At 45.3% G+C, this 57,671-nt stretch carries 51 protein-coding genes and 1 pseudogene (2 of these 52 cut by a window edge); 17 read left to right on the forward strand and 35 right to left on the reverse strand.

What is annotated here, in order from left to right; translation table 11 throughout:
• Window positions 1–201, forward strand: partial view of a DUF4811 domain-containing protein gene (locus AC27FN_RS09130; protein WP_487167674.1) — the end only. It extends 495 nt beyond the left edge of the window; 201 of the gene's 696 nt are visible here — the last part of the coding sequence; the start codon falls outside the window, past its left edge; it ends in the stop codon at window positions 199–201.
• A gap of 69 nt (window positions 202–270) precedes the next feature.
• Here the strand turns inward: AC27FN_RS09130 and AC27FN_RS09135 are convergent, their stop codons facing one another.
• Window positions 271–831, reverse strand: a complete 561-nt coding sequence (locus AC27FN_RS09135; RefSeq protein WP_487167675.1) for a TetR/AcrR family transcriptional regulator — start codon at window positions 829–831, stop codon at window positions 271–273.
• 125 nt (window positions 832–956) lie between these two features.
• Between AC27FN_RS09135 and AC27FN_RS09140 the strand changes: the two genes are divergently transcribed.
• On the forward strand, window positions 957–1,745 hold the full coding sequence (locus tag AC27FN_RS09140) for an SDR family oxidoreductase (RefSeq protein WP_487167676.1): 789 nt from the start codon (window positions 957–959) through the stop codon (window positions 1,743–1,745).
• A 281-nt stretch (window positions 1,746–2,026) separates the two neighbouring features.
• Here the strand turns inward: AC27FN_RS09140 and AC27FN_RS09145 are convergent, their stop codons facing one another.
• Genes AC27FN_RS09145 through AC27FN_RS09160 form a run of 4 tightly spaced genes read right to left on the reverse strand, consistent with a single transcriptional unit; the run spans window position 2,027 to window position 7,656 of the window.
• Window positions 2,027–3,001, reverse strand: a complete 975-nt coding sequence (locus AC27FN_RS09145; protein WP_487167677.1) for a Ppx/GppA phosphatase family protein — start codon at window positions 2,999–3,001, stop codon at window positions 2,027–2,029.
• 45 nt (window positions 3,002–3,046) lie between these two features.
• The gene (locus AC27FN_RS09150) at window positions 3,047–5,212 is read right to left on the reverse strand and encodes an RNA degradosome polyphosphate kinase (RefSeq protein ID WP_487167678.1); all 2,166 of its coding nucleotides are present in this window, start codon (window positions 5,210–5,212) and stop codon (window positions 3,047–3,049) included.
• 11 nt (window positions 5,213–5,223) lie between these two features.
• Window positions 5,224–6,753, reverse strand: a complete 1,530-nt coding sequence (locus AC27FN_RS09155) for a Ppx/GppA phosphatase family protein (RefSeq protein WP_487167679.1) — start codon at window positions 6,751–6,753, stop codon at window positions 5,224–5,226.
• Window positions 6,754–6,768: 15 nt separating this feature from the next.
• Window positions 6,769–7,656, reverse strand: coding sequence for a polyphosphate kinase 2 family protein (locus AC27FN_RS09160; protein ID WP_487167680.1), 888 nt, complete (start codon window positions 7,654–7,656; stop codon window positions 6,769–6,771).
• 185 nt (window positions 7,657–7,841) lie between these two features.
• Here AC27FN_RS09160 and AC27FN_RS09165 point away from each other — a divergent pair, with 185 nt between their 5' ends.
• Window positions 7,842–8,648, forward strand: a complete 807-nt coding sequence (locus tag AC27FN_RS09165; protein ID WP_487167681.1) for a Cof-type HAD-IIB family hydrolase — start codon at window positions 7,842–7,844, stop codon at window positions 8,646–8,648.
• Window positions 8,649–9,468: 820 nt separating this feature from the next.
• On the opposite strand, the pseudogene AC27FN_RS09170 reads toward AC27FN_RS09165, so the two are convergent.
• Together AC27FN_RS09170 and AC27FN_RS09175 are read right to left on the reverse strand one after the other, a co-directional pair.
• Window positions 9,469–9,666, reverse strand: a pseudogene (locus tag AC27FN_RS09170) (winged helix-turn-helix transcriptional regulator); the annotation flags it as partial.
• A 2-nt stretch (window positions 9,667–9,668) separates the two neighbouring features.
• Window positions 9,669–9,809 carry a hypothetical protein gene (locus AC27FN_RS09175; RefSeq protein WP_487167682.1) on the reverse strand — a complete coding sequence of 47 codons (141 nt, stop codon included), beginning with the start codon at window positions 9,807–9,809 and terminating at the stop codon, window positions 9,669–9,671.
• A 147-nt stretch (window positions 9,810–9,956) separates the two neighbouring features.
• Here AC27FN_RS09175 and AC27FN_RS09180 point away from each other — a divergent pair, with 147 nt between their 5' ends.
• Window positions 9,957–10,730: a nuclear transport factor 2 family protein gene (locus AC27FN_RS09180; protein WP_487167683.1), complete on the forward strand. Its 774-nt coding sequence runs from the start codon at window positions 9,957–9,959 to the stop codon at window positions 10,728–10,730.
• Window positions 10,731–10,902: 172 nt separating this feature from the next.
• Here AC27FN_RS09180 and AC27FN_RS09185 read toward each other — a convergent pair whose 3' ends face one another.
• Window positions 10,903–11,877, reverse strand: coding sequence for a DMT family transporter (locus tag AC27FN_RS09185; protein WP_487167684.1), 975 nt, complete (start codon window positions 11,875–11,877; stop codon window positions 10,903–10,905).
• A 238-nt stretch (window positions 11,878–12,115) separates the two neighbouring features.
• Between AC27FN_RS09185 and AC27FN_RS09190 the strand changes: the two genes are divergently transcribed.
• The gene (locus AC27FN_RS09190) at window positions 12,116–12,940 is read left to right on the forward strand and encodes a sugar phosphate isomerase/epimerase family protein (RefSeq protein ID WP_487167685.1); all 825 of its coding nucleotides are present in this window, start codon (window positions 12,116–12,118) and stop codon (window positions 12,938–12,940) included.
• Here the strand turns inward: AC27FN_RS09190 and AC27FN_RS09195 are convergent.
• Entirely contained in the window at window positions 12,926–13,606 is a 681-nt protein-coding gene (locus tag AC27FN_RS09195) for a CPBP family intramembrane glutamic endopeptidase (protein WP_487167686.1), read from the reverse strand. The two genes, AC27FN_RS09190 and AC27FN_RS09195, sit on opposite strands and share 15 nt — an antisense overlap.
• A 107-nt stretch (window positions 13,607–13,713) precedes the next feature.
• Between AC27FN_RS09195 and AC27FN_RS09200 the strand changes: the two genes are divergently transcribed.
• The gene (locus AC27FN_RS09200) at window positions 13,714–14,001 is read left to right on the forward strand and encodes a hypothetical protein (protein WP_487167687.1); all 288 of its coding nucleotides are present in this window, start codon (window positions 13,714–13,716) and stop codon (window positions 13,999–14,001) included.
• A gap of 696 nt (window positions 14,002–14,697) precedes the next feature.
• On the opposite strand, the gene AC27FN_RS09205 is transcribed toward AC27FN_RS09200, so the two are convergent.
• The 9 genes from AC27FN_RS09205 to AC27FN_RS09245 form a co-directional block, all read right to left on the reverse strand.
• Entirely contained in the window at window positions 14,698–15,279 is a 582-nt protein-coding gene (locus AC27FN_RS09205) for a hypothetical protein (protein WP_487167688.1), read from the reverse strand.
• Window positions 15,280–15,416: 137 nt separating this feature from the next.
• On the reverse strand, window positions 15,417–18,053 hold the full coding sequence (gene adhE, locus AC27FN_RS09210; RefSeq protein WP_487167689.1) for a bifunctional acetaldehyde-CoA/alcohol dehydrogenase: 2,637 nt from the start codon (window positions 18,051–18,053) through the stop codon (window positions 15,417–15,419).
• Window positions 18,054–18,401: 348 nt separating this feature from the next.
• Window positions 18,402–18,926: a DUF1836 domain-containing protein gene (locus AC27FN_RS09215; RefSeq protein WP_487167690.1), complete on the reverse strand. Its 525-nt coding sequence runs from the start codon at window positions 18,924–18,926 to the stop codon at window positions 18,402–18,404.
• Window positions 18,927–19,139: 213 nt separating this feature from the next.
• Window positions 19,140–19,502, reverse strand: coding sequence for a bacteriocin immunity protein (locus AC27FN_RS09220; RefSeq protein WP_487167691.1), 363 nt, complete (start codon window positions 19,500–19,502; stop codon window positions 19,140–19,142).
• Between the two features lie 224 nt (window positions 19,503–19,726).
• A complete protein-coding gene (locus AC27FN_RS09225) occupies window positions 19,727–20,404 on the reverse strand; it encodes a DUF975 family protein (RefSeq protein ID WP_487167692.1) in 678 nt (225 codons plus the stop codon).
• A 91-nt stretch (window positions 20,405–20,495) separates the two neighbouring features.
• Complete coding sequence (gene recX, locus AC27FN_RS09230; protein ID WP_487167745.1) at window positions 20,496–21,347, reverse strand: recombination regulator RecX; 852 nt, start codon at window positions 21,345–21,347, stop codon at window positions 20,496–20,498.
• 134 nt (window positions 21,348–21,481) lie between these two features.
• On the reverse strand, window positions 21,482–22,627 hold the full coding sequence (locus AC27FN_RS09235; protein WP_487167693.1) for a low temperature requirement protein A: 1,146 nt from the start codon (window positions 22,625–22,627) through the stop codon (window positions 21,482–21,484).
• 12 nt (window positions 22,628–22,639) lie between these two features.
• Complete coding sequence (locus AC27FN_RS09240; RefSeq protein WP_487167694.1) at window positions 22,640–23,497, reverse strand: aminoglycoside 6-adenylyltransferase; 858 nt, start codon at window positions 23,495–23,497, stop codon at window positions 22,640–22,642.
• A 269-nt stretch (window positions 23,498–23,766) separates the two neighbouring features.
• Window positions 23,767–24,192 (reverse strand): Hsp20/alpha crystallin family protein, encoded by a 426-nt coding sequence (locus AC27FN_RS09245; protein WP_487167695.1) that lies wholly within the window; start codon window positions 24,190–24,192, stop codon window positions 23,767–23,769.
• Window positions 24,193–24,465: 273 nt separating this feature from the next.
• Here AC27FN_RS09245 and AC27FN_RS09250 point away from each other — a divergent pair, with 273 nt between their 5' ends.
• Window positions 24,466–25,839 carry a hemolysin family protein gene (locus AC27FN_RS09250; RefSeq protein WP_487167696.1) on the forward strand — a complete coding sequence of 458 codons (1,374 nt, stop codon included), beginning with the start codon at window positions 24,466–24,468 and terminating at the stop codon, window positions 25,837–25,839.
• A gap of 221 nt (window positions 25,840–26,060) precedes the next feature.
• Here the strand turns inward: AC27FN_RS09250 and AC27FN_RS09255 are convergent, their stop codons facing one another.
• From AC27FN_RS09255 to AC27FN_RS09265, 3 genes are all read right to left on the reverse strand, one after another.
• Entirely contained in the window at window positions 26,061–27,314 is a 1,254-nt protein-coding gene (locus tag AC27FN_RS09255; protein ID WP_487167697.1) for a 4-hydroxyphenylacetate 3-hydroxylase N-terminal domain-containing protein, read from the reverse strand.
• Entirely contained in the window at window positions 27,277–27,468 is a 192-nt protein-coding gene (locus tag AC27FN_RS09260; protein WP_487167698.1) for a hypothetical protein, read from the reverse strand. The genes AC27FN_RS09255 and AC27FN_RS09260 overlap by 38 nt, the downstream gene beginning before the upstream one ends.
• Window positions 27,469–27,584: 116 nt before the next feature.
• Complete coding sequence (locus AC27FN_RS09265; protein WP_487167699.1) at window positions 27,585–28,397, reverse strand: HAD family hydrolase; 813 nt, start codon at window positions 28,395–28,397, stop codon at window positions 27,585–27,587.
• Between the two features lie 144 nt (window positions 28,398–28,541).
• On the opposite strand from AC27FN_RS09265, the gene nrdI reads away from it, so the two are divergent.
• Window positions 28,542–29,021 (forward strand): class Ib ribonucleoside-diphosphate reductase assembly flavoprotein NrdI, encoded by a 480-nt coding sequence (gene nrdI, locus AC27FN_RS09270; protein WP_487167700.1) that lies wholly within the window; start codon window positions 28,542–28,544, stop codon window positions 29,019–29,021.
• Between the two features lie 97 nt (window positions 29,022–29,118).
• On the opposite strand, the gene AC27FN_RS09275 is transcribed toward nrdI, so the two are convergent.
• The gene (locus AC27FN_RS09275) at window positions 29,119–30,327 is read right to left on the reverse strand and encodes an MDR family MFS transporter (protein ID WP_487167746.1); all 1,209 of its coding nucleotides are present in this window, start codon (window positions 30,325–30,327) and stop codon (window positions 29,119–29,121) included.
• Window positions 30,328–30,691: 364 nt separating this feature from the next.
• Between AC27FN_RS09275 and adhP the strand changes: the two genes are divergently transcribed.
• Entirely contained in the window at window positions 30,692–31,714 is a 1,023-nt protein-coding gene (gene adhP, locus AC27FN_RS09280; protein ID WP_407884452.1) for an alcohol dehydrogenase AdhP, read from the forward strand.
• Window positions 31,715–31,789: 75 nt separating this feature from the next.
• Here the strand turns inward: adhP and AC27FN_RS09285 are convergent, their stop codons facing one another.
• Window positions 31,790–32,245 (reverse strand): VOC family protein, encoded by a 456-nt coding sequence (locus AC27FN_RS09285; protein WP_487167701.1) that lies wholly within the window; start codon window positions 32,243–32,245, stop codon window positions 31,790–31,792.
• A gap of 295 nt (window positions 32,246–32,540) precedes the next feature.
• Here AC27FN_RS09285 and AC27FN_RS09290 point away from each other — a divergent pair, with 295 nt between their 5' ends.
• Window positions 32,541–33,305 carry a flavodoxin family protein gene (locus AC27FN_RS09290; protein ID WP_487167702.1) on the forward strand — a complete coding sequence of 255 codons (765 nt, stop codon included), beginning with the start codon at window positions 32,541–32,543 and terminating at the stop codon, window positions 33,303–33,305.
• A 423-nt stretch (window positions 33,306–33,728) separates the two neighbouring features.
• Here AC27FN_RS09290 and sfsA read toward each other — a convergent pair whose 3' ends face one another.
• From sfsA to AC27FN_RS09315, 5 genes are all read right to left on the reverse strand, one after another.
• Window positions 33,729–34,472: a DNA/RNA nuclease SfsA gene (gene sfsA / locus AC27FN_RS09295; RefSeq protein WP_487167703.1), complete on the reverse strand. Its 744-nt coding sequence runs from the start codon at window positions 34,470–34,472 to the stop codon at window positions 33,729–33,731.
• A 44-nt stretch (window positions 34,473–34,516) separates the two neighbouring features.
• Window positions 34,517–35,896, reverse strand: coding sequence for a CotH kinase family protein (locus AC27FN_RS09300; RefSeq protein WP_487167704.1), 1,380 nt, complete (start codon window positions 35,894–35,896; stop codon window positions 34,517–34,519).
• 1 nt (window position 35,897) lies between these two features.
• On the reverse strand, window positions 35,898–36,491 hold the full coding sequence (locus AC27FN_RS09305) for a TetR/AcrR family transcriptional regulator (protein ID WP_487167705.1): 594 nt from the start codon (window positions 36,489–36,491) through the stop codon (window positions 35,898–35,900).
• Between the two features lie 101 nt (window positions 36,492–36,592).
• Window positions 36,593–37,270, reverse strand: coding sequence for a DUF4956 domain-containing protein (locus tag AC27FN_RS09310; RefSeq protein ID WP_487167706.1), 678 nt, complete (start codon window positions 37,268–37,270; stop codon window positions 36,593–36,595).
• Window positions 37,252–37,992 (reverse strand): VTC domain-containing protein, encoded by a 741-nt coding sequence (locus AC27FN_RS09315; RefSeq protein ID WP_487167707.1) that lies wholly within the window; start codon window positions 37,990–37,992, stop codon window positions 37,252–37,254. Before AC27FN_RS09315 ends, AC27FN_RS09310 begins: the two co-directional genes overlap by 19 nt.
• A 304-nt stretch (window positions 37,993–38,296) precedes the next feature.
• Here AC27FN_RS09315 and AC27FN_RS09320 point away from each other — a divergent pair, with 304 nt between their 5' ends.
• A complete protein-coding gene (locus AC27FN_RS09320) occupies window positions 38,297–40,480 on the forward strand; it encodes a Tex family protein (protein ID WP_487167708.1) in 2,184 nt (727 codons plus the stop codon).
• 312 nt (window positions 40,481–40,792) lie between these two features.
• Here AC27FN_RS09320 and AC27FN_RS09325 read toward each other — a convergent pair whose 3' ends face one another.
• A complete protein-coding gene (locus AC27FN_RS09325; protein ID WP_487167709.1) occupies window positions 40,793–42,421 on the reverse strand; it encodes a hypothetical protein in 1,629 nt (542 codons plus the stop codon).
• Between the two features lie 84 nt (window positions 42,422–42,505).
• Complete coding sequence (locus AC27FN_RS09330) at window positions 42,506–43,561, reverse strand: PucR family transcriptional regulator (RefSeq protein ID WP_487167710.1); 1,056 nt, start codon at window positions 43,559–43,561, stop codon at window positions 42,506–42,508.
• A gap of 152 nt (window positions 43,562–43,713) precedes the next feature.
• On the opposite strand from AC27FN_RS09330, the gene AC27FN_RS09335 reads away from it, so the two are divergent.
• From AC27FN_RS09335 to AC27FN_RS09345, 3 genes are read left to right on the forward strand one after another with little or no spacing between them, the layout of a single operon-like run.
• A complete protein-coding gene (locus tag AC27FN_RS09335; protein WP_487167711.1) occupies window positions 43,714–44,169 on the forward strand; it encodes a PTS sugar transporter subunit IIA in 456 nt (151 codons plus the stop codon).
• 22 nt (window positions 44,170–44,191) lie between these two features.
• The gene (locus AC27FN_RS09340; protein WP_305000906.1) at window positions 44,192–45,523 is read left to right on the forward strand and encodes a PTS galactitol transporter subunit IIC; all 1,332 of its coding nucleotides are present in this window, start codon (window positions 44,192–44,194) and stop codon (window positions 45,521–45,523) included.
• Window positions 45,524–45,550: 27 nt separating this feature from the next.
• Window positions 45,551–45,847: a PTS sugar transporter subunit IIB gene (locus AC27FN_RS09345; RefSeq protein WP_159212133.1), complete on the forward strand. Its 297-nt coding sequence runs from the start codon at window positions 45,551–45,553 to the stop codon at window positions 45,845–45,847.
• Window positions 45,848–45,961: 114 nt separating this feature from the next.
• On the opposite strand, the gene AC27FN_RS09350 is transcribed toward AC27FN_RS09345, so the two are convergent.
• Window positions 45,962–47,311 (reverse strand): FAD-dependent oxidoreductase, encoded by a 1,350-nt coding sequence (locus AC27FN_RS09350; protein ID WP_487167712.1) that lies wholly within the window; start codon window positions 47,309–47,311, stop codon window positions 45,962–45,964.
• 799 nt (window positions 47,312–48,110) lie between these two features.
• On the opposite strand from AC27FN_RS09350, the gene glpK reads away from it, so the two are divergent.
• On the forward strand, window positions 48,111–49,634 hold the full coding sequence (gene glpK / locus AC27FN_RS09355) for a glycerol kinase GlpK (protein WP_487167713.1): 1,524 nt from the start codon (window positions 48,111–48,113) through the stop codon (window positions 49,632–49,634).
• A gap of 267 nt (window positions 49,635–49,901) precedes the next feature.
• Window positions 49,902–51,383, forward strand: coding sequence for a glucose-6-phosphate dehydrogenase (gene zwf / locus AC27FN_RS09360; RefSeq protein ID WP_487167714.1), 1,482 nt, complete (start codon window positions 49,902–49,904; stop codon window positions 51,381–51,383).
• A 140-nt stretch (window positions 51,384–51,523) separates the two neighbouring features.
• On the opposite strand, the gene AC27FN_RS09365 is transcribed toward zwf, so the two are convergent.
• The 4 genes from AC27FN_RS09365 to AC27FN_RS09380 all read right to left on the reverse strand — a co-directional run bounded on the left by AC27FN_RS09365 (window position 51,524) and on the right by AC27FN_RS09380 (window position 56,705).
• Window positions 51,524–54,109 carry an efflux RND transporter permease subunit gene (locus tag AC27FN_RS09365; protein WP_487167715.1) on the reverse strand — a complete coding sequence of 862 codons (2,586 nt, stop codon included), beginning with the start codon at window positions 54,107–54,109 and terminating at the stop codon, window positions 51,524–51,526.
• Window positions 54,110–54,229: 120 nt separating this feature from the next.
• Entirely contained in the window at window positions 54,230–54,799 is a 570-nt protein-coding gene (locus tag AC27FN_RS09370; RefSeq protein ID WP_487167716.1) for a TetR/AcrR family transcriptional regulator, read from the reverse strand.
• Between the two features lie 168 nt (window positions 54,800–54,967).
• Window positions 54,968–55,192 carry a hypothetical protein gene (locus AC27FN_RS09375; RefSeq protein ID WP_487167717.1) on the reverse strand — a complete coding sequence of 75 codons (225 nt, stop codon included), beginning with the start codon at window positions 55,190–55,192 and terminating at the stop codon, window positions 54,968–54,970.
• A 331-nt stretch (window positions 55,193–55,523) separates the two neighbouring features.
• Window positions 55,524–56,705: a thiolase family protein gene (locus tag AC27FN_RS09380; protein WP_487167718.1), complete on the reverse strand. Its 1,182-nt coding sequence runs from the start codon at window positions 56,703–56,705 to the stop codon at window positions 55,524–55,526.
• A gap of 305 nt (window positions 56,706–57,010) precedes the next feature.
• Between AC27FN_RS09380 and gndA the strand changes: the two genes are divergently transcribed.
• A protein-coding gene (gene gndA, locus AC27FN_RS09385) for an NADP-dependent phosphogluconate dehydrogenase (protein ID WP_487167719.1) crosses the window boundary here: on the forward strand, window positions 57,011–57,671 show its 5' end (the start). Its footprint extends 782 nt past the window's final position; only the first 661 of its 1,443 coding nucleotides appear in the window; the start codon lies at window positions 57,011–57,013; its stop codon lies beyond the right edge, outside the window.

A 57,671-nucleotide genomic window follows, 5' to 3' on the forward strand; every position in this document is an offset into this window, starting at 1 on the left:
AATTGGCTAAAGCTGAGCACTTCGCAAGCGAAGCAATTAGCTAAACTCATAAAAGACCCTGCCAAACAAAGTGCACTACAAGCACTTGTGGCCCAAAAAATGGCGGCCGCGCTAAAGCAACAACCGCAGATCTCAGCTAACGATCGCCTATTGCTCGAACAGCAACTGACAAAGAGCGCGATTGAACAACAACTTAAATAAGTTAAAAATGAGTCTTCTGAGTGAAATAAGTGTGTATAAAAGCCCTCGCAAAAATGCGAGGGCTTTGTTTTATTCATCCGCTAAGTGTTGTGCCAAACCAGGGGCAACTAGTGCCCATACCCCCTCAAATTGAGCTTTAGTGGCCTCTCCCCAACTTGGCGCAAAGGCCGGTACAGAAAACATTGAAAAGGCCTGCAAGACCGCGTCAACAACCGGCAATTTGTCAGTCGCTAATGCGGCCGCCAAACTTTGCTCTAAATCGGTGATATGAATGATCAATGCACTTGGATTATCGTCAATATAAGTTGTATATACCGTGAACATCCGCGGATCATCATGATAAGCCGCCATTTTATCCACTGTTAGCGCCCATAACCAATCATGAGCAATCGTCAGTTTATCCGAATAACCACTGGTATCAAAGGGAAATAGCCGTTGCAACGCTTGATTCAACCACCGCAACGCTAACGATGTCCACAGATCTTGTTTGTTACTAAAATGTTTATATAAGGCCGCATGACTGACGCCCAGGTCTGCGCCAACTGCCGCCAGGGTAACGCCTTGAATGCCATTTTGTTCAACTAATAATTCTGCTGCGTCGAGAATTTGAGCTTTCGTTAATTTTGCCATGCATTTAGTATAACATTTTTTGTTACAAAACTTTCATTTAGTAACTTAACGCGTTAAGCTTTGGTCAAAAGTTACATAAAACAATTTTTGTAACCAATCTAATTTGACACTTTTGGGAGGTCATCATGAAATTAACGAATAATACCATTCTCATTACTGGCGGCACTTCTGGCATTGGTCTTGCATTAGCTGAACGTCTTGCCGAAGCCGACAATCAAATCATCATCTTAGGTCGCAATCAAACAAAATTAACGAAGATTCAACAGCAACATCCAAAATTCGCCACTTATCAAGCCGATGTCAGTCAGCCTGAGACACTCGCTGCCTTACCGAGTTGGTTGAAGACGCATTATCCCAAACTAAACATCGTCATTAATTCCGCTGGGACGATGCGCGCTTTCAGTTTGTTTGATGAATCGGTGTCCGTAGATGCGCTTGTCAGCGATGTTCAAACAAATCTAATTGGGACGATTGCCATTGATAAACTATTGATCAATCAACTACGGACACAACCTGAGGCGCTCATCGTCAATATCTCTTCCGGATTGGCTAATTTAAGCACGGCCACACATCCGAGTTATTCCGCCTCTAAAGCCGGTGTACACATGTTCACTGACGCATTGCGTGAACAACTACAATCAATTGGCGCCACCCACGTGCACGTCATGGAGCTGGTTCCACCAATGGTTGCTGAAACTAACCTAGAGTCGACTGCCTCAACGACTGCTCCCGGGAACATGAAGTTGCCTGATTTAATTGCGGCTACGCTCAAGGGTATGACTCAAGATAAAAAACGCGTTAATCCAGGATTATCAAAAGGCATGCGTTTAGCAGGAAAAATTGCGCCTGATTCAGCTGAACATCGCTTAGCCACGACCATGATTCCGCAATATTTCCCCAACGGCTTGATTTAAATCAACCTAAATTAAAGGTCAGCATGTGAACAGCCCTGTAAAATTTTAAATCATGACTAGTTTTAGCTACCAACCAGCCTATCGAAACGCTTGCAAAAATCAACACGGCCGGGTTATAATACACCTGCGAAAACAAATTGAAACACGAAACACCAAACCCCCTAGCAGATGGTGCAGCTAGGGGGTTTTTCGGTGGGCTAAAGGCCGCTTGAACTATTTTACTTCCGGTGTCGTCGGTTTAGCCAGTCGACGAACCACGCCGTGATCAATGCAACCAACTATCACTTCTTGGCCGATTTATCTGGCTCACCAATGCGTCCACGCGATCGCAAATCGGCAAGGTGTTCGTACAAAATTCCTTCACGCACGCCATTTTCTGAGAAAACGACGCGCCCCGAATCTAGGGTTCGCATAATTGTCACAATCGGGGTAATCCCAGCTGCAATGATATCGGCACGATCCTTAGACAATCCGGGAATCGCCTTACGCTGCGCCAAATTTCGTTCAATGATATTGGCGTAAACATCCTCCACTTCGGTCACCGTCATCCGAAAACCATGAATATCTTCATAATCGGCGACGTGCTTTTCTTTGCGACGAATTTTAGCCAGCGTCCGATTGGAACCACCCAAGGCGACAATTGGTAAATTCTGTCCGCGATGTAACCACCAGATCCCGTTAAATAATCGTTGAACCGTTGTCGATAGCCGGAATAGATCTACTGCGGCAACTTGATCGGTTCCGTGCACTAAAAAGGTTTCCGATAAGTTAACCGAGCCAAATGGCAGACTGACCAAATTCTGCACCCGGCCATTTTGAACTAATACCAGCTCACATGACGCACCACCAGTATCCATAATGATGCAATTCGTCACCGGCAGCGTGTTAATCACGCCTAAGTAATCATAATTGGCCTCTTCATTACCGGTAATCACTTGAATTTCTAACCCGTGCACCTGTTGCTTCACGCGTTCAAGAAAATCGGCCTGATTTTTCGCACTACGCACGGCCGCCGTCGCAACTGCTCGCAACGTGAGATTCTCCAATTTTGAATAAACTGCATAAAACCCTTGTAGTGCTGTGATCGTCCGCGCCATCGGTTCCTCTTGCAGTTCACCGCTAGCTTCCATGCCCTCTGATAACCGCACAAAGGCTTTCGTCATCTGCCCACGCTTAAAACTACCGTCATCTTCAATTTCAGTGACTGTCATACGACATGAATTCGATCCTAAATCGATCACCGCAAAATTTTCCACTCGAATTGGCCCCTTTCATTCTCAGAAATCGTCCAGTTATCCGACTCATTCATCATCAGTATCTGTTTCATCATCTAATGGCTCATCCACCGGTCGCATCAATGGAACGAAAGGCGTCTGTGGCCGTTGCGTGTCCGTGCTGTTTAACGCGGCATTCTTTTGGGCCGCTTCTTCAATCAATGTTTCTTGCACATTTAAAGGTGCTAACCCCCGACGATCGACCTTTTGCCAAACACCATCCGGATGTAAAACACGCGTTTTGACGTTATCTGCCCACATCAAATCAAAAATACGTTGAACTTCCGTTTTGACATCATCCTGTAAAACTGGGAACAATAATTCCACGCGTCGGCTGATGTTTCTCGTCATCAAATCCGCAGAAGCTAAATACGTGCGCTGCTCCCCATCCGCGTAGAATTCGTAGATGCGACTGTGTTCTAGCAAGCGTCCAACAATCGAGTGCACCGTAATATGATCCGAAACACCAGGGATTCCCACTTTAAGACAAACAATGCCACGAACTAATAAGTCAATTGACACACCGGCCGCAGACGCTTCATACAATTTTTGAATCATGCCACGATCTGACAATGAATTCATCTTCATCCGAATTGCGGCATGCCGTCCTGCCTTGGCATGATTGATTTCATCATCAATGCGATCATACAAGAAATCACGCAAGGTCGTCGGCGCAATCGCCACGCGTTCGAAGTGATCCGGTTCGCTAAAACCAGATAACATGTTAAAAACATTAGAGGCATCCACACCCAGTAAGGGATCAGCTGTGAACAACCCCATATCTGTATACAGCTTGGCGGTGACATCGTTGTAATTCCCAGTTGCCATGTGCATATAACGTTTGATGCCATCTGGCTCCTGGCGCACCACGAGCAATAGCTTACAGTGGGTCTTCAAACCAACCAAACCATAAATGACGTGACAGCCTTCACGCTCAAGCATCTGGGCCCACTTAACATTATTTTCTTCGTCAAAGCGCGCTTTTAATTCCACTAGGACTGTGACTTGCTTGCCATTGCGCGCCGCCTGAGCTAACGACTTGATGATTGGTGATTGTGAGGACACCCGGTACAACGTCATTTTGATTGCCAGTGTGTCTGGATCAGTGGCCGCTTGTTGAACAAACTTCACAACAGGTTCAAAGCTATCATACGGGTGTTGAACAAAGATATCATGTGCTTTAATCGCCGCAAACAGATCCGCCTGCCGCAATGCAGGCTGTGTATAGCCCTTAAATGACGGATACAACAGATCATCGTGTCCCTTAATTTTCTTGACTAGCTTACCTAAGAAACGCAAATCAATCGGACCATTAATGTCAAACACACCAGCATCGCGGGTCTCTAAATCCTTGATTAACTGTTTACGTAGTTGTTTGGACATATCGGCTTCAATTTCCAAACGCATCACCTGCGTATGGTCACGCACCGCTAACTCATGCTCGACCTCTTTCAACAAATCACTGGCATCTTCCTCGGTGACGTCAAAGTCCATGTCACGGATCACCCGGTAGGCCTGCGCTTCTTTGATCTTAAAACCTGTAAACAGCTCACCTAAAAAGTGTTTCACGACTTCTTCTAAGAGAATGAACTCATTGGTCCCTGGTAACGTCACCACGCGGTCAAAAGTATCTGGCACTTGAATCGTCGCAAAACGGTGTTCCCGCTTACCACTTGCTTCGTCTTTGGTATTTTTAATCAATCGAATCGCGATGTTAAGCGTATTATTGCTAACGAATGGAAATGGTCGCGAAACATCGACAGCCATCGGCGTCAACACCGGATATAAGACTTCCCGAAAATATTGGGTTAAGTAACTGATTTGCGTCGTTGTCAGCTCATCGAAGGTCCGCAGATGAATGCCAATCGCTTCTAACTGCGGCAATAGTGAACGATTCAAAGTACTATATTGCTTTTCAACGAGCTGATGAACCTTGGTACTAATGGCCTTTAATTGGGCCGCCGCATCCATCCCCGAAGCATCAGGTGTCGTGTAATTGACGTCTTCCAACTTTCGTAATGACGCCACGCGCACCATATAAAATTCATCCAAGTTGCTTTGCGTAATACCTAAGAAGCGCACGCGTTCTAACAAAGGATTATTTTTGTCACGCGCTTCTTCTAGGACCCGGTCATCAAAATCCACCCAGCTTAATTCACGATTTACATACAAGTTTGGCTCTGTATAGGCCATGGTCATCCTCCTTAAAAGCGTCCCGTGCGTTGTAACTGCGGGGTGAACCCGTAAATCTCCTCAAAAAAGCGTCGTTTTTTATTGAAGGTCCAGGTCTCTAATTCAATATCATCATTGGCGGTTGCCCGAATAATAACTTGCGGTTTTTTAATCGAAACGCTAATACTTGAAATTTTGTGTAACCGACTGTCATCTAGCGCATCCGCGAGCCGCAAAATCGCCGCTAGCTTAACCATGACCATCCGATCAGCCATGCTGATGTTAAACCGGCTTAGATCCGCCGACACCGTTTCAGAGCTATGATAGCGGGCAATGGCTGCGACAGCGACCTGTTCATCTGCTCGTAACCCCAGCATTTCCGAATGGTTAATAATGTATTCCGAATGAAACGCATGGCGGGTACTATCAATGAAGAGCCCACTGTCTTGTAAAATTGCCGCCAATTGCAACAACAATCGCTCATGCGCGCCCAACCCATGCAACTTTTTCAAACGATCAAATAACTGGGTCGCAAATTTAACGACTGACTGCTGGTGCTGTTCGTCCACGTGAAAGCGGCGGGCCAACTCATAAGCTGCGCTCAGCATAACTTGACTGGTGGGATCTGTGTTATGGGCATTTTGATGGTGGTGTCCCACCTCATCAATGACACAGCCGTCAATGACTTTAAAGTCCGTTAATTCAATTTGCTTGACCTGCAAATGGTCGAATACTTCATCCAACAACAAAAACAAGGGTAAGACCTCGTTGGTTTGATCTGCCGGAATATTACTTTCATTCAATAAATCTTGTGGAGTCATCTCCACCACTCGTTGAAATTGTTGATCAAAATCAGCCAGGCTCAATTCGACAAACCGTTGACCACGCGGAATCAGATGATCCAACAAATGCAGCTTAGAACCCATCAGAATCACGCGATCAAATCGCTGTTCTGGTAAAAACTGATAGAGGCTGACTAACTTTGAATGTAAATAATCACTGAGCATTTCTTGATAGGATTCGACCCGGTGCTCCAAATCTTGCAGTTGGGTCGCTACTTGCATGGGACCTAAGAACAGCTCTCGAGTTAACAGCAATTGACCATCCACGAACAACATGAAGTGGACCATGCTGGCCCCAATCTGCATTAACACCGTGTGTCCGCTGATGAGTTTATCAAAATCCGGCAATAACTGAGCGGCAGCCTCGTAGGCAAACAGTGATTCTTCATTCACCGTCATGAAGTGGAGTGTTTCACCGGTCATAATAAAAATGTGATCCCGGATATAATCAATGTTTTCGGCGCGCGCAATCGTGTGGCTGGCCACCAAGCGATAATTCGTCACCCGATAATCACGTAGCACCTGTAAAAATCGCTCCAAAATCACGATCACTTCGTCACCGACAGATGGATCTAAACGATGCCCTTCAAATAAATCAGCCCCTAGATGTAGCGGCGCACTAATCCGTTCTAAGACGGTCTGGCTTTTTTGATCAACAATCATTAATTGCATATCTTGCGCAGTGAGAACCATCGCACCATATAAATTACTTTTTGCCATCGCGCCGAAAATCTCCTAACTATCTTGATTGGCTTGTAATTGATCTAAAATCTGGTGAAGCTGTTGTTTTTGGCTTTCTGTCACTACTGGATACTCCGGTTTTAATGCTTCGAAGCGCTTCGTTAAAATCTCCGAAACGATCAACCGCGAGCACCATTTCGAGTCCGATGGCACGATATACCAAGGATTGGTTTTAGTTGCCGTGTGCGTCAACATTTCCTCATAAGCCTGTTGATATTGATCCCAAAAGCCACGTTCCTTAATATCCGCTGCTGAAAACTTCCAGTTCTTATCTGGTACTTCAATCCGTTTTTCAAACCGCCGTTTCTGTTCAGCTTTAGAGTAGTGCAGGAAAAATTTCAACATCACAAATCCATTGTGTGCTAGATAATCCTCATAGTGAACAATATCTTCATAGCGTTGCTCAAAAAAGGCCTTGGTGACATCCTCAACGCGGTTAATGCCAGGAATGTGCTGACTCGTTAAGATTTCTGGGTGAACGTGACTGATCAACACGTCTTCATACTGTGAGCGATTAAAAATTTGAATACTACCGCGCCGCGGCAACGCTGCTGAAATTCGCCACAAATAATCGTGTGCGAGTTCATTTGAAGTCGGTTGCTTAAAACTGACGACCGAGGTTCCCTCTGGATCTAAGCCACTCATCACATGACGAATCATGCTATCTTTTCCAGCAGCGTCCATCCCTTGCAACAGAATGATGACGCCGTTTGTCGCCTGCGCGTAGAGTTTACTTTGAAGGGCATCTAGCTTCACTAAATTAGCTTCTAGTTGTCGCTTAATGGTCTCCTTGTCTGGTGCTGGTTCAGAGACACTGGTTGGGACTTGCTTCAAATCTAAATGGTGGCCTTCGTCAAATCGATAAGTCTTCTCATAATCCATGTCGCCACGCTCCCCTCTGTGATTACCTTTATTCTAGCGACTTGGGCAGCAAAGATAAATCAATCATGCGTGAAACATCACAATTTTATGATTGAGGCCTCGCAACCTGACAAACTATGCTAGGCTAAGTTTAGCGTGAAACACTGCTAGACTGACCAAATTGAATGATTGCGAGGAACTTTCGAATGATTAAAATGATTGCATTAGATCTTGATGGGACACTGTTGACCAGTGACAAAAAAATCAGCCCCAGAAATGAGCGCATTTTAAAGCAGCTACACCAACAAGGTCTAAAAATCGTGCTGTGTACGGGGCGTCCAATCAATGCCATCTGGCACTACCTGGAGCAGCTCGAACTCACCGATCCGGAAGATTATACGATTACGTTTAACGGCGCGTTGGTCATTCAAAATGTCGGTCACGCCGAACTATTTAAGCAAGGCCTACCAAAGGCTGATTTAATTCCCCTTCATGATTACTGTGTGGCGCATAATTACCCGCTAGATGTCTTAGACTTTGAGCAGGTTTGGCCTTTATCAGATCTCCGCCCTTCCTATTATCAACAGATGTTAAATGCAAACCTAACCTTCACTCACGTGCCCTTCGATCAATTACCCGATGCCGACTACAGCAAAGCGGTCATGTCCTTCGATGCGCCGGTCTTAGATGAGGCAGTGGCGAATCTCACTGAAACGATGAATGAGCATTATCACGTGGTACGTTCGCAACCTAAAATTCTTGAATTTCTCGCTAAAGACATGGACAAACGCGTTGGCCTAAACGCACTGCTCGCCCATTATGGCTGGACATTCGATAACCTGATGAGCTTTGGTGATGCTGAAAATGATTTAGGCATGCTTAAAGCTGCTAATGTCGGCGTCGTCATGGGTAATGGTAAGCCGGAAATTAAGGCTGTGGGCAATGCGGTGACCACTTCCAATGATGCGGACGGTGTTGCTCAATTCTTAGAAGCGTTTGATTTTAGTCGGTAAACTGACAGTAAATTTTGTTGTTGCCTGATTAAACTAACCTCACTAAATTTTGATCATTTTTATCCGCCTCACAAAAAGAGTCTGAGACGACGCTAAAATCTAACTTTCATTTCCAATCTACATCGCCAAAACGTGGAACCACTTCCAGCAACCGAGACCCTGGAACTTGTAAAACGTTGAGTAAGAGACAGCCAAGCTGAGAGTTGAATATAGACTAAACAAAAAGAACGGCCTGCGAATCCCCGTCTAATGGGATGCAAGCCGTTTTTTGTTCGATAAAGCTTGTGAAGTTGACTTTTAAGCAGTCGTTTAGGTGATTTTACCAGTCATTCTCACTCGTGAAACGCGCTTGCAAAAAAGTATTTAAACGACTGATTCTTCGATCATGGTATGATTGTGCCCGGTCAGTTTGCACTAACTCAAAGCTGACTAAAGAGGGTGAACATTATCCTTAGTAAATTCTTCAAGCTCTTACTGATTGTAGTCCTTGTGATTATAGTTTATTTGAGCTTAACGACGATTAGAATGACGTCTCTAGTCTGCAAGCTAGGGGCGTTTTTAAATACAAAAAACTCTCGTGCTGCAAGACACGAGAGTTGAAGGAAACATATCCCTGTAAATTCTTCACTGAAAGTGAAACGCGTTCGTTATGCGTTAACAAGCTTTAGACTTGTTTAGCTTGGGGCGCCATACCTGTTGTGGTAAGTTGATAGCTGCTAGGTTGCTCGGCAGCTGTGTCTGGTTGTGGGCCCATTTTGGGATCAGATTACTAAACATTACCAGCCATCGCACACTTTGCCTACGCTTCAATTTTCTTCAATCAATCTGGGTCACTGTCCGTATGAGTGACGTAGTAATTCGCCCATTCACGCATGGCCGCATGAACTGGAGCTAACTGCCGACTAATTTCTGTTAGCGAATACTCCACTCGTGGAGGAACTTCTGGAAATACATGCCGATGAATAAAGCCATGGGCTTCGAGCCAGCGTAAATTACTGGTTAGAACCTTTTGCGAAATTTTCAAGCGCTTTGTAGTTCTGAGAATCTTAACGGGCGATCCTGTTCGATTAAAAGATTAATAATATCTGGCCGCCACATATTTCGATGCATTTGATTCAAAATCGTGAGCTTTTTTGCTTCTGCTTCGGAAATCTTTAACATCCTAAATTCTCCTTCACTGATTACGCCACAATGCTTACCCTAGGGTAACTGACTGACTTTAAAGTGCGTTCTTCACAAGCATTCAGGTCCCACTTACAATGAGCTCATTAAGTGTTCAACCCACTACTGAAAACCGGAGGCGTCAACATGTCAAATATTAAATCAGCTCAAGCGTTAATCGCAACTTTTGCGACTGGTGACCTCGACCAAGCGCGTCATTTACTGTCAGACACATACACCCAGCATAATTTAGATTATCCAACGGGTCCAGCAGGCTTCATCGCCGCAGTAACCAATCTTCAACAAGCGCCCGTTAAGACGACGGTCGAAAATATTCGCGCTTTTGAAGACCATGACTTCGTTGTCTTACACAATCGGTACAATTTTGCCGGTGCTGGCGAACAAGCAGCTTTTGATATCTTTCGCTTTGATGATGACGGTAAAATTACCGAACATTGGGACAACCTAGCGCCGGTGACCGATCCGAATCCTTCAGGTCACACCCAATTTGACGGGACAACAATCATTACTGATTTGAACAAGACCGACGCCAATAAACAATTAGTTCATCAGTTTATTCGCGATGTTTTACAAGGCAAAAATCCATCAACGATCACGGACTACTTTGATGGTGATCATTATATCCAACACAACTCACAAATCGCTGATGGTTTATCCGGCTTAAATGCGGCGATGGCCGCGATGGCAAAAGCGAATCAAGCGATGGTTTACACCAAAAATCATCTGCTTCTCGGCCAAGGTAATTTTGTCCTAGCAGTATCTGAAGGCGAATACGCCGGTGAACACGTTGCCTTTTACGACCTTTTCCGCATCGACCAAGCTAAGCTGGCTGAACACTGGGATATTGTCGCACCAATTCCAGCACCAGATCAGTGGAAAAACAATAACGGAAAGTTCTAAGAGCGGTCACCAAGTTACCGGTCCTGCACAAATTTTTATAAAAAGTAAGCGATCTTCCTGACAATATGGATGAAGTGAACCCCCAGAGTTGGATCAAATCCAACTCTGGGGGTTCACTTCAGGAAGATCGCTTTTTAGCGTCAATTCAGTCGTTTTAAAAAGTTAATTTTTGTTAATGTGACGAATGGCCGTGACCAAATGGATGCCACCAATCGCTCATCGTGAGCGCAATTTTTTCACCAACGAGTGTGACAACGGAACCAATGAGAATGATGACAATCCCGATGACCGTATTCACGTAGATCGGTTCACCTAACACGATCAGTGCTAAAATCGGAGCCAATGCTGGTTTGATGAAAAAGATCAGCGAGGCAACGGGAATGCCCGCTTCATCCATCACGATAAAGTAAAGGCCAAAAGCGACCCCCGTCACTAGGATGCTGACATAAGCTAACAGTGGCAGTGCTTGCCAGCTTAAATTAGCAAAGAATGGCACGTCGCTAAAACCCTTAATCCCGCGTAACGCATTGGCTTCAAGGGGAAGATGCGTTGATAACATCAAAACACCTAATTCAAGAGCCCCAGCGATAAATGAAAAGCAAGTCATCGTCAGCCCATCGAAGTGGCGTTGATTAGCGTTGACCCGTGAAATCACCCCGTAAAGTCCGAAGGTAATGGAGCAGGCTAGCCCCAGCACGATTCCCACCGGATGGGTCAGTTTAAACGGATCAATGATGACGATTAAGCCGATCAGAGTCAAAATAACGGCGATCGTGTTCGTTCGCGTCATACGTTCACCAAGAAAAATCAAGCCGATTAACATCCCAAACACCGGGTTCGCACTCAATAAAATTGCCACCGTGGAGGCTGCTGTCGCTTGGATCGCCATCTGATACAACGTCATGCTAACCACGACGCAGGCGAACCCAGTTATGCTAAACGCAAGCCAGTCACGCCAATGCAAGTGTTGTTGGCGTCGTCGTAAGGTATGGATTGCAATTGGTAATAAAGCTAGACCACCACAAAGAAAACGAATAAAGTTAAGTTCAATCGGGTTGAAACTGCCCCCAGCGATCTTTAGAGCAATTTCCATTGAGCTAAATAAAAAAGTTGAAATTAAGACGTAGACGAGCGTTTTAACTTTCACGGTTAAATCCAATTCCCCTCTCTAAATGCCAAGCGGGCGTTGCCGAACGTCCGTGATGTTTAAAAACTACCTTTCCATCATACCATACCAGTAAACCAGCCCAAATTGCCCCGGTACACGGCGGGCAGTACCTTGACATAACTGGCTTAGATAATGATTGAAATTGTTAAGTTCGATCAAGTCATACCCCAAGTTGGCAACAATCAGCGTCTGTTTAAGAAATGAGGTCTCATTCACTATGTCACCATTATTAGGTTTAAAAGGAAGCACCAATCCTGATCAGTATCGGCAACGCTTAACTGATCGCCCAGATGTATTTGAATTTTTTCTGGATCAAAATGACTTAACTACTGCCGGCCTAAAGCATTTACAGACCGCGATTGATGAAGTTAAACAGGTCACGAGCCGAATTGTGTTACATCAACCGATGCGTTACAACGGTTGGTTCGTGGAAATGGTCACCCCGGCCAAAAAAATGCCGGAACTCTACCAATTTCTCCGGTATAGTTCCGACACACTAATTGCACTTGCACAAGCAAATGACATTCAGTTGTTGCTGCATGGTTCTTATTCGCGCCAAACTCAACAATTCATCGACATGTACCCAAATTTAGCCACTGCACAGGCCGTCGTTTTTGAACGACTGGATCAATATGCTGAACAAGGCGGCGATCACATCATGTTTGAAAATTCGATCTCACCATTATTCTTCTACGGTGATCCCGCTATGGATCAAATCATCTTTGATCACCACTACCGGCTTGCGTTTGACACCAGTCATTGTTTCATCAAAAGTCATGGTGACAATAACGTGCTGCTGGCCTCGTTAAAACGTTTGGCACCCCACGTCGTCCATTATCATCTCGTTGACTCACTGGGGCTCACTCACGATAGTCTCCCATTAGGCACTGGCCAAATTGACTGGGCGCGTGTCTTACCGCTGTTAAATCCAGCCGCAACGAGTATCTATGAAGTGAATCTAGCTGACCAAACAGATGACCGCGAAATGCTCGCGTCCCACCGCTACTTAACCAATCTAGCGCACCAACTAGAGCAACATTGATAACGTCGCAAAACCGTTGTTTAAGATATGCAGGCTAATATCATAACGAATGTCCTTCGTCTCTAAGTAAGTTGTCGCTAAAATCATCCCCATAACAGCATAAACCCAGGCGTCTGGTGACCACAGCGCTGTATGCAGTTGCGCAAACAAGAGTCCATTTATCACAATGCCGAGCACTTTCACCCACGGCGTCGTTAATTTCATGAAAAAGTAGTTGAAAAACAAGCCACGAAAAATCAGTTCTTCGGGGATTGGCGCAATGACCACCGTTAAATACCCGGTTAACCACGGTGTCCCATTGAACAACTGTTCCACCGTCTTCTGATTTTCAGATGATTTGCTGTGGATTAAGCCTTGAGCCACAATTAACCCGGCTAATGCGACAATCATCAGGCCGAAAAATAACCATTGCCGTGAGCGCGACGGTCGTGGTCGAAAATAGACCGGCTCTCGGTTGGCTAGTCCTTGTTGATATAGTCGCCATAAAAGCCAAAAAACAAGCCCACATAGCAAGGTTGTACCGAGCCCCACCCACAACTGGATGGACCAAGCGGATAATTTTAATAAAGTTGGGAAATCGGCTGGCATAATTGCCAATTGTTCTAACAAAAACAAACCAAACATGGCGCCAATCCCTAATAAATATCGTCGAACGCGATCTGCCATATGTAGGACTCCTTTAATGTTGCTTTTAATAATAAGCCCGTTTCAGTGATTCTGCGACGATCCAGTCTTATAATGAACCTAATCTAACAGAAACGGTGGCGATAATGATGACTCAAAATGAAATTACGACGCTTTGGCAAACTGTGGATGCGTATTTTGGTCCCCATTTCAAAGTAACCGCTCAATTCAAAAGTGATTTTGCTGCATATGCACAAGCCATTCTAGACGCCGACGACGGCCCACGACAAGCCGCGATTGGCAAACACGATCTGCGGGAGATTGCGGTTAAACAACTATCGGACAAGCAGCTAGACATTGCGGCAGACCATGCGCGTAAATTCGAGGCTCAGCAAGCAGAAGCTGCAAAACTTGCCGATCAGGCTTCTCACAAATGAAATCAGAGCGAAACAAGCTGGGTGATGTCGAGCACTAGCTGAGGCTGACTGGTTGGCGCTCTTTGCCAATTAGGCAGGCTGGGCTAGGCACAGACATCAGGCTTGTGTAGCTCGACAATGACTCAGAGTGGGGTCAGCCGGGTGATCCTGAGCACTAGTAAGCTGGCAGTGATTGGTGGGCTTTACCAATTGCTGGCAGCAGGCTAGGCACAAGGATCAGGCTGACGGAACTCGACAAGCCGTAACTTGAACAATATTCGTGCTGACGGCAAACACACAGTTGGGACAACAACAGTAAACGATAAACTTAGTTTCTAAATAAACACGAGTTATATGTCAGTAATCAATTGGTATTAAAGGCGGCTTTCACAGGATGATGAGTTTATTCATCCTGTGAAAGCCGCTTTTGTGTGTTGGCGTATCTTTGCGTGCGTCTCATTTTGATGTTAAAAGCGTGATTCGAAATCAAATGCATCGACACAAGATCACCCATCATTTCATCCACATGATTGCCAAAAATCAGCGAGTTAATCCACAAGTAGGCCAATTTGAACGTAGCGGGCATCGGCTCAGCCTCAGGTCCACGGCGTTCCAGCCGCATGCCCGCGAAGTTCAGGTTGGCCGGCAGCCATCCCCTAAATAGAGGTTTAAACCAGCAGTTTGGTTTTGATTTTGCCTTAACCACATTTTGTCAGTCTAATTAATCCGGCGACTATTATAAATCGTCAATTCACTAACATCGGGCGACGCTTTTTGCGCAGCCTCGTAAACCGTTCGCAATAGTGAGGTTGGCACATATTGCGACGTACCGGTTGGCTGATAATTGATTTCATAAGCTTGCTCACTGCCAGCAGGTCGCACCCATAGGCGATACGCTTGACCCACTTGTAAGCCATCAAACCGGACTAAATTACCATCACTCCCACTAGCCAACGCCGAAGTCGACAAGGTCAACGTAATTGGCGACGACCATTCGTTGGTCGCTTGACCATTTGCCAAGCCGGCTGGCAAATTAACCGCGCGCTTGGTTAGCGTATACCCACCAACAGTTTGAGTCTCAACAGCAGCTTTTTTAGCAGGTTTAGATTTAGCGGCCGCTTTTCGTGGTTGCTGAGGCTGCTTTTTAACCGACTTGTTGGTTGTTGAACGCTGTTTGTCAGTTGATGTCGATGGCTGAGCTGCCCCAGTTTGGCGGGCGACTGGGTGAATCGTCAAGACACTGACGCCAATTGCCAATATCGCAATAACGATAAAAATAATGTTTGTTCGGCTGCGCATAACCGCCCTCCTCGGCATCTGATTGATTAATAATTCAATGAGCTTTCATTATAACAAAAACCGGGTCCACTCACAGCGTTGTAAGTGAACCCGATCATTCTCTTTAACTTATCTTATTACCGACCACTAAATTGTGTCTAGTAAGCACCACGTGTCTTGGTTTCAACGCCCTTACCATCGTAGTCTTCTTCCATAATTTCCTTTAATTCGGAAATCAACGGTTCCTTTGGGTTAGCTGTTGTACATTGATCCTCATAAGCCAATTCAGCTAGGTGATCAACAACCTTGTCAAAGTGTTTCTTGTCGACCCCGTTGGCCTTCAAGCTCAAGTCAACACCCACACTGTGCGCCAGATCAATGAAAGCTTGAACCAGGCTTTCAACTAACTCTTCAGTCGTGTTGCCCTTTAAACCAAGGTAACGAGCAACATCGGCATAATCTTCATCAGCACGGTAGTATTCGTACTTAGCCCACATCGCCAACTTGTTCGGCATCTGTGCGTTGTAACGAATCGTGTGTGGCAACGTAATCGCGATACATAGCCCATGAGCCAAGTCGAATTCCCCACCAAGTTTGTGCGCAATTGAGTGGTTAATCCCCAAGTAAGCATTCGCAAAGGCCATCCCTGCCAGAGTTGATGCATTGTGCATCTCTTCTTTGGCATGTGCGTCACCGTTATATGAAGCAGTCAGGTTGTTCAAAACTAACTTCAGGGCTTGTAATGACCATGGCCGCGTGTAATCTGAAGCCAAGCTAGAAACATAAGATTCCAGAGCATGACAGAAGACATCCAAGCCAGAGTAAGCAATCGTCTTCTTAGGAACCGTCATGATAAATTGTGGGTCCACGATGGCAACATCTGGTGTCAAGGCGTAGTCAGCTAATGGATACTTGACGTGGGTTTGTGAGTCTGTGATAACCGCAAACGGTGTCACTTCAGAACCGGTGCCTGAAGTTGTTGGAATCGCAACAAACTTCGCTTTGTTTGGCTTTTCAAACGTGTAAGTCCGCTTACGAATGTCCAAGTATTTTTGCTTAGCACCGAAGAAGTCTGCACCTGGGTGCTCGTAGAACATCCACATGTTTTTAGCCGCATCCAATGGTGAACCACCACCGATAGCGATGATCGTGTCAGGCTTAAATTCGTTCATTAACCGAACCCCACGATCAACAGTGTCCGTTGATGGGTCTGGTTCGACTTGATCAAAGACCTCGATTTGAATGTCTGTACCATTTGGTCGTTTACGCAACCGATCACGCACGATATCCACATAACCGTTCTTAACCATCGAAGGTGAAGCGACCACGAAGACTTTTTCAATGCCTTCCATATCGGTTAAGTAACGAACTGAATTCTTTTCAAAGTAAACTTTGCTTGGAATCTTAATCCATTGCATGTTATTTCTCCGTTTCGCAATCGTCTTCACGTTGATCAAATCAAAGGATGACACGTTATGCGAAACAGCATTCTTACCCCATGAACCAGTCCCTAACGTTAAGGAAGGAATCATGTTGTTGTAGATGTTACCAATCCCACCAACAGCGGATGGTGTGTTAACCAAGACCCGGCTAGCCTTCATGCGTACGCCAAATTCTGTCATTAGGTCTTGATCTTCTGTTTGAATACCAGCTGTATGGCCAAGGCCACCGAAGTTCAACAATTCTTCACAGCGCTTCAAAGCTTCTTCACGAGAATCCGCTTTGTAAACGGATAGAACTGGTGATAATTTTTCCGCTGACAATGGATAATCTGGACCAACACCATCAATTTCTGCCAACAGAACTTTCGTGTTTTCTGGGACTTTAATGCCAGCTAATTTTGCAATATCATAAGCTGATTTACCAGCAATCGGTCCTTTAACACCATGGGTGACTGGGTTAAACATGGCATCAGCTAAGGCTTTTTGATCGGCCTTTTTCACCAAGAATGAACCCAAACGCTGGAATTCAGCCATTACTTCGTCATAAATTTCTGCGTCGATCACCGCTGAGTTTTCAGATGCACAAACCATCCCATTATCAAATGTCTTCGACAACGTGATATCGTTAACTGCCCGTTTGATGTTAGCTGATTTTTCCACGTACACTGGACCATTACCAGGGCCAACCCCTAAAGCAGGCTTCCCGGTCGAGTAAGCCGCTTTAACCATCCCAGGGCCACCAGTGGCTAACGTTGAAGCAATACCATCATTATTAATCAAAGCATCCGTTGCCTCGATTGAAGGTTCTTCGATCCATTGAATCATCCCTTCTGGCGCACCAGCTGCAATGGCTGCGTCCCGTACGATCGTCGCAGCGGCCACACAGCTCTTTTGGGCCTGTGGGTGGAACGCGAAGATGATTGGATTCCGTGTCTTCACGGCGATTTCAGCCTTAAAGACGACCGTTGACGTTGGATTGGTAACTGGCGTGATTCCGGCAATCACACCAAGTGGTTCAGCTACTTCGGTGATTTCTTCAACATCATCTTCACGGATAATGCCGACTGTCTTATCATCCTTAATCTTGTGCCAAATATTTTCTGATGCGTAAATGTTTTTAATTGCTTTGTCTTCTACGACACCACGGCCAGTTTCTTCAACGGCCAATTTTGCCAATTCCATGTGTTTGTCTAAGGCAGCCATCGCCATTTCGTGCACGATGTGGTCAATGCGCTTTTGGTCGTAGCCATCCATTTTTGCGAGGGCTGCTTGACCCTTGTCGACCAATTTTTGGATCATGTCTGCGACATTCGTGGTTTGTTTTTCAGCTTTTTTATCAACTTTTACAACCATGCTTTGTTTGCCTCCATCAGATTGATGTCTATTTGTTATCTCTTTCACAATTAGTAGTCTAACACGTTGTAAAAACTTTTCAAGCATTTTGATTCAAGTTTTTGTTTTGCTCGTTTATGTAAGCGCTTAACTCGTTAATATAGCGCTTTTTATTATGTAAATACTTTTCTGAAATCTTCGCTTAAACGCTTATTTATCAATTGTGAATTTAAAAACTTTCTTACGCTGATGCCCGTTTATTTAGCCACTTATATCACAATTGCTATTGGTGACAAATGAAAAAAGCTGCCTTCTCACAGACGAAAAGACAGCTCCACTGCTCACTGAGCATAAATGACAAAATTTTATTTACTTCTGTTCAACTGGTTTAGGGGTCACGATTTCTTTAGTCAGACTCAACAATTTTTCTGACTTCATTTTGTCCATAATGGCATGGACAGCCGTCACCATCATCTGATCATTCAAATTATCCGCGGGTGCTTCTGGCAATTCACCACGTAAACCAGCTAACATCAGATCAATAAAGGTATCGTAGGCCCGTTTGGGAAAAAGGCTAGCCGTGACTTGATCCATGCCCTGCCGAATCGTGTCCATCGCATATGTCGGTTTTAGCAAGCCGATCAATAAAATGTCTGCCACCTGCATGACCTGATACTTCTTCTTCACTGGCGCCAAGATAATATTGTGTTTGACATAATTGTTGATCATTGCGGGTGTCACTGAATCCACGTCCAACGGGCCTAACGTATCGTTCACATAGGCCACCACTTGATCCATATACAGATCAAACTTTGGCAACTCATCCCACTTGGGCAAGGTGACTTCAGCTAAATGTTGTTCCCACTTATGGTACTGCTCAAAAGAATCTGCCATCACTGCATCCTCCGCTAATCATTGGCTGTTTACGTCTAAATAAATAATATCACCATCATCTAGTGTTGTAAACTAGATGATGGAAAAATCCTTATTGATATCAATGCCTGGCAGGTGGCTTATTTGACTCCAGTGATTATCTTTAAACAAACCGACTATTGAACACTAAGCCACCGTGGTCATCGCCGCTCATTACAATGCAGAAAATTCTTTTTAGTGTTGGGGATATTTTTCAAACGGTCGATAGAAGTATGATTTATCTGCGAAATCAGCCATATAGGCCCCATTCAACCCTGCTTTTTGTCCAATAACGCCCAGTTGAATCATTAACTTTTCAGAGGATCCAGAAAAATGTAACTCACCGGTTGATGCCACAATCCTAATATAGTTAACCAGCCGATTGACTAGTGCTACTGGATTCGACGTGTCTGGAACTGTTTTGATCACCTGTTGTAAAACGTCCAAAATATCTAATAATTGTGAATTTTTACTGCTTCGTTGATCAAGCACTTGATACAGATCACGACAAATCGCTTGAATCTCAGTTTTAGTCGCTGAAACATCTGTTTTGGTCAATTTTACATCCCCCAATGAATATATTAAAAACGCAACACTTTCATACATTACCTTACTCTTTGCGTCAATTTAGATCAACTCGACACTTTAACTTGCTGAGGTCAGCTTTCACTGAAAACCAACGTAAAAATCGTGCGCCTAACAAAAATGTCAGGCGCACGATTTATTTAAATCCTACTCATTGTGACCTAGTGAGCAAGTTCAAAAATTCAGCCATCGAAACGTTACATCGTTAACTCCACGTTGCTACTTGCTTCCAACTCATCATAATAAGCTGCTGAAGTAGCATTAATGTACGGGGTGATCCAAAAGAAACCAATCCCTAAGCTCAACATTCCAAGCAGAATCCAGCCCAAGAAACTAAGTTGTAACACGAAGAATTCCCACTTGTGACCGCGCATTAGCTGAGTACTTAGTGACAAAGCCGGCATAATCCCTTGCCACACACTCGCATCAGGATTGGCAGCATGGAGATCTTTATAGACATAAACCGCTTGGCTCCACATCAAGCCAACAATAATTCCAGGAATCAATAATAAGATCAAGCCAATCCCAACCACGAAGGTAATTATCAGCCATTGCAATAGCAAGGCAAAGACCGCTGGGGTCGCGATTACACTAAAGGCATCCCGCAATGGTCGAATCTCTCGCTTTGGCTGGCGAATCCAACTTAAAAAAGTAAACCAGACTCCAAAATTAATCGCCACCGCTAACACGCTAACTAAAAAGCTGCCACCGCCAGCTTGACCGTTGACATTAAAATTCGCGTATTGTTGTCGCATGGACACGCCAAAACTGCCATAGGCTAAAATCACTGTCAATGCGTTCAGTCCGACTGCCTGGCCCCAGTGGCCACGAAGCACATCTTTGGCTGACTGCTTTAATTCAGCTCTTGTTTTCATGGTCAATCATCTCCTTTCCGACATTAATTATCATAATTGTTTCGATTAGATCTTACTAAACTAAGCAGAAGTGACGCAACTTACTTGTCTTTTAATCTTCTTCGTTGACCAATCGTTCTAATTCACGATTAATATCTGTCAGTTGATAGCCCTTACCATATAGTGTTCGCTTAGTTCGATTTTGACGCTCTCGTCCCGCATAGCGCCGGTTACGTTGCCAGACCTTGGCCGCTTCTCGCTGTAACAACGCGTTTTCCTGCTCATCATCCCGTTCAAAGGTCACCTCGGTCATAATCTGCTCAATGAGCGTTTGTTGGAACCCCTTTTGCATGAGACTCTGACGGACTTTCTGTTGTTGGACCGCAAAGGGTTTATTCGCGTAATGATGGGCTAACTTGGTTGCCGTCGCAATGCCATTGGTCAATCGATCATCGGTAGAAAATTCAACCAGCGCTTGATCAATCAAGGTTTCGCCAATTCCCTTTTGTCGCAAATGCTGGCGAATCACTACTGGGCCTTTATCAGAAGTCTTAATCATCGTGCGCACATAAGCTTTTGCATAAGCCAAATCATCTACTAACTGCAGTTCTCTTAACCGTTGTAACGTCGCGTTAATAACCTCATCTGGAATATCCAAACTAGCTAATTTTGTGACAACTTCACGTTCTGACCGTAATTGCCCAGATAAATAATCAAGCGCCCGATTGTATGCGCGGGCCACATCATCTGCATCACTAATTTGCGTTTGCAATGCCGGCGTGATGGTCATGCCCTTAAACAGGCGAAATTCAATGAGGACTGACTCGCTTACCGGAAAAGCATACTGACCATCTAAGTAAATATTGTAGCGACCTGCGCGTTTTTGCGCTTCAATCATGGTCACGACCCGAGCTGATTTGGCTTCAGACTGTGGTTTAGCGTGTTCGGCTTTACCTTGTTTCATTTGGGCTTGTTTCAATAAGTCAGCAGCAATCGCTTTTCCAGATTGCGACTGCTTTTTAGGTGTCGAACGGTGCGATTGCCCAACGTCACCAATCCGAATCGGTCGATTCTCTTCATTACTCACGACTAACCTCCTCATGCATTATCTTTAACTGGCTGCTTAAAGTCCTGACGTAAAGATTGCCAGGTTGCCCCGCCACCGCAAAGTGCCACTACTGCTAACAAGACCATCGTCACCGCCACATGCGTTTTAATGAACATCAAGATACCACCCAACAACACTAATCCAACCGTCAACCAACTAAACGCCTTGCCTAGAGAAATTCGCAATCCGCGTTTTGGATACGTGGCTAGAACCGTTAAAATGCCGCCGCCAAATCCCCACAAACCTAGAGTAACCAAGCCAACAAACTGCCAGCCAATGAGTTCACCGTTCAAAAAGAGTTCCATTGCGGCCGTGACTAAATCTAAACCGACAAAAATGGCATAGTGGACGTTAATTAATGTAATACCGGCTGTTTTCTGATGACGATCAATGCCCTGCTGATACATTGCAAAATAACCCAAAAATAGGGCCACAATGGTTAAAAAGAAAGGAATCGCTAGCCAATTAAAATGATGCACATTCACGACACTAGCAACCGCAATAATTGCTTCGCCAAATAACAACAACGTAAACAGCGAGTAACGCTCCGTTAAATGTTCAAAGAGCGCTGGAAATTCAGTTAAAGCGCGTTTCAAAAAGGCTGGACTAACGTTAGCGTAAACCATTGAACCGACGTACACCGTGACACGAATTAAATATGGCGCCCAAGGAATGATCGTCAACGCACCAAGGGTCCCACTAATAAAGAGCGTTCTAGCCAGTCCCTTAGCAACCGCCAACTGTTTCTCATCATGTAAATGGCGAGCACGCAGCCAATACTGAAGCGCAATGCTAAAGAGTAATATTGATGTCGATCCGGCAAATGTGGGATGCGTTGATTCAAAATTAGGATTCAATGATTGCGACAAAATAATGACCACAAACATGTCAAAAATCATAAATAAACTATGTTGGACATTTTCCTGAAAGAATCGGTTTACCAAGACTGTTTGATAGGTCCAGATCGTCCAAAACATAAAAAACATAATTAAATATTCTAAAAGGTATCGTCCAGGAATCACCTCATGGTGCACGAGATGTAAGACCGTCGTAATCCGACTAATCGCATACGCGAAAATCAGATCATAGAACAACTCAAGATTGGTAACCTCTGGACGTTGTCGTAGTTCTGTCATCGTTGACGTTCCTCACTTACCGGACTCAGCCATCAATTTAGTTTCGTAAGCCATTACGGCAGCTGGATAGTCAGGAAACTCAAAGCTTAATTGATCCGCCACGACCCGCGCGGTGGCGAGAAATAGTTGTGTGGCTATTTGTAGTGCGCGCCAAGTTGCTGCTGGCGACTCAAGTTGGTAAGTCGCGATTAACTTGTCGTAATCGTCTTTCGACAATGTGCTTTGTAATTGACGATCATTTTTCCCCGCGCTGAGTTGGAAATTCGTGTTAATTCCCACCGACCACTCCAACATTTTCAACAATTCTTCACGAACTGGACGTTCGAAAAACTGATTGGCGTAAAGCAGTTCACCACGTTTTAACCCTTTGATAACGTAAAGACTGACCCAAAAGAACTCGTTGACACTATTCTGATAATCCTCTTCAGATGGCGGCGTGATATGAAAGTCCCAATCTGACAAATCAGGTTGATTAACAATTGGAGCATCCTTATCTAAGATCAATTGATTCAGATGCTCAGCCGCCAAATAAGCGTCTTTATCACGCACACTGGCGATTTTTAAATCCAGTCGATTACCGTCACTAAATTGCATTAAGTAGGGATACCACGGCTGTTTGGTCCCAGAAAATAAAGCTCCCGTGGGCTTTTGCATGATGATGCGTTCACCAAAGACAGCAAGCCAATCATCGCTTTGGCGAAACGGCGTCGGATCTTTGACAAAATACGTAATGTCAAAATCAGAAAACTCATCTTGTTGGATCTGTGGATCATTTCGTGAGCCCTCCATGCCAACGGCTCGAATATTTTCATCTGCTTCCGCAACTTGTCGAATCAAGTGCATCATCGTTGCCGCACTACGCTGTTGCATCTTCAAGACTCCCTTCTATTAATCTACGATCACGCCAGTTTAGTGGCATTATACCGCACGAAATCCTTTTGCCCGCATAAAAACCTAACCTAGTTTAAATTCCAGTAGTCAGCCACGAACAATCAGAGTGAAGCCAGCTGGGTGGTGTCGAGCACTAGCTGAGACATCAGGCTCGACTATAGGTAGAAAAAAAGCGATTCACATCCGTCTCTTCGACGCATGTGAATCGCTTTAAGTTGAATGCTTGACGTTATTTAAGACAACTAGAACTAATTGATTTCAATTGAATCATCATCTGACGACGAAGCGGTTAGTTTAGGGAGCGTGATTTTTAGAATCCCGCCATCATAATTGGCAGTGATTTGTTGTCGATCAACATTAGGTAGATAGAATGAGCGACTAACATTGCTGTAATTACGTTCACGACGTAACACATTGCCTGCTTCATCCTTATCTTCATGGTTATTTTCATGGGTCGCCTGAATCGATAACGTATCACGCCGATAGTTCAAGTGAATGCCATCCTTTTTGAAACCCGGTAATTCGGCGCTCACTTGATAATTGTCATCGTGTTCGACAACATCCGTTCGCATATCACTACCGCGGCGTTGTAAATCAAACAAACGTCGTGGGAACCCAAGAAAGAAATCATCGCTTGGGTCAGTCAAGTTGTCATTGCTTAAATCGTAACGCATATCAAACCCCTCTTTTTCTATTAGATTCAAAGGCACGATAGCCTTCACTGTTTATATTAGTCAGCATTGGTCAAACATTCAACTAAAATGACTCACCTACCGCAGCTACTTTTTCCGCTAGTGGATCAAATTGGACTTCCGCCACTGATCAAGATCTACCTAAATTTCAACCAAAAATTAGACGGTTCCGATTTAATTGCGGACATGATAGCCACGACACCGCTTGCGCGTTATAATGTTGTATGGTTTGTAACAAGAAATGGGGAATATTCGTTGGATAGTGGTCAGATAATTAGTAATTTGATCATCATGCTAATTACATTCGTGTTTGCCACCTTCTTCGTTGCCGCTGAATTTGCGTTAGTCCAAACGCGACCTAGTGTCCTCGAAGAAGAGCAAGATAAACGCGACAAGAAATCTAAGAAAATTGATGTGGCCATACGGATGGTCCACAACTTAAATGAATACTTATCAACCACTCAAGTCGGGACAACTTTGTGTGGCATTATCTTAGGGTGGATTGGTGAAGAAACCGTCGCCCAGTTATTGATCGATCTATTTGGTGCGGCTCATTTGAGCTTAAACGCCACCGTTGGTCATGCAATTGGTTCTGTGGTGGGGATTATTCTGTTGACGTATTTTGAAGTCGTCGTCACTGAAATTGTCCCCAAAAACATCGCCATCGATCGACCATTTCAGGTCATGATGGTAGTAGTGACGCCTTTGCGGTACTTTCATGTCGCTTTCTATCCGTTCGTTTGGCTATTAAACACCTCGGCCAATGGGATTGTTCGCATGTTAGGCATGCAACCGGCATCTGAAAGTGATGAGGCCTTTAGCCAGGCGGAAATTTTAAACCTGTCCCGCAACGCTGTCACAGGTGGTGAATTAGATCAGGAAGATTACGTCTTCATGCAACGGGCGTTTGAAATGAACGATAAGGTCGCCCGCGACATCATGATCGATCGGACTCAGTTGGAAGTGATTGATGTCACCGACACGGTCAAAGATGCCCTGCAGGTTTATCTAACCGAGCAATTCAGTCGCCTCCCCGTGGTTGCGGATGGCGATAAAGATAAAATCCTCGGCTATGTCTATAACTACGACCTCATTCGACAGAGTCAAGCCGATGACAGCATCAGTGTTGCCAAGATTTTACGTAACATTATCACCGTGCCTGAAACAATGCCAATTCAAGATGTTTTGCAACAAATGATTATCAAGCAGACGCCCATCGTCGTCGTGGTCGATGAATATGGGGGAACTTCTGGGATTGTTACGGATAAGGATATTTACGAAGAATTATTTGGCACCGTTCATGATGAAATCGACGATGTCTCTGACGAATATATCTTTAAACAAGACGATGGTTCTTATCACGTCTCCGGTAAAATGACCCTTTACGATTTCGAACGTTACTTTCAGACTGATATCAAAGCGTTTGAAGAATCTGAAGTGGTCACCTTGACTGGCTACATTATTGAAAAAGAACCCGATATCAAAGCTGGTGATCATTATCAAATTGGTGATTTTCAGTTTACTGCGCTTGATTACGAGAACGCTTATATCAATTGGTTTGAAGTGATTCGAAAACCGGTTAGCCAGGACGAGGCAACTACCTCGTCAGCGGATGAACATGACGCATGATTTAAGCTAACGAGCCAAAAAGAGAGTGGGACATAACTTAATAAAAGGCGTTGGGCTTCATTTTTTGGTGCACCCCGTCTCCATGGTCAAAACGTGCGACAAACGCCTGAGAACTGTGCCTAGCAATAAAGGGATCACCTTCCAAAGTACGGAAGATGATCCCTTTTTTCGCTAGTGCTCGCTCTCAATTCGGCGTTATGTCCCACTCTCGTTTGGTTACATTAACTTTTTCTCATCACGTCAGCCAGCATTTTCCGGCCATTCGTGAGCTCTTCATCTTGATAATGCGACGCACGAATCCGCACCGGATCACCACCATGATAGTATTCATACATCAATTGACGTTGACCAAAGCTTTCACCAGTAACATCCCAGCCTAAATTCAGTAGTTTAGCACGGTTTTGGGCATCCATTAAGTGGCTCCCCATGACAGCACGTAATGTTTCACCCAGCTCACCGTCAAAATCACGGAAGTCGGGCACTCCCATCATCGAGCCCGCACCGATTTTTTGAATCGTTAGAATTGCGTCCTGATACATCTTCGGCAATTGTGCCCGAATCGCCAGTAACGGCTGGACATTAGGTCCAAACAATCCGGCCTCGTCAACCTTCCCGGTCAATTCTGAATTAATCAGTGCACCACGCACCAATTCCAGATTAGCGGTCAGCCCACCTAACATCTCTTGAACGTTTAAGTACCGGTCAACACCCAGCTTTTGCGCCAATTCAATTGCCAAAGTCGTGACAAATTCAAATTTGACCGCGCCCCGTGATTGATCTTGATGCGTCGTGTGTTGAAATAGCCCACTATCAATAAAGAATCGGTTTGACATCGCAACGTTCTGGAAGACAAAGACGTGCGTCCACGGTACAAACACATGGTCAAAAATAATATACGCATCAATCTCATCAAATGCATTCGACAGCGGGTAGTCTTGGGTACTGTGCCCAGGTCGATTAAAGGGTTTGCGACACACAATCTTCAGACCGTCCGCATTATTTGGCAGCCAGAACGCCAAGGCGTAGTCATCATCACCAGTAACCAAACTAGGCGTATTAAAAATCAACAATTCATTAGACAACGGCGCCAGGGTATTCACCATTTTGGCCCCGCTAACATAAATCCCCTCATCGGTCACTTCAGTGGCATGAACACCAGGCGCACCTTGAGTAATTTCATGCAAATCCTGAGCTCGGTCGATTTGTGGATTTTGCAACGCATGAGAAACAAACACATCATCGCGTTTAATCCGTTCCGCATAAGCCTTGGCATTAGCCGCAAAGTCCGTATATTGATTGTGACCCAAAAAGTCACTATGTGCTGCTAGCGTGGCCATTCCTGAGTCAATAAAATCTGGGGTCCGACCCAACATGCCATAGGCTGCGCTGGCAATTTCTTGATAGACAAGGCGTTTGGCGGCTAAATCCGCTGCTGTCTTAGGCGTCTTGAAGACGATGTCGGTTGCCGTCATCATATAGGTGGGTTGCCGGCTGTTCTTGCTGCAAGCGATAGTACGCATTGACATAGGTCAAGGTGTCGGTAAACAACTTCACTGACGACGGCTTTTCCACGCGTCTGCCATCTAAATAGATCGTGCGACCGTCATCTAAATCGGTTGGATTAATCATTGTTGTAACCTCTCAAGTTAATATTTAAACCTGCTCTACGTTCTTGATTGTGTCGTAGTTCACTTACTAGTATGCCATAGAAATATGTTAGCGTTTGCATAAATTTCTTTCCGGCCTTAATTCATTTTGAACCGGTTCATCAAAAAACGTGGGACACCGTCTTGATTAGCCGGTTCCGTAATGGTGGTTGCTGCGTCTAAGACTGCCTGCGGTGCATCGGCCATCGCCACACTGGTGGCAGCTGACTCAAACATTGGGATGTCATTTAGCCCATTGCCAAAGACAATGGTGTGTTCCGTATCAATACCTAATTGCTGTTGCACTTGTTTTAACGCCGTCGCCTTACTAATCCCTCGGGGAATCAATTCAATATTGGTTTCACTTGATGCTGATAGCGAAAATAAGCCCGTTTCCATCAACTCACGACGAGCTTGAATCAAACGATTATCGGCCACTCGATTGACCGCCAGACCATTTGTCACTTGATCGGCAATGGCTAAAACATCGGCGCGAGATTTCAATGAAATCATTCTTGAAGCCGGCACCCGTTTGCGCAAAAACCGCATGTGCGCTAACGCTGATTCATCGCGGGAAGTGTGATACGTATCTGTTAACGTAAATAACCGCATCGCCAAGTCTAAACGGTCACAGATATCATACGCAGCTAACGCAGCCTCTTGCCCCAATAAATGCGTCTTAATTTGATCGGCTTGGGCGATAACGGCACCATTAGCGCTAATAATCCCCATCGGAATCGTGAACTGGTCGGTAATTGACCGCGCCAGAGCCAGCATCCGCCCCGTTGCCACGTAAAGTTCATGCCCTTGTGCCTGTAATTTACTCAGCACGGCTTGCGTCAAGTCAGAGACTTGTTGCGTTTTGGGAATCAAAGTACCATCGATATCGGTCACAATTAAATATTGTTCCATGTCATTCCTCCGCTAGCACTTAGTTTACGCCATCTAGTTGACGACTTGATGACAAATTTAATTTCGTCAAGACTGGTTTCCAAAAAACTCGTGCTGTAAACTTTGAACAATTAGTCCTGAATTTTTATAAAGGAGCGTGGCACGATGGCCTTAAACATTCGCTACATCTCAATCGAAGGAAACACCCGCAATTTTGTCCAGCACCTGACAGAATATGCGGAACAGCAACACACCGCTGACACTAATCAACCAGCAGTTAACGCTGTAGAAATTTCTGAACAAACAGATTTCACCCACGAAACCCTGCCTTACTTTGCCTTTGTTCCCACCTATTTAGATGGTGGCAATGGCATTGATAACGGCGTCAAGGAGTTGATGACCAATGTCCTAGGCGAATACATCGCTTACGGTAATAATCGGCAGCATTGCCTTGGCGTTGTCGGATCCGGCAATCGTAACTTCAACGAGCAGTATTGTTTAACTGCACGTCGATACGCCAAGGATTATGGCTTCCCATTCTTGGCCGATTATGAACTACGTGGGACCACTGCCGACGTTAAGCGCATTTATAACGTTTTGGTCGATCGAGTCAATCAGGTTTCAAGCCAACCGTCTATTAAATAAATTAACGCCAAAAATCGTCGCTTCTCGATCACTGAGAGGGCGGCGATTTTAGTGCTATTCAAATTAATCTTTCTTTGACACCACTAATGGTTCGTCGTCAGTCATGAGCATTCTTAACGACAGTGGTTTTCCGACGCCGTTCAAAATGCGCCCGACCATAGACCGCAAATAACGCGATCATTTGAACAGTTCCGACAGCCAAAAATAGTTTCGAGAATGTCGCATAGTCTAACATAAGCCCACCGAATAAGGGGCCGATCGCCCGACCAAACGCAATTGCCATGTTAGAGAAACCTTGATATCGGCCGGCCTCGGTCGCTGGAGCCTTGACCGCAATCCACGCCGGTAAAGCAGGATGACCAATCATTTCACCGAATGTTAGTACAATCATCGTCACAATAAACGCTACATAGCTGCGGGCAAAAATCAGCATGAAAAATGAAACCGCAAATAATGTAATACCAACCAAAATGACGTTTTCAATGCGGAAACGTTCACTAAATCGCGTGATAAAGGGTTGACAGATCACGATAATCAGGCCATTTAACGTCCACAACAAACTATAATTCAACACTGGAATTCCCAAGTTAGTCATGTGCACCGAAATGACACTCTCCCACTGGGAATAAGCTAAGTTAATCGCCAATAGTAGCAACAAAATCAGGCCAACTAAGAGTGGCATCCGGGTGCGCCGACCACTAGTGACTTGGCTTTTAGCGCGGTGTGTCTTAGGCGCTACATTGAAATGTAACGTGACCACTAACGTCAACGCAGCATAGCAGACCGCTGCAATAATAAAGACTGTGGTGATGCCAAATTTGATCGCATAACCAACGATCAAGGTGCCAATCACCACCCCAATATTCATCGCCACGTAAAGCATATTGAACACGTGCCGCGTTGAGGTTGTCGTCACCCACGTCGCCAAGGAATTTAAAATCGTCATATTGACGCCATCACCGAACCCAATCACCAGCAGCAGTAATCCATAAACCGGCCAGCCATGCCAAAAAATCAAGGCCACGACACCAAGGGTCGCCAGCGCCGCTGACATAATTCCGGTCTGCCAAGGTTTCCAATGGTCAAACAAGTAGCCACCGACCGAGTCACCGACAATCATCATTAGCGACATTCCTAATAGCACCCAACCAGCTAGTGTCAATGATTCGTGGAGGTAGTTATGTAAATAAATGGTCGTTAACGGCCAAAGGAAACTAGCCCCCGCGTTATTTAACAGCGAGGCAACAAATAGCCAACTAAATTTGATGTCTTTGCGTTGGACTTTCAGAAAAATCCGCTCCTTAATTTTGCACGATTCGCGTCCTTAAGGCCATTCTATCACGCCGCACACATTCTAGTCGCGGATAATTAGTTTACTCCTTAAAACTAGTGGCATGTATCATTTTTGGGCAACGGACGCCGGCAGAGCTATTAAGCTTCGATCAACTAAAAGTGGCCTATTTTAAGAGTTATTCACAAGTCAGTTTATGAAAATCACTTACTAAACGTCATTAAAAATTCGGTTTAACTGCCTATTAGTCCTTCGCAATCAAACCAATGATGAAAAAAGTTTGCAAATGCTCATTAATTCACTTTAAATTCCGATCGCTTCCTGATATGATTAAACTGTTGAAAACAAAAATTAGTTCTAATCAAAAGGAGATCAATTCATGAAAGCTGCTGTTGTTCGGGATAATGTTGATGGCTTCGTCGATGTTAAAGATGTTACCTTACGTGATTTAAAACCTGGTGAAGCACTTGTTGATGTTGAATATTGTGGTCTTTGCCACACTGATTTACACGTTGCTGCCGGTGACTTCGGTGACAAGCCTGGACGAATCATTGGACACGAAGGCGTTGGGATCGTCTCTAAAGTAGCTGATGGCGTTGACGCAGTTAAAGTCGGTGATCGGGTCTCCATCGCTTGGTTCTTCAAAGGCTGTGGCCACTGTGAATATTGTTTAACTGGACGCGAAACATTCTGCCGTCAGGTCCAAAATTCAGGCTTTACCGTTGATGGTGCCATGGCCGAACAAGTTATTGTAGACGCCAACTACGCCGTTAAGGTGCCTGATGGCTTGGATCCAGTAGAAGCTACCTCCTTAACTTGTGCCGGGGTAACAATGTATAAAGCGATTAAGGTAGCGGATGTTAAACCAGGTCAATGGGTCTCAGTTGTTGGTGCCGGTGGTCTAGGTAACTTGGCCATCCAATATGCTAAACACGTCTTTGGCGCGCACGTTATTGCCGTTGATGGGAACCCAGACAAGTTGGAAGCCGCAAAGCAAGCCGGCGCAGACATCTTAATTAACCGTCACGATGGTAACGTTGATGAACAAATTCAAGAAAAAGTCGGCGGGGTTCATGCTGCTTTAGTTACTGCCGTTACAACTTCAGCCTTTGACCAAGCCGTTGATTCATTGCGCCCAGATGGCAAGCTGGTTGCGGTTGCTTTACCACAAGGTGACATGCAATTGAACATTGCTAAGACAGTACTTGATGGTATCGTCGTTGCTGGTTCACTTGTTGGGACCCGCCAAGACTTAGCTGAAACATTCCAATTCGGCGCTGAAGGTTTGGTTCACCCAATCGTTCGGACTCGCAAGTTATCAGAAATCAACGATATGATCCAAGAATTAAAGGACAACACGGTGGTTGGCCGTAACGTGGTTGACTTCGTTCACAACAACTAATGCTTATTTTATAAAAAGGTTAGTGCTGAAAAAATCAGCGCTAACCTTTTTTGCTTCTACTTTATTTAGCCATTTCTAACGAGACGCATCCTGTGTTGGTGCAATACTTTGCTCGCCAGAAATCACTGGTGCATGTTCAATCCAATTGTGTGGTCGACAACTGACGATCCAGTTAACACCGTACTCGTCAGTAAACTCGCCCCGTTTGCCAGTGAAATAAGCGGCACTGAACGAGTTAGTCACGCGTACGCGTCCTGAGTTCGCCACTCGATCAAAAAACTTTTGTGCTTGCGCAACTTCTTCACTGTCGTCAGCATTAAAGTCCAGCATAATCGCAATATTCGTGGCATGCTGTGGCTGATCCATGAAATCATCCGCACATAGGATCTGTGAGCCCATGACCCGAAAGCCACCATGAATCGTTGAATCTTCTAAATTAGGATCAATTAAGTCCAATTCCCGCGCAGTTGCTTCTGTAACCGGAATCCGAAATAAATCGGTTGCCCCAAAAACTTCTTGGTAGTAGCTCATTGCGGCCTTGGCGTTGGGGAAATGAATATAAGGATGTATACGTATTACGATAGTCGGTCCCCCATTTCAAATGTATGACAAAGTATAATGAAGAATGACAAAAGTGTCAATTTAAAAACAGAGCGTGAGCCAGACCGGTTTGAGACCGAGCAACAACAGACAAGCACAATTGGGCGTATTTGGCCCATCTATAAACGTGGCCGACACCCACGATTGTTTTATGATATCCTAGAAATATAGTTAAACTTTTTAAATATATTTATCATAAGATAAATAAAGCCGTTGGAGGCCATTCATGAAAGTCCTGGGAATTCTCGGCGCCCATAAAGAACATGGTGTCACCGCGCAATTATTGACGACCACCTTAGCTAGTGTTCCGTCGCCGCATGAAACAGAATTAATTTACTTGGCTGACTATGACATCCACCCGGATACTGGAGCTCCCAATCCTGTCTTAGATGCGTTAACCGAAAAACTATTAACTAGTGATGTCTGGATTCTTGCGGCACCCACCTATTGGGGTGGCCTATCAGGAATCATGAAGCACTTTCTCGACTGTCTGCGTTGGCGCTTAGTCCGCATTGATCATGCTGGGGATGCACACCCCGATCGTTTTAAAAATAAGCATTACCTTAGCATCACCGATTGTTATATCAGTCCGCTCAATAACCTCTTTACGGGTGTCACCGACACCACGTTTCGGCAAATTGATACGGTGATGAATGCGGCCGGTTTGATCAAAATTCATGAAATCGTCTGTCCTGGCACCTTTAAAAATGGGGACCAAATTCCTGAACGAACCTTGAACACCTGTCACAAATGGGGCACTAAACTGCCAAGCAAAACGAAACGAGATGACAATACCATGAAGCGCTACGTCGAACTGTTTATAATGATTGCAATCATGTCGTTAATCACCATGGGGATCCAGACTGGTTTGGCACCGGTCATTTCCCCAACGAATTTTTGGCTCAACTGGGCGGTTTTCGTCATCATTTTCTTTACTTTACTAGCAATTATTTTGCACGTGGTGACCTTTATGGTGCACCGTCGCCATTAATACTTCACTAACTTAAAAAAATCAGAGCCAAACCAGCTGGGCTAGGCACAGGTAACAGGCTGGTGTAGCTCGGCAAAGAAAATCAGAGTGAAACCAGCTGGGTGTTACCGAGCACTAGCGGAGCCTGAGCAGTTGGCGTTCTTTGCCAATTGATCGGGCTGGGATAGGCACAGGTAACAGGCTGGTGTAGCTCGACAAAGACAAGTTTGGGGCATAACTTATAAAAGGCGTTGGGCTTCATTTTTGTGCACCACGTCGCCATGGTCAAAACGTGCGACAAACGCCTGAGAGCTGTGCCTAGCAATAAAGGGGTCACCTTCCAAAGTGTGGAAGATGATCCCTTTATTGCTAGTGCTCGCGCTCAATTCGGCGTTATGTCTCACTCTCGCTTCGTTTTATCCATTCAACAAATGATTATGAAATTCATCCAGCCTGTTGGGGATCAACAAATGGCGCATTGATCTCAAAACGTGTCGGCCGATGTAGAACAATCCCGAATTCATCGACGGTTGAACAATAGGCCATAATTTGTAAGCCTTGCGGAAGCGCATCCCGGATTGCTTGCGTTAACTTAGGCGCCATTGCCTGGTTTAGCGTCAGTAAATCGATGTTATCAATTTGAATCACAAACATCAGAAAGGCTCGATACCCGGCCGCCATCGCTTTTTCCAAATTGTAGACGTGTTTAACTGCTCGGATCGTCGGCGCATCAGGAAAGGCAACCACGCCTTGGTTTTCCAAGGTACATCCTTTCGTTTCGACAAAAAATTCTTCGCCGGTACTGGTACGTCCCTTAAAATCGACCCGGGAATCGCCAAAGGTTACCTCTGGTCGAAACTCAGTAATCGTGCCAGTTAACCCAGGAAATTTCAGCAATCCAGACGCAACTGCCTCTTTAGTAACCTGGTTGGGGGCTGAACTATCAACATTTACCCAAAAATCACCGTGTTCTGTTTGCTTGCGCACAGCAACTAAGTCCCAATGCGTTTTACGCGTTGGATTAGTGGCCGGAACGATGACTACAATCGCCCCTGCTAATAGCACATCTGCGCCACGACCAGTATTCTTCAAATGAGTCTCAAGCATCACACCATACAACCGCACTCGACACGTAAACCGAGTTGGCCGATCAACATATGTGGCTAATTGTGAATCATGATAAAGCATCCCGGTCACCTTCTTTGGCTAACTTTAGTAACTTGCAGGCTTTCTTACTGAACTGGCGTTGGCGGCACATAATTAAAGTTTAAGTGCTGAACGTTACTTGTGTAATCATTGAACAATGCATCGCTATCTTTAAATTGTCGCTTAATTGAACGCCGCACTTGCATCAAACTAGTTAAACGTTTTGATGGAATTCCCGGGTTTAATTTAAACGTCTGTTGATAGTTTTGTTCCCCAATTTGAGTCATCAGTGTGGTGAAATCCTGATTAATGACTGTCGGCGTTAACGTTTGTTTTCTCAGTTGTCGCCAACGAGCTTGCACCCGCTGTGGATAGGCCTGCACAACCCGTTGAATTAGCCGATTACCTTCCGCTGTCTTGAGATCGCCGTGGTTGGGATAATTATGCGAAACAGCTGTGCCAGATGGATATAGATGACGACCATTCTCGTATAATCCCCAAGTTGAATCCATGTCATACATGGTTGCTGACCACCGCAGACCATTATAAGTGACCAATTCAAAATTCCGCCCTAGACCATCTTGATCATGAATCAAGTTGGTGAACAAGTACATATCAATGACCGAGTTAACGTCTAAATAGTTCCCAGCTTGCGCTTTAAATTGATGATCATCACTCGTATTGACAAAATGGACTAACCGCCGAAATTCATCCTTTTGTGCAGTGCTTAGTGTCTTTGGCACATCAGGCGTCCACCCCGTAGCATTAAAGGCGACATCATCTGTGCGAAACAAGTCACTACGATTCCAGCCATTACTCGATAATGCCATGTGTGCGCGGTTGTGTTTGTCCATGTGCCATAACTTAGCATTTTTGGCGGTATTAAGCGTGTAGACACCCCATTGGTCGCCGTTGGCTTTAACTTTAACCGGAAAACCAGTGACTGCGCCATTATTTTGCGCATCTGCCAATTGCTTGGGTGCACCTTCACGTGTTGCGGCCATCGATGACCACAGCTTAGCGTTCACCAAATTTCTAGCTTGGGTAGCATCGATATAGTTCGCCTTTAAAACATACGTGCTCTGCTTCTGCCATCCTGGTTGAACGCGCCACTTCAATTTATGCTTCAGCTTTTTATCACGATAGAACTTTAACTTCCAGTTCTTCTTATCATAACGCCGTGAACTCTGCCCCTGCCACTGCATTTTGACGTAGGCTTTTTGTTTAATCCCAGTTTTAGCGTCCGTTATTTTAAAGGTCGCCACCGGATGGGTGTCAGCGGTCTGTGATAATGGTCCAGTTAATTTAACGGTCGCTAATTTGTGGGTGGGGTGGGCTGTGCCTAATGGTAATTGGCGCGTCGAAGTCGTCCTAATCCAGACAAACGCGCCAACAAGTAAGCCAATAATGACCACAATCAAAGTCGCTAGTGCCCAGCGATGCCGCTGCTTTTTGGTTTGAAACATGCTAATCTCCTTGTGAAGAAGTTGGGTTTTGCCCATCAATTGGAATGGCGCGAATTAAAAAGGTCACAATTGTTTTTAAAGAATCGGCGGTTGCCTGCTGCTCAGCAAAGAAACCACTAAAGGAAAGCTTCGCATAACCGAACAACGAGCTTAGTAAGAAGCGTTTCACCTGTAAACGTTGCTCATCATCAGCGATCATCGGTTTCAAAATATCATCGAGAATTTTAACAACGGTACTTTGCTGATCCGTGACGCACTCTGAAGCATTTCGCCCCTGAATTTGGTCCGTCATAATTTCAGTAAAGGAGGGATGATTTTTCGCAAAGGTAAAGATCGTTTCGGCAAAAACATATAACGCATCCGCCCCGGACACCGGTACTAGATTGGCGTACAGTTGTCGCTCCAGCTGCCCACGCTGATAGTCAGCAACAGCCGCTTTTAAATCACCTAGACTAGGAAAATAATGATATAAAGTCTGCGGCTGAACCTGTAAGTGACGGGCCATTCCTCGCCATGACAAGTTGTGCAAGGTTTCTTTTTCAGCCAATTTATTCGCTTCGGCAACGATCAATTCTCGTGATAAGGTTCGTTTCATGAAGTGATCTCCTTTTTTAAAATCAGTGTGGTACCAGTGTGGAAGCGACCTAGTACTGACGTAACACGACAATTCATGAAATTCCCGACACCGTTAATTGCTCATAAAGCACTGTTGGTGTCAGAGATGTCTGCTCGTAACGCGACTTCTAAGTTGCCATTTCGTTCGCGGAGCTCATCAATAAACGCTTTTTGCTGGTCCGCTTGTTTCAAAATAACGCGATATTGTAACTCAAACAAACTGCCTAGGTTAGTCGTACGTACGTTATTTAGCGCAACTTCTTTGGTATAACGCTCAAAAATATCGTCAAACGCGTGCTCATATTCTAAGTCTTCAGGCACCACAATTTTCATCAATCGCTCGTTTTCGTTTCCAGAGCCAAAATCAATCATCGTATATAACAGCATTGCGAGGCTAACGATCACGGTGAAAAAGATGCCATACAGTAAATAGCCACGTCCGGTTGCTAGGCCAATTGCCATTGCAAAAAAGATCGTCACCATCTCACGTGCATTCCCTGGTGCTGATCGGAAGCGAACCAGGCTGAACGCACCCGCAACGGTGATCCCGGCCCCCAAATTACCATGCACGATCATAATCGTCGCTTGGACGAGAATGGGCAACATCGCAACCGCGAAAATAAAATGACGCGAATAGTGATTTCGGTACATATAGACAAAGGCCACGATGAGTCCTAAAACCAAAGTCACCAATGTCGTAATTAAAATCTGTTCAAAGGTCACCAAGTGATGAGCCTTTCCTAAATAGCTGATAAGCATTGTTTGCCCCCCAAAATACCGTACTTATAGATTAGGCCGTACTTTGAAAATGGTTGTGGATACAGATGTAATTTTGCAAAAATTTGACTCCAGGCTAACGGTAACGCCTGCGGAATTTTAATTTCCATGACGACCATTCCCGGTGCTAATAGTGCCTTTGTTGGTGCAGCCGTGGTCAAATCAACATCACCAGATCGCCAACGAATATTTTCATCAAAGGTGACGCGTAATCCCCGTTGACTTGAGTAAGCCGTACGTTCGTATATCACCGCCGTCCGTGTCGGCAAAGTTGTTTGTTGAACAAAATGATCAATTTCTCGATAATTCATGTCGTGTTGGCGACCCATTGACATTCCTTGTTGACCTAAATAGTCACAGCCTGTCTGGTACGACAATTGAATCCGGCGTTTATAGGTAATCCCCTTGACTTTCTTTTTTAATTCAACGAAGGCTGCTTGATTTGCCGTAATCTGGCTACCATAGACCCGCAAGCGAAGTTTTTCCCGGTAGCTACTGTCATCTAACTGTCGCCGCGCAAATAAATAACCGACGGTGTCATAATACAGCGAGGAAATCGTCTGCTGCCCGTATTGATCCATGCTAATTTCGTCACCTAACGCCACTAATAATTGCTGATAAGTGGCCTGACTCATGACATATTTTTGTTCATGTCGCTCAAACACCATCGGTACAGTTGGTGTTGTCGCTACGCTTGCCATCATTTTGACTGCCTACTTTCTCAGTGATCTAAAAACCGAATCAGTATAACACGGCTCTCGAACACTGTACATTAAAAACAAGTAAGTGTGCGAAAATGTTTCGATAAGTCTAAACACCGGTCTAATCACAATGCGTGCTTTTTTGATAATTAGCCCAGCTAATTAAATCGCTGATCGTCGGCAATACAAGCGATACTGTTACAAATATTTCGAACACTGTGCGATGAACGAATCTTTAGTCCAGGCAGTGTGAAATTCACGTATAATGATTAAAGACTATTTATATTTGCACGAATTAGGAGGTACTATGGCCAGCGAATTAGATCCAACCTTATTGCATCAAGTCAACGATGCTTTGCCTGACATTACTCAGCACCAACTCACGGCTACCTTGTCGTTATTAAATGATGGCAACACCATTCCGTTTGTGGCCCGGTACCGAAAGGAAATGACCGGGAGCTTAGACGAGGTTCAAATCAGAACCATCCAAGACACCTGGCAACATTTTGAAAAATTGGCCACTCGAAAAGCTGAGGTCACCAAACAAATTACCGAACAGCAGGCAATGACGCCCAAGCTTGCCCAGCAAATTTCTGCGGCAACCACTTTGCAAGCCGTTGAGGATCTCTATCTTCCTTATAAACAAAAGCGGCGTACAAAGGCCACCATTGCTAAAGAACAAGGGTTATTGCCATTCGCCAAGTGGTTGTTAAGCTTTGCCAACCAACCGCTTGATCAAGTAGCGACAACCTATCTGGCACCTGACCAAGGTTTGGCCACGCTGGCCGATGTTTACGCCGGTGCCCACGAGATTCTCGCAGAAGCCTTTGGTGAAGAGGCCAGCTTTCGTGCATTTATTCGTGACTATACTCGCACCCATGCAAAGCTTGTCGTCACGGTGAAACCAAAAGGTGCCGCGCTAGACGAGGACGGTGTCTATCAGCAGTACTATGACTTTGAACAGCCGCTGACCAAGCTGGCTGCCTACCAAACGCTAGCCATTAATCGTGGTGAAAAAGCGGCTATTCTAAAGGTCAGCATTGATGTGGACACATCGGCAATCCTTAACTTTTTACGTTTTCGAATCGTCGGACATCATCAAGGCCCGGCCGTTCCATTAGTTAGCGAAGCTTACGCTGACACGTATAAACGCTTTATCGGCCCAGCAATTGAGCGCGAATTGCGGCGTGAACTGACCGATACGGCCAACACACACGCAATCCAAGTTTTTGGGACGAATCTTTATCATCTACTGATGCAAGCACCGATGAAAGGCCAAGTCGTCCTTGGCTTCGACCCAGCCTATCGCACTGGCTGTAAACTTGCCGTCATTGATGCCAATGGTAAGTTTCTAACCAAACTAGTTATTTATCCGCATAAACCAGCTCCAGCCGCTAAACGTCAGGCTGCCGCGAGCCAGCTCCGCGATTTACTGGAACAATATCAAGTCACGATGATCGCAATCGGTAACGGAACCGCCTCGCGAGAATCAGAAACGTTTGTCGCGGAAGTCTTGCGCGACATCCCTCGTGACATTTCATACGTCATCGTTAATGAAGCCGGTGCGTCTGTCTACTCGGCTAGTCAAGCAGCACGGGATGAGTTTCCTGACCTACACGTCGAAGAGCGTAGCGCCATTAGTATCGGCCGGCGCTTGCAAGACCCGCTCGCTGAATTAGTCAAAATCGATCCGCAAAGTGTTGGTGTTGGCCAGTACCAGCATGATGTGCCTAATAAGGACCTAACGGCACAATTAGATACGGTCGTTGAAACGGCAGTTAACCAAGTCGGCATCAACCTGAACACGGCCAGTGCCGAACTGTTAACGCATATTTCTGGTTTAAACCAGACCATCGCGACCAATATCATCACGTTTCGGAATGAAAACGGACGCTATACGGATCGCCGGCAATTAAAGCAAGTTCCCCGGCTTGGCCCAAAAGCTTATGAACAAGCGGTGGGATTTCTCCGCATTATTGGGGGCGATAACCCACTCGATAACACCGATATTCACCCGGAAAGTTATCGAGCCGCCAACCAAGTTTTGACTGAAACCGGTTTTGACGTGACACATCTCGGCGAACCAACATTTATTAAGACGATGCAGACCCTTGATCAGCAGGCCCTAGCTGCTGAGACAAAGACTGGTGTCGAAACGATCACTGATATTATCGCAAGTTTACTCAAACCGGGTCGGGATCTACGTGATGATATGCCGGCACCGCTACTGCGTCATGACGTGTTAACCATCGAGGACTTACAGCCGGGGATGAAGTTACAAGGAACCGTCCGCAACGTGATTGATTTTGGCGCTTTTGTTGACATTGGTGTCAAACATGATGGTCTCGTGCATATTTCTAAATTAACCAAACGTTTTGTTAAGAATCCCGCCGAAATTGTTTCGGTTGGTGATATTGTCACTGTTTGGGTGGAAGAAATTGATCAAAAACGTCAGCGGATCCAACTGACAATGTTGGATCCGCGTCAATAACTCAGAGCGAAATAAGCCGGGTGATTCTGAGCACTAGCGGGTCAGTAACGATTGGCGCTTTTTGCCGATGGTTACTGATGGGCTAGGCACAAGAATCAGGCTTATGTAGCTCAACAATAACTCAGAGCGACGGCGGCCGCTTTGAGCCTGAGCACTAACGAGCATGATAATTGATTATCAAACAAAAATTTAGCCAGCTTCATCAAGATAAAACGCCTAGTCTAGGTCGTCCTTTAACAGCATTACCCAGACTAGGCGTTTTACCTATAAATTAAGCGATTGGAACCGCTACAAAAGACACAATTGTAATGATCAATATTGAATGATTACTGAACGAGTTTGGCGAGGTAACGTAACTTGAATCGTGCCCCGCTTTGAAATCCGCGGTGTGAGCCGAACGCCTTGATCTGTCGTCACGCGATAGCCAGTACCGTAGTTAAAAAATGGCAAGTCAATTTGGCGACCTTGGGCGACGGCTGGTACCCTAATTTTCGTGCCGTTTGGCCGTGGCGTTAGCGTCACCGTTGATTTATCGATGACCTGTTTTCCTTGTAAAATAATCGCTTGATGCCGATAAATCGCTGTCAGATAAGGCAAGCTTCGTTTAGGCGCGTAATCAAAGTAACGGGCGGCGGTCGCAAAATGATGATAACCGCTGGCCGTCACAGCGGGCTTAGATACAGCCACAGTCGCAATACTCGTTATTAATGTTAACAACATCGCCGCGCTCACAATGACACGACGCCACAACTGCTGCAGTTGGATCTGGTCAATCAACAACACGAAAACCACCAACGTGAAGAAACTAATAAACGTATAGAACCGCCATGGGTGCTGCAAAATCCGGACAGGCGTGTGCTCAAATAGCTGCCACGGAAATAACTTGGTCGTCGCCCAAAATAGCAGCGTATTCAGGATCGTCATCGTTCTACCAAAACGATCTAAATGACGAAAACCAACCCATGTGGCGACTAACGCCATCAGAATAATCGTCCCTAAGGTCACACCATGCGTCAGTAGGCCAGTTTTAGTGACATTGCCTAAACCATAACCAACTGCGACTAACGGCGAGATCGCTTGACCGGCCATGGAACCCAATTTTGGCGAGGCAATCGTGACCGCTTGGCTCGTTTTTAACATCGGTAACAATTCTGGCAGACTAATAACCAGCGTCGCTAGACCAGTTAGGGCCAGATCAAGCCACGTTCGACCATCCCGCAAATCACGCCAACCTAGGACCAAGACAACGACCACCATCCCAGCCGCTAAGGCAGCTGACAGGACGTGGGTATAAACCAACATCGCGGCGCCCAAAGTGGTTAACAGCCAGCCGCGGCGATGTCGTTTCAACGTCAAATACAGACCTAGAAACAATAACGGATACCACATCATTGACTGAGCTTCTGGCAAATCAAAGCGCACCATCTCGTTAAAGACAAGATAGCCCGACAAGTTGTACAAGACGGCGAATAGATAGGCGCCCATAATCGGTCGCCGCGCCTGACGAACTTGCAAAAATTTCAACATGCACCAATAAGCAATCCAACACCCTAAAATAATGTAAAGTAAATTGCCCAAATATAAGGCCGAAATTCCCGGGATCCCAAGCAAACGCAGTAGCGCATAGGGGTACAAGAATAGATAAGGGTAAAAAATCTGAATGCCTAATCCCGCTTGCCGAAAAGTAAACGTGCTAATCGCGTTATGCCACATGCCCTGTTGCGCGGCCCGATACAATTCCTCAATCCGATTCACATGAAACTGTTGATCCCAGCCACCAAACAATTGATTGTTTAATAAAAACGGCAATTCAATTACTAAAGCAACAATAATAAACGTCAACCAAAGCCACAACCGGCGATGCTGACGGAGCCAGCCATAGAAACCAGCCGTTTTGACATAGGCTTGCTGCTGTTGCGCCAAAGAAGCTCGATAATCCACCGTGTTTCACCTATTTTCTTAATTTTGAATGACGAACGTATCGTACCATAGGACCACTTTAGTGACGAGCCAGAAATGACTCCCTTAAATCAGATTGCCAATAAAACTTTGCCGTATATATTTTAAGTAAGCGATGTAAACGCGTGGATATTCCGACAAATTTCGTGGATCAACGTTAATTGCATCGCTAAATTTATCTAAGCGATAGCGCAACGTATTGCGATGAATATGCAGTGTCTTAGCCGTTAATGAGTTATCACCATTCAGTTGCGTAAATGTCCAAAAAGTTTGCAAAAGTTCCTGACCATTATTCGTTGCTGCTAAAGCGATCATGGCGTCGGTAATTTCGCTAACATCAATATTGCTCTGCATCAACTCATCGACTTCAACCAACTGTTGATAAAAATACATATCCGTATAATGCAAGTATTTAGCAATCAGAATGGTTCGCATCGCTTCATGCAGTGAGTCATGCAAAGATTGTCGAACATTGCCGACCCCCATTTGCCATTGCTCATGATGCCGAACTTGCTTCAAAATTTCGTCCAATTCTCGTAAGTCATCTGTAAAGATAATATATTCCAAATGAGTAAACGTTAAATACGAGAGGGTTGAATGCGCCAGCACCGCTGCTAACTCTTGACGTTGATGTTCATCATTGGGAATTCGAATCAGCGCCACTTGATACTTTCTTGATAAGTCAATTTTTAATTTACGCGCAGTGTCTAAGAAATGCTGATCCGCGTCATCTAAAGAACTCAGTAATAGCCACTGATGATAGAAGATTGAACGTTCCTCGGAGTCAATTTGTTGCTGCCGATGTTCAATTTCTGATTGAACTAAAAATTCAAAACTATCGACGATGATTCGGACAAACGGCGCCACCACTGTCGGTTCGCCCATGACTTCTACGGCGCCCACATTGATGTTGACGCGCACGGGCGCGATCACGCCCATTTTGGCGGCATCCCAATCATCAACGGTTGTCGTCTTAGTCGTGATCGCCTCCACCGCGGCCGAATTACGCTTGCGTGTTCGCAGATTTTTTCCGTCATGATCAAAAAGTTGTAGTTCATAAGGCAAATCAATCTGAATCGTCTCAATCAGTCGCGTCAGGCTATCTCCAGCCAGTTTTAACATATGTGCGCTCTCCTCTTAAATTGTGCATATGCACAACAAACTCCGTCTATCTGTATATGGCATAATTCTACCACAGGCCTGATAATAAACTCATAGTTAAATGAAAGCGCTTAATTTAACCGTGATGATTTCGACAATGAGGATGGTTTACCATGGCATTAATTGAAGAGAATTTGATTCTACTAGATACACAAGCAACTGATCGCAATGATGCCCTCAGTCAAATTGCTGAACATTTGCACAAAGATGGTTTCGTCAAAGCTAGTTATCGCGAGGCCATCATTAACCGTGAGGCCAACTTTTCCACCGGCCTGCAAACTGCGACAATTGGGGTGGCGATTCCTCACACTGACGCTGAACATGTCAATACCGCTAAAATCGCGGTCGCTAGACTACAACAACCAGTGACGTTTGAACAAATGGGTGACGGACAACCCGTTGCAGTTGAATTGATCTTTATGCTGGCGCTAAAGGAACCGCATGCCCAGTTAACCATGCTTCAAAATTTGATGACCATGTTTCAAAATACGGAAGTTATGAATCAACTGATCCATGCAAAAACTCCCACCGCAGTTTTAGCAATCTTAAATGAGAACAACATTAATTAATTTAAAAGGGGTATTTTAAAAAATGGCAGTTATTAAATGGTTACTGAGCGCCGGACCCACGGTAATGCTCCCAATTTTATTATTGATCTTCGGATTACTCTTAGGCTTAAAACCAGGTAAGGCCTTCAAAGCTGGCTTAACCGTTGGGATTGGCTTCACTGGATTGAACTTAGTCATCGGGTTGCTAACCTCCAACCTAGGACCGGCTGCTCAAGCAATGGTTAAGAACTTCGGCTTACATCTCTCGACCATCGATGTCGGTTGGCCAGCCGCGTCGGCAATTTCATACGGCACGGTTTTGGGGAGCTTGGCGATTCCAATTGGGGTGGCCGCTAACGTCATCTTGTTAGTCGTTGGTTTAACCAAGACACTGGATGTTGACCTATGGAACTACTGGCACATTGCTTTTACCGGTTCACTCGTCTACGCCGCGACGCACAACTTTGCGCTTGGTCTCGTCACGATGGTCGTCCACCTCATGTGGATCTACTTCTTGGCTGATCTAGCCGCACCAACCATTCAGCGTCACTATGGCTTAGCTGGCATTTCCTTCCCACAAGGAGCCTCTGCGCCTGGATTCGTTCTGGCTTTACCAATCAACTGGCTATTAGACCGCATTCCCGGCGTCAAAAATATCGAATGGACTCCTGAACGCATTCAAAAACGACTGGGGATTTTTGGTGATTCGGCGGTGATGGGTTTAATCATTGGGATTATCATTGGAGCTTTAGCTGAATATCCAGTTGCTAAGATCTTGAACTTAGGCGTTTCAACCGCTGCCGTGCTAATCTTAATGCCGCGCATGGTGTCGTTGTTAATGGAAGGACTAACCCCGATCTCTGAAGCAGCTAACAAAATGGTTCAAAAACATTTCCCAGGTCGGAACTTATATATTGGAATGGATTCAGCCCTAGCCGTTGGTCAAGAAGCTGTCTTATCTGCATCGTTGATCTTAGTTCCCTTGACCTTGCTCATCGCCGTTATTCTACCTGGTAACACCGTGTTGCCATTTGGTGACTTGGCCACAATTCCATTCATGATTGCGGTTATGGCGGCTGTCTTTAACGGCAATGTTTTCCGCATCGTCATTGGTGGCATTGTTGACATGGTTATCTCGTTACTCATCGCTTCATGGGCTGCCCCACTATTAACCGCCGTCGCAAAGACAGCGCACTTCAATATGAAGGGCAACTCCAGCATCTCGATCCTGTCCGATGGTGGTGCATGGACGACTTGGATGATTGTTGGCCTCGGTAAGAGTTTCTTGTGGATTGGGATTATTGGACTGGGTATAATTGCTTTGGCCCTAATGGTCTGGCTCAATAAATTTCATAAACAAACAAATGCAGATTAGTTTTTAAATTAAAAGGAGAACCCGATTATGGCAAAGAAAGATTTAATGGTTGTCTGTGGAACTGGGATTGCAACCTCAACTGTCGCGACTGGCAAAATCAAAGACTATTTAGAAGATCAAGGGTTAATTGATCAAGTGGTCTTCCACCAGTCTAAGATTGCCGATGAAGTGGCTAACATTGAAAACGGTGACTATGATATCGTCGTTTCAACCACCATGGTGCCCAGCAACATCAAGGACAAGGTGATTTCAGGTGTGCCTTTGTTAACTGGGATTGGCATCGATTCCGTCTTTGAGGAAATCAAAAAAGAAGTTGAAGCCTGATTACCGATGAAGCAAAGTTAACAAGCTTCTTAAACGAAAGATAGCCCCACGATTAGAATTAAACTGCTAATCGTGGGGCTATCTTTTTATTTACTTTATAACCGATAACCTGAGTTAGTTCGTCACTTTTTCAGCTTCCTTAGCAACCGCCGCCATTGCCAACGCATTGATCCAGTTCAATGGTTGATCAAAGTTAGGTTGGAAGAACATGTCGACCATCGACAACGTCTCGATCGTCATCTTGGTCTGAATTGCCAAAGAAATCACGTTAGCGGAAACAGAAACATCATGCGCACTGTAGAACGCGCCACCTAAGACTTGATGCGTCTTTGGATCCCACGTTAACGTACATAAAATACTAGTCGTCGATAACATGAAGTCTGGTCGGTAATCTTGCTTAATCGTGACGGTTTCGTAGTCAACGTTACGAACCTTCGCTCCCTCAGCGGTTAAACCTGATGCAGCGATCGTCTGTCCATATAATTCAACGGCAGAGGTTGCTTGGGTCCCAAGATATTTTTCGGTCGGTTCAATTAAATTGTGGCCCACAAGAATCCCCTGACGCACTGCATTAGTGGCCAATGGAATGTAATCATTTTTACCAGTTGGATTGTAATGAACAGCTGCAGAATCACCTGCTGCAAAAATGTCTGGGTTACTGGAGCGCATGTAATCGTCCGTGATAATCGCGCCGTTTGGCAACATGTCCACTTTGCCCTTCATCAATTCCGTCCGCGGCCGAAAACCAGTACACAATACGGCAATATCAGCTGTATACGAACCCTTGTCAGTCGTGACGGTAATCTGGTCCTCACCGCTAAAGCTGACGACCTTTTCGCCAAGCGCTAATTTAACATCATGATCACGATATTCCTGTTCAACTTGGTCAGTAATGTCGCGGTCAAAATTCTTGGCCAATACACGTGGTAGCGCATCGATCAAGGTGACCTCTTTATCTGTCAGGCTATATTGCTCTGCCAATTCGGCCCCAATATAACCTGAACCGATCACGATTGCACTTTTAATCTGCTTCGCTGACGCTTGTAACTTCTTTGCGTCATCCCAGTTCTTACACAGGTAAACGTTGCGATTATCGATCCCCTCAATGGGTGGAATAATCGGCGCCGAACCGGTCGTAACCACTAATTTGTCATAGGAATCGGTAGTCACTTCATTCGTAGTTAAGTCGGTCACCGTAACAGCCTTTGTTTCCGGATCAATCGCCGTAACCTCATGCTTCATCTTCATGTTGGCGCCTAGCCCGGTTAAAGCTTCAGGGCTTGAATAAAACATCTTATCAGGATCAGAGACGTGATCACCAACCCACAAGGCAATCCCACAAGAAAGAAACGACACTGTGTCATTTTTTTCATAAACCGTCACCTGTGTATCCGGGTGATCTGTTAAAATTTGCTGCGCGGCAAAAGTTCCCGCATGCGTGGCACCAACGATGATTACTTTCATAAGTCTACTCCTTCACAAAAACAGTTGTGTAAAATCAAGTTGTGTACAACCATAGTTTATCGATTTAGAAACCGCTGTCAATGCTGTTGGCAGACCATCTCAACACTTTCACTAGACGATCGGCGGTCACCCGATGGCATCACAAAAGATTGTGAAATTTTTATTTATAACCTGATAGCATGCTTGGTACAGTTGAAGCCGAAGTGCCCGATTAATTAATCAGCCATTGCGGGCGCAATTTTAGGAAGGGACGTGAACACGGTCCCGAATCCGGTCTGCGATAGATTGTTCAATCCAGAGTCGCGCACCATAACATGGTATGAAGATGCAAGGATTTTAAGAGTCGTTTGCTAGTAGTGACTAGCAGGCTAATTAGGCCCACCAGGACGTAACGGGCATCGGCTCAGCCTGTGTCATTATCGTTAGCGGGCTTCGCTTACGATAAGGCCTGACTGTGAAACCGGTGCACTTCCGGGTTCAGAGCAGGCCCACGGCGTTCCAGCCGAATGTCCGTGGAGTTCAGGTTGGCCGGCAGTGCATAACACTTTAACGGGCCAATCCAAACCTAAAGAGTAGATGTCGATCTTGCTTAAACTCTTTCTTAAACGTGCTCACAAGACCTGATCCCCGTGCCCAACCAAAACAAGCACAATTGGGCCAAAACCAACCACTTGCGCCTGTCCGTTGGTGCTCGGGATCACCCGGTCTTGCTCACACTCTGCTTGTTGTCCACCAACTAATTCGGTATACTAGCGACATTAGTAACCGTTTTCATTCACTAATTAAAGGGGTTATCTACATGGCTTTTGTCACTGAACACTACATTTTAGCCGTTGACCAAGGGACAACCGCCTCACGGGCAGTCGTCATTAACCAACATGGTCGGCGTGTTACCGCCGCTTCACAACCACTACCACAGATTAACCGCCATCCAGGCTGGATCGAGCATGATCCCAATTTATTATGGAACTCAGTCCAATCAGTTATTTCCACCGTGCTGATCAATGCTGGCATTCATCCTGATCAAATTGATGGCGTGGGTATCGTTACGCAGCGGGAAACAACCATTATCTGGGATCGCCAAACCGGTGAACCAATTGCCCCGGCGATCGGTTGGCAATCTAAACAAATTGACAGCACCACACCAAAGCTTATCGCCGATGGGTATGGTGACATGATTCATGAAAAAACTGGTCTATTTATCAATTCATATTTTTCGGCGGCCAAGATTCGCTGGTTGCTAGACCATGTTGAGGGTGCTCAAACGCGAGCCGAACGTGGTGAACTGTGTTTTGGCACGGTTGATTCATGGCTCGCTTGGAAATTGTCGGGGGCGGCCTTGCATGTAACTGATTATTCCAACGCAAGCCGGACCATGCTTTTTAACATCCATACGTTAGATTGGGATGATGAGATTCTCAAACTGATGAACATCCCCCGTGCGATGTTGCCAACCGTTAAATCGTCGGCTGAAATCTATGGGCACACCCAGAATTATCAATTTTTCGGTGCCGAGGTTCCTATTGCCGCCCTGGCCGGAGACCAACAGGCTGCTCTCTTTGGCCAAATGGGCTTTGAAAAGGGGGTCATCAAGAACACGTATGGTGCCGGTGCTTTTATCGTGATGAACACCGGAACGGAACCCTTAATTTCAAACAATGGCTTACTGACGACGATTGCATACGGCGCCAATGGCACAATTAAGTATGCCTTAGAAGGCTCCATCTTCGTCGCTGGTTCGGCGATTGGGTGGCTTCACGATGAAATGAAAATGATTCCTGACGAACCGGCCGCTAAACGAGCCGCGTTAGCCTCCACAGATGACGATGAAGTATATGTCGTGCCGGCCTTTTCTGGGTTGGGTGCACCCTATTGGGACCCTGATGCTCGTGGTGCCGTGTACGGTATCACGCGGGGCACCACCCAAAACGACTTTGTCAAAGCGACGCTCCAGTCGATTGCTTATCAAACCCGTGACGTCATTGAAACCATGCGCAAAGATACGCAACTGGCAATTCCGCGACTTAAAGCAGATGGTGCCTCCTCACGTAATACTTACTTAATGCAATTCCAAGCAGATATTTTAAATATGGAGATTGATCGTTCGGCCGACGAAGAGACAACGGCATTAGGTGCCGCTTATTTAGCGGGGCTGGCGGTAGGCTTTTGGGATAATATCGATGACCTAGCCAAGATTTATCAAGCCGGCAAAACCTTTTCACCCACGATGGGGCAATCCCAGCGACAACGTTTGTACCAAGGTTGGCAACTGGCCGTTAAAGCGACGACATTATTTAAGTTGCCGCCAGACAGCAACAACTAACTAGGTTACAGAAACTTTTTTTCAATCAAAAATCTAAATTCATGAAAAAAATTTAATTTTCTTTTTAATGGACCAGACCAATGACAAAGCTTGATTTAATACGTTTTCACTGAAAACGGTACTTGTTAAACCAATGTAAACGGTTGCGCAAGGCGGTGCAACACGCTTCATATTGTTATATAATGAACCTCGGCAACGCTATAAAGAAATTCGCCTTTGTAGCACTGTGTTTAACCTACATCTTAAGGCATTTAAGGAGTGAAAAACGTGGCAACAGAATACAGCTCATTATTTACGTTCTTTGGCGGTACCGGTGACCTGGCCAAACGTAAACTTTACCCATCATTATTTAAACTTTATGTTCGCGGAAATCTTGGTGAACACTTTGCTGTCATCGGAACTGCCCGTGATAGCTGGAGTGATGACCAATTTCGCGAAGTAGTTACCCAATCGATTCGCGAAGATCAACCAGATGCAGATATGCATGCCGCAAGTGTCTTTGTCACGCACTTCTACTATCTCGCCCACGATGTCACTGATAAAGCGCACTATGCTGTTATGAAGGATCTTGTTGAAAAGCTGGACGAACAATATAGCTTAAAAGGCAACCGAATTTTCTATCTCTCCATGGCACCGCGCTTCTTTGGCGAAGTTGCTTTGAACTTGAAGTCCGAGGGTCTATTGTCAGAAGACGGCTCAAACCGTTTAGTCATTGAAAAACCGTTTGGGACCGACTTTACCACTGCCGAAACATTGAATAAGCAGTTATCTGGCGCATTTGAAGAGAAGCAAATCTACCGTATCGACCACTACCTCGGCAAGGAAATGGTTCAAAACATTCAAGCCTTACGCTTTGGCAATACGCTAGTTGAATCCTTGTGGAACAACCGTTATATCGACAACGTGCAGGTTACCTTAAGTGAAAAGCTGGGGGTTGAAGATCGCGCCGGTTATTATGATACGGCAGGTGCTTTACGTGATATGGTCCAAAACCACATCATGCAAATCGTCTCTCAACTGGCGATGGAACAACCCGTGTCATTTACTGATTCTGACGTTCGTGTTGAAAAGATTAAGGCGCTTCGTTCACTACGCGTTTACAGTCCCGCTGAAGCAGCCAAGAATTTCATCCGCGGTCAGTATGGCGCTAACGATACAGAACCTGCTTATCGTGACGAACCAAATGTGCCTAAGGATTCCGCTAATGACACATTTGTTGCCGGTAAATTATTATTCGACAACTATCGCTGGTCAGGTGTACCGTTCTACGTTCGGACTGGGAAGCGACTAGCCGATAAGTTTACCCGAATCGATGTTGTTTTCAAGAAGCCATTGATCGACATCTTCGCCTTTCCACAGAATCGAGATAACTCATTGGCACCAAATGTCCTGACGATTTATATCGAACCAAATTCAGGCTTCTCTTTACAATTAAACGCTAAAACAGCCGGTCAAGGCTTTGAAACGGAACCCATTCATTTGGACTTCCAGCAAGATGTTGCGCAAAAAGAAGAAACGCCAGAACCATATGAACGTTTGTTGCACGACACCTTGAAAGGCGACCAAACGAACTTCGCTTCATGGGATGAAGTTTCTTACGCCTGGAAATTCGTCGACGTGATTCAGAAGTTGTGGGATTCAGAAACACCTGACTTCCCGAACTATGTCTCTGGTTCAATGGGACCTGCCGCCTCAGATGAACTGTTACAACGAGATCACCGTTCATGGGTTTACCGTTTGAATCGGTAATCACTCGCTTTAAAAACACTTAGCATTAATTATGCCACACCAACAAAAAATCCCTCCTAAACGATTAGGAGAGATTTTTTCATTATTTAGACTTCATTGTGACTCAACTTATTAACGATCTGCCTTCATCTACTCGCAACTCATTGCTTTAAATCTAATGAGCGGTTTCTAAACGCATACATAATCGCTGGCAAAATCGTGAGAGCGCTGATCAGTGAATAGGTCGTATCTAAAACAGTAATCAAGCCAAATGAATTTAGCACGGGGAAATGAACAAACAGCAGTGTCGAAAAGCCGCCAATCACGGTCAAACCAGAAACGGTAATCGCTCTGCCGACAGAACCCATCGCCGTTTCGATTGCTTGGATCGTCGATTGTCCGGTTCGTAACTCTTCAATGTACCGTTCTAAAATCAAAATCGTAAACTCCGTGCCGATACCTAGGACTAATGAACTCAAGGCAATCGTGACTGGATTGTAGCTGATGCCCAAAATCGCCAAGGTCATGGGTGACAGCCCTAAGACAATGATGATCGGCACTAACGGATATAGCGCGTGGCGCAAATTACGATAAACCAGCAATAACACTAACGCAATAATCGCCAAACCAACGATGATAATCAGTTCATGATTGGCCGTCATGTTATCAATCCCTTGCAGCATCATCGCCTGACTACCCGCCGCAACAATTGTCATGTCACTTGGCTTATTCATCCGTTTAGCATCCTTGGAGATGTGATTCATCAACCGCAGCATTTCGTCGGAACCTAAGTGTGGATTGACTTTAAATGAAATCGTGGCGAATTGATGATTGTTACTAATTAAGGTAGATTTCATGACTTGGGGCATGTCTTTAATCACGGCATTGACTTGCGTTTGCTTCAATTGGTCACTGCCATTTTGATGCATGGTCGTGCCTAATGAGGTCACTGCTTGTAACTTTCCGTGACCATATTTATGAAGCTCTTGCTGACCAAAGGCATTCGCTTTTGCTAAGACCGCTTTGTCACGAATATCTGGGGATGAGACTAAGTAAGTCAAGTTAGTCGTTGAACCAACCATATCGCTTAATCGATTGGTTCGTTTCAAGGCCGGAATGTCTTGTGGAACCATCTTCATCATATCGGTCTCAACGTTAATACGACTTTCAAAAAAGAAACCAACCCCACCGAGAATGACGCCCAGCGTGATCACAATTAAACTGTGTTTGGTCACCCACGCACCATAACGGACTAATCCACGTGACAACCAAGAATCATTTGTTGCAGCCACTTTAGCGACGCGTCCGCGGGTGAGCTGTCGTCGGTCTAACACCGTTAGCGTTGCGAACATCAGGACTAACTCAACAACGTAACAAATAACGACTCCCATTGCCAACGTGATCCCGAAATTGCGCATCATTGGCGCCCGTGAGATCAGCATCGTCAGAAAACTCAGCGCCATCACCATAACGGCTGTCCCAACGGCCGGCCCAGTATGCGTAATGGTTGCGGTAGTCGCCTGCATCCCATCGTGATCATGAGCAAACTCTTCTTCATAGCGATTCAGGAATTGAACGCCAAAATCCGTGCCTAACCCAATAATAATTGGTAAAGTTGCCATCGTCGCCATGGTTAACTCGATGCCGAACCAGCCCATTAGCCCAAATGTCCAAATCAAACCGAATAAAACAAATAGTAATGGCAGTAAGCGCCGCCGAACCTGGAAGACGAGCAGTAAGATCCCAATCATCAACAGCACACCGACAACTAACATAATCGCCATACTCTGTGACATTAAGGACATAATCGAAGCAGAAATCGCTGGTATTCCGTCAATTTCGCTATTCAACGAACCCTCTTTAAGACCAGCCTTCGTTAATTGATGATTAATTTTATGAGTATATCGTGCAAAGGAATTTTGATTAACATCCCCGTTTAATGTCACCGTAATCAGCAGATGTTTGCCATTTTTAGGTAATAACTGACGCATTTGTTGTGGTACTTTACCCTGGTCACGATACACAAGTTGATTGATCAGCGCCTGAGACATCGATTGCACTGGTGGCAACATGGTTAACATCTGCTTGGCAAATTGACTTCGCTGTAAAGGTGAAAGTTGTTGGAGCGTATAAGCCTGTACCTGTTGCTGCTGGGCGGTGGTCAACACTGCCGTCATGCTTGTCGGATCAGCGCTTGGATTGGTAGCTAAGGTCTGTTGCTGATCCGGCGTTAATAGCGTTTGCGTATAGGCAGCAATTTGCTGTTGTTGAGTCGCTGACAGTGCCTGACCTAATTGACGTTGCAACTTAGCTTGTTGCTTAGCTGACAATTGTGCCATCATCGCTTTTTGCAACTGTGGATTAGCCTGCTGTTGACCCTGATTTGCCGGCTGCGCTTTTAGTGATGCATTCAAGACATCGACAACACTGGTGGTCGCATGTATGCCATGTTCTTGATCAATGGCGGACGTGAAACGGGCCACCTTTTTTAATGTGGCCGGTGTCGTGACGCGTTTACCTTGATTTGAAACATCAATTAAATAGGTACTACCACCAAAATGCCGCTCATATTTCGCTGAATCACGACTTAGTTTAGCGGATTTGGTCACAAAAATGCTGTTATCCGTGTTCATGGTGACCCGCGGCAACCCTAACCCCACCAATAGTGTCAACACAACTGTCACAATCATCATTAGGCCCGCATGATCATGAATGAAGTGCCCAATACGATTAAACAAACTTGTCATCTAGCTTTCCCTCCTAATGTTGCAATGAATCCTGAACCAGTATAGAAAGTTGGCCTTGAAATAGACAGCATCAAAATAGCTCGATTGCCGCAAAAAAAGACGGATTTCCCAATCCGTCTCTTACCAATTCGATATTATGGGACCCTTCACCGCCAATCCGGCTTTTAAAAAGGCCTTAAAATCTGTTTCATCAATTTCGGGATGATTTAACCAAGTCATCAACATCCCAACAATCGAAGAGGCAAATGCTTCTTTAGCAAAGGCCGGATTAGGCGCTGACTCAAGGGGGAGCGCCACGAAATCGAGGACAAAATCGCAATCGTCCTGTTTGTTTAGCATCGCGGTTAATTCATGAATAATCTCTTGGTAAAAATTAAAGCTGGTATTATTCATCAAGATATTTTTAATCACCCGACGATTGTTATTGACCCACTCCACCAGTCCGTCAATCAAGTCATTGGCCGTTATATTTTCCGTAGTCTCAAATGATTGCCATAATGACTCACTGAGTGCGTCGCTAAGCAAATCAAATTTATTATGAAAATAACGATAAAAGGTACTCCGATTGACCTGACCAGCTTCCGCTAAATCAGCTGCCGTAATTTTTTCCAACGGCTTTTTTTGCAGTAAGCTAATCAAGGTCAAGGCTAAGTGTCGTTGCATGCGCATGTTTTGTTGTGACACGACCATTGGTAGATCCTCCAATCTTCCTCGCTCTATCTGGCATCCACTCTACCATCCAACACTTGTCTTGGCGAGCAACAAAATGGAGAATCTGTCGCACTGCTAACCTGTCACTTTTGTCATATCGATTCACAACCCACATGTTCCAAACGGCGCACTTTGGCCTTTCGACGCTTAATCAACTAATTTGATCGTTCGTTGCTTGCCATCAATGACGGTCATGAATAAACCGTCGTGTCGTCGAGCCTCAACAACTGAACCCGTAAATTCTTGGCTGTGCACATCAAATTGATAAAAACCACTACCCAACTCCGTGACATCAATTTCGTAAGCCCCCAATTGGTCATCCCGTCCTTGTAATGACTGACTGCATGACGCCTGTAAATGTCTCTGTCTCACATTTGCCTCCTACCCTAAACCGTTGTGTGCCCTAATTAGTTCTTGTCGCTACCCCATCAATGTTAATTCACTCTGATCAAAGTCTACCCGGCAAGGAACTGTTAGTGCAATTAGATGATTAAATCATTACCCAAGCTTAAGCTTATGCAACAATACGTTTTTGTTTCAAAAACGTAACGCCAGTGAGCCTGGTCCAAGGAGTAGTTTTAGTCCGAAAGGCCTCAAGGCGAAACAAGCCGGGTTGGGGTCGAGCACTAGCTGAGACAGCAGGCTTGTGTAGCCAGACAAAAAGAGCCCGGCTACATTGCCGAGCTCTCACTTATATTGATATTTATGATTCAACTTTGATCGTCATCGCCATCCCTAGGCCGCCGCCAATACACATGCTCGCAAGGCCGGTCTGCTGTTGCGTTTGTTTTAATGCGTAAATCAGACTCGTGATCAACCGTGCACCAGTCGCACCAATTGGATGACCAATGGCAATCGAACCGCCATTGGGATTTAACTTATCAATCGGAATCTGCAGGTCACGCGCGACGGCCACACTCGGTGCTGCGAAAGCTTCATTAATCTCGAATAAATCAATATCCGTGATTTGTTGTCCTGTTTTGGCAAATAACTTTGTAATCGCCGTTACTGGCGAGTATCCCATCAACTGTGGATCAACACCGACTTCTTGATAGCCGGTAATGGTTGCTAATGGGGATAATCCCAATGACACGGCTTTACTGCGCCGCATGAGAATCAACGCGGAGGCGCCATCATTCAACGGGGCAGAATTCCCGGCTGTGACCGTGCCCTCCGCCTTAAAGATCGTTTTCAACTTCGCCAATTGTGCCAAACTCGTGTCTTCACGAATCGTTTCGTCACGCGTTAAAGTCACTTCCCCGCGGCGAGACTTGACGGTTATCGGTAACATTTCGGCCGCAAATCGGTGGTCATCACTAGCTGCCGACGCTTTACGGTGGGACGCTAAAGCAAATTCATCTTGTTGTTGACGAGAAACATGGTATACTTCGGCAACATTTTCTGCGGTCATGCCCATTGGTACGCCAGAAAAAGCATCTGTCAAACCGTCATGTTCCATGCTATCAATTAACGTCGTGTCACCAAATTTAGTCCCAAACCGCATGTTAGTCGCCAAATATGGGGCCTGACTCATACTTTCAGTGCCACCGACTAAAACAGCCTCCGCATCGCCCATCGCAATGGCTGCTTGTCCTAACCGAATCGCCTTAAGACCTGATCCGCAAACTTCATTGATCGTCATCGCTGGGCTATGCTCAGGTACGCCTGCCCGAATGCCAATCTGCCGACTGACGTTCTGACCAGAACCTGCTTGTAAGACATTCCCAAAGATTGTTTGGTCAATGACCTCTGGAGCAATTCCTGCTCGCTCAATGGCTGCTTTAGCCACTAACGTCCCCAATTCAACCGCGCTGAAACTAGCCAGCTGCCCGCCAATTTTTCCAATTGGGGTCCGCACTGCACTGACAATCACAACGTCATCCATGATGATCCCTCTTTCTATTCCGCTCACAATAAAAACCAAGTGTACCCGAGTTTCTTGACTCGAGCAATTATTTTGCCGGATGCTTACTCCAATGTAATTGAGTCTTAGCAAATCCATTCGTAAATTTGTTTCATAATGAACTGATTTTGAAAAGTTATTCCGGTTGAAAATAATCAGCGAATCAACTAACATGATAGCTGTATTAGTGTTTAATTTCACACACTTGTGGAACATCGTTGTTTAACTTGGCGTTGAATCTAAGATGATAATGATTTTCACAAAAAACATAACGAGGAAGGTTAATCATGGCAGATCAAAAAGCACAAATTGGTGTTGTTGGTTTAGCAGTTATGGGTAAGAACCTCGCCCTAAATATTGAAAGTCGCGGTTACACTGTGGGCGTTTATAACCGGTCACGGGCCAAAACCGATGACATGATGAAAGATCACAGCGAAAAGAAATTGATTCCAAGCTACACGATTGAAGACTTCGTGAACTCCTTGGAAACACCACGCCGGATCTTGATGATGGTCAAAGCTGGTGCCGCAACAGACGCCGTTATTCAAGAATTATTACCATTACTCGATAAGGGTGACGTGTTGATCGATGGTGGGAACACCAACTTCCATGACACCATGGCTCGTAATGCTGAACTGGACAAGTCTGGGATTAACTTTATCGGCATGGGCGTTTCTGGTGGTGAATTAGGCGCCTTACAAGGACCTTCTTTAATGCCTGGTGGTCAAAAGGAAGCTTATGATTTGGTTGCACCTATCTTGGAACAAATCTCAGCTAAGGCACCACAAGATGGCAAACCTTGTGTCACTTACATCGGGCCTAACGGTGCTGGTCACTACGTTAAGATGGTCCACAACGGAATCGAATATGGCGATGAAGAACTGATCGACGAAAGTTACAACATCATGCGCAACGTTGCCGGTATCTCCGTTGACGAAATGGCCGACA

The organism is Furfurilactobacillus sp. W61-4 (genome assembly GCF_057545565.1).

Coding starts and splice junctions, on each gene's coding strand:
- AC27FN_RS09135 (WP_487167675.1), bottom strand. CDS start 831: ATGGCAAAATTAACGAAAGCTCAAATTCTCGACGCAGCAGAATTATTA.
- AC27FN_RS09140 (WP_487167676.1), top strand. CDS start 957: ATGAAATTAACGAATAATACCATTCTCATTACTGGCGGCACTTCTGGC.
- AC27FN_RS09150 (WP_487167678.1), bottom strand. CDS start 5,212: ATGGCCTATACAGAGCCAAACTTGTATGTAAATCGTGAATTAAGCTGG.
- AC27FN_RS09155 (WP_487167679.1), bottom strand. CDS start 6,753: ATGGCAAAAAGTAATTTATATGGTGCGATGGTTCTCACTGCGCAAGAT.
- AC27FN_RS09160 (WP_487167680.1), bottom strand. CDS start 7,656: ATGGATTATGAGAAGACTTATCGATTTGACGAAGGCCACCATTTAGAT.
- AC27FN_RS09165 (WP_487167681.1), top strand. CDS start 7,842: ATGATTAAAATGATTGCATTAGATCTTGATGGGACACTGTTGACCAGT.
- AC27FN_RS09175 (WP_487167682.1), bottom strand. CDS start 9,809: ATGTTAAAGATTTCCGAAGCAGAAGCAAAAAAGCTCACGATTTTGAAT.
- AC27FN_RS09180 (WP_487167683.1), top strand. CDS start 9,957: ATGTCAAATATTAAATCAGCTCAAGCGTTAATCGCAACTTTTGCGACT.
- AC27FN_RS09190 (WP_487167685.1), top strand. CDS start 12,116: ATGTCACCATTATTAGGTTTAAAAGGAAGCACCAATCCTGATCAGTAT.
- AC27FN_RS09195 (WP_487167686.1), bottom strand. CDS start 13,606: ATGGCAGATCGCGTTCGACGATATTTATTAGGGATTGGCGCCATGTTT.
- AC27FN_RS09200 (WP_487167687.1), top strand. CDS start 13,714: ATGACTCAAAATGAAATTACGACGCTTTGGCAAACTGTGGATGCGTAT.
- AC27FN_RS09205 (WP_487167688.1), bottom strand. CDS start 15,279: ATGCGCAGCCGAACAAACATTATTTTTATCGTTATTGCGATATTGGCA.
- adhE (WP_487167689.1), bottom strand. CDS start 18,053: ATGGTTGTAAAAGTTGATAAAAAAGCTGAAAAACAAACCACGAATGTC.
- AC27FN_RS09215 (WP_487167690.1), bottom strand. CDS start 18,926: ATGGCAGATTCTTTTGAGCAGTACCATAAGTGGGAACAACATTTAGCT.
- AC27FN_RS09225 (WP_487167692.1), bottom strand. CDS start 20,404: ATGAAAACAAGAGCTGAATTAAAGCAGTCAGCCAAAGATGTGCTTCGT.
- recX (WP_487167745.1), bottom strand. CDS start 21,347: ATGAAACAAGGTAAAGCCGAACACGCTAAACCACAGTCTGAAGCCAAA.
- AC27FN_RS09235 (WP_487167693.1), bottom strand. CDS start 22,627: ATGACAGAACTACGACAACGTCCAGAGGTTACCAATCTTGAGTTGTTC.
- AC27FN_RS09240 (WP_487167694.1), bottom strand. CDS start 23,497: ATGCAACAGCGTAGTGCGGCAACGATGATGCACTTGATTCGACAAGTT.
- AC27FN_RS09245 (WP_487167695.1), bottom strand. CDS start 24,192: ATGCGTTACGATTTAAGCAATGACAACTTGACTGACCCAAGCGATGAT.
- AC27FN_RS09255 (WP_487167697.1), bottom strand. CDS start 27,314: ATGATGACGGCAACCGACATCGTCTTCAAGACGCCTAAGACAGCAGCG.
- AC27FN_RS09260 (WP_487167698.1), bottom strand. CDS start 27,468: ATGATTAATCCAACCGATTTAGATGACGGTCGCACGATCTATTTAGAT.
- AC27FN_RS09265 (WP_487167699.1), bottom strand. CDS start 28,397: ATGGAACAATATTTAATTGTGACCGATATCGATGGTACTTTGATTCCC.
- nrdI (WP_487167700.1), top strand. CDS start 28,542: ATGGCCTTAAACATTCGCTACATCTCAATCGAAGGAAACACCCGCAAT.
- adhP (WP_407884452.1), top strand. CDS start 30,692: ATGAAAGCTGCTGTTGTTCGGGATAATGTTGATGGCTTCGTCGATGTT.
- AC27FN_RS09285 (WP_487167701.1), bottom strand. CDS start 32,245: ATGAGCTACTACCAAGAAGTTTTTGGGGCAACCGATTTATTTCGGATT.
- AC27FN_RS09290 (WP_487167702.1), top strand. CDS start 32,541: ATGAAAGTCCTGGGAATTCTCGGCGCCCATAAAGAACATGGTGTCACC.
- sfsA (WP_487167703.1), bottom strand. CDS start 34,472: ATGCTTTATCATGATTCACAATTAGCCACATATGTTGATCGGCCAACT.
- AC27FN_RS09300 (WP_487167704.1), bottom strand. CDS start 35,896: ATGTTTCAAACCAAAAAGCAGCGGCATCGCTGGGCACTAGCGACTTTG.
- AC27FN_RS09305 (WP_487167705.1), bottom strand. CDS start 36,491: ATGAAACGAACCTTATCACGAGAATTGATCGTTGCCGAAGCGAATAAA.
- AC27FN_RS09310 (WP_487167706.1), bottom strand. CDS start 37,270: ATGCTTATCAGCTATTTAGGAAAGGCTCATCACTTGGTGACCTTTGAA.
- AC27FN_RS09315 (WP_487167707.1), bottom strand. CDS start 37,992: ATGATGGCAAGCGTAGCGACAACACCAACTGTACCGATGGTGTTTGAG.
- AC27FN_RS09320 (WP_487167708.1), top strand. CDS start 38,297: ATGGCCAGCGAATTAGATCCAACCTTATTGCATCAAGTCAACGATGCT.
- AC27FN_RS09330 (WP_487167710.1), bottom strand. CDS start 43,561: ATGTTAAAACTGGCTGGAGATAGCCTGACGCGACTGATTGAGACGATT.
- AC27FN_RS09335 (WP_487167711.1), top strand. CDS start 43,714: ATGGCATTAATTGAAGAGAATTTGATTCTACTAGATACACAAGCAACT.
- AC27FN_RS09340 (WP_305000906.1), top strand. CDS start 44,192: ATGGCAGTTATTAAATGGTTACTGAGCGCCGGACCCACGGTAATGCTC.
- AC27FN_RS09345 (WP_159212133.1), top strand. CDS start 45,551: ATGGCAAAGAAAGATTTAATGGTTGTCTGTGGAACTGGGATTGCAACC.
- AC27FN_RS09350 (WP_487167712.1), bottom strand. CDS start 47,311: ATGAAAGTAATCATCGTTGGTGCCACGCATGCGGGAACTTTTGCCGCG.
- glpK (WP_487167713.1), top strand. CDS start 48,111: ATGGCTTTTGTCACTGAACACTACATTTTAGCCGTTGACCAAGGGACA.
- AC27FN_RS09365 (WP_487167715.1), bottom strand. CDS start 54,109: ATGACAAGTTTGTTTAATCGTATTGGGCACTTCATTCATGATCATGCG.
- AC27FN_RS09370 (WP_487167716.1), bottom strand. CDS start 54,799: ATGGTCGTGTCACAACAAAACATGCGCATGCAACGACACTTAGCCTTG.
- AC27FN_RS09380 (WP_487167718.1), bottom strand. CDS start 56,705: ATGGATGACGTTGTGATTGTCAGTGCAGTGCGGACCCCAATTGGAAAA.